The organism is Pseudomonas sp. 25 R 14 (genome assembly GCF_900004755.1).
In the GTDB taxonomy this organism is placed as follows: domain Bacteria; phylum Pseudomonadota; class Gammaproteobacteria; order Pseudomonadales; family Pseudomonadaceae; genus Aquipseudomonas; species Aquipseudomonas brenneri.
The window spans coordinates 279693-328421 of record NZ_CVTS01000052.1 but is presented as its reverse complement, the minus strand read 5'-3'; the positions used below and the strand labels follow the sequence as shown (position 1 = coordinate 328421).

General features: G+C 58.5%; 66 protein-coding genes, 1 tRNA gene and 4 pseudogenes (1 of these 71 cut by a window edge). 28 read left to right on the top strand and 43 right to left on the bottom strand.

The features are described 5' to 3' along the window. Positions 1–110: 110 nt before the first annotated feature. Positions 111–371, bottom strand: a pseudogene (locus BFQ03_RS20175) (transposase); the annotation flags it as partial. 59 nt (positions 372–430) lie between these two features. Further along, on the bottom strand, positions 431–739 hold the full coding sequence (locus BFQ03_RS20170) for a hypothetical protein (protein WP_065943855.1): 309 nt from the start codon (positions 737–739) through the stop codon (positions 431–433). 215 nt (positions 740–954) lie between these two features. Between BFQ03_RS20170 and BFQ03_RS29945 the strand changes: the two are divergent. Then, positions 955–1041: pseudogene (locus BFQ03_RS29945) on the top strand (DUF4113 domain-containing protein); the annotation flags it as partial. Between the two features lie 296 nt (positions 1042–1337). Continuing rightward, entirely contained in the window at positions 1338–1598 is a 261-nt protein-coding gene (locus BFQ03_RS29225; protein ID WP_083204876.1) for a double zinc ribbon domain-containing protein, read from the top strand. Positions 1599–1750: 152 nt separating this feature from the next. Here BFQ03_RS29225 and BFQ03_RS20165 read toward each other — a convergent pair. Then, positions 1751–2032: pseudogene (locus BFQ03_RS20165) on the bottom strand (energy transducer TonB); the annotation flags it as partial. A gap of 240 nt (positions 2033–2272) precedes the next feature. On the opposite strand from BFQ03_RS20165, the gene BFQ03_RS20160 reads away from it, so the two are divergent. The 7 genes from BFQ03_RS20160 (at position 2273) to BFQ03_RS20130 (ending at position 9534) form a co-directional block, all read left to right on the top strand. Further along, positions 2273–2794: an RNA polymerase sigma factor gene (locus tag BFQ03_RS20160; RefSeq protein ID WP_032859688.1), complete on the top strand. Its 522-nt coding sequence runs from the start codon at positions 2273–2275 to the stop codon at positions 2792–2794. After that, on the top strand, positions 2791–3633 hold the full coding sequence (locus BFQ03_RS20155; protein WP_065943854.1) for a FecR family protein: 843 nt from the start codon (positions 2791–2793) through the stop codon (positions 3631–3633). Before BFQ03_RS20160 ends, BFQ03_RS20155 begins: the two co-directional genes overlap by 4 nt. A gap of 115 nt (positions 3634–3748) precedes the next feature. After that, positions 3749–6145 (top strand): TonB-dependent receptor, encoded by a 2397-nt coding sequence (locus BFQ03_RS20150; RefSeq protein ID WP_239695258.1) that lies wholly within the window; start codon positions 3749–3751, stop codon positions 6143–6145. A 297-nt stretch (positions 6146–6442) separates the two neighbouring features. After that, the gene (locus tag BFQ03_RS20145; RefSeq protein ID WP_032859489.1) at positions 6443–7168 is read left to right on the top strand and encodes a DUF969 domain-containing protein; all 726 of its coding nucleotides are present in this window, start codon (positions 6443–6445) and stop codon (positions 7166–7168) included. Further along, the gene (locus BFQ03_RS20140; protein WP_065943853.1) at positions 7165–8115 is read left to right on the top strand and encodes a DUF979 domain-containing protein; all 951 of its coding nucleotides are present in this window, start codon (positions 7165–7167) and stop codon (positions 8113–8115) included. The genes BFQ03_RS20145 and BFQ03_RS20140 overlap by 4 nt, the downstream gene beginning before the upstream one ends. Positions 8116–8122: 7 nt before the next feature. Further along, positions 8123–8755, top strand: coding sequence for a pyroglutamyl-peptidase I (gene pcp, locus BFQ03_RS20135; RefSeq protein WP_065943862.1), 633 nt, complete (start codon positions 8123–8125; stop codon positions 8753–8755). A 98-nt stretch (positions 8756–8853) separates the two neighbouring features. Further along, complete coding sequence (locus tag BFQ03_RS20130; protein ID WP_065943852.1) at positions 8854–9534, top strand: HAD family hydrolase; 681 nt, start codon at positions 8854–8856, stop codon at positions 9532–9534. Here BFQ03_RS20130 and BFQ03_RS20125 read toward each other — a convergent pair. The 3 genes from BFQ03_RS20125 to csrA form a co-directional block, all read right to left on the bottom strand. Continuing rightward, positions 9521–9772, bottom strand: coding sequence for a hypothetical protein (locus BFQ03_RS20125; RefSeq protein WP_032859497.1), 252 nt, complete (start codon positions 9770–9772; stop codon positions 9521–9523). The genes BFQ03_RS20130 and BFQ03_RS20125 overlap by 14 nt on opposite strands. An 89-nt stretch (positions 9773–9861) precedes the next feature. Further along, positions 9862–10128, bottom strand: a complete 267-nt coding sequence (locus BFQ03_RS20120; RefSeq protein ID WP_065943851.1) for a hypothetical protein — start codon at positions 10126–10128, stop codon at positions 9862–9864. 209 nt (positions 10129–10337) lie between these two features. Beyond that, positions 10338–10532, bottom strand: coding sequence for a carbon storage regulator CsrA (csrA, locus tag BFQ03_RS20115; RefSeq protein WP_007920550.1), 195 nt, complete (start codon positions 10530–10532; stop codon positions 10338–10340). Positions 10533–10780: 248 nt separating this feature from the next. Between csrA and BFQ03_RS20110 the strand changes: the two genes are divergently transcribed. After that, entirely contained in the window at positions 10781–11155 is a 375-nt protein-coding gene (locus BFQ03_RS20110) for an SPOR domain-containing protein (protein ID WP_082445554.1), read from the top strand. Between the two features lie 37 nt (positions 11156–11192). On the opposite strand, the gene BFQ03_RS20105 is transcribed toward BFQ03_RS20110, so the two are convergent. The 3 genes from BFQ03_RS20105 to BFQ03_RS20095 form a co-directional block, all read right to left on the bottom strand. Then, positions 11193–11882 (bottom strand): endonuclease, encoded by a 690-nt coding sequence (locus BFQ03_RS20105; protein ID WP_065943850.1) that lies wholly within the window; start codon positions 11880–11882, stop codon positions 11193–11195. A gap of 4 nt (positions 11883–11886) precedes the next feature. Next, positions 11887–12138: a DUF1654 domain-containing protein gene (locus BFQ03_RS20100; RefSeq protein ID WP_032859507.1), complete on the bottom strand. Its 252-nt coding sequence runs from the start codon at positions 12136–12138 to the stop codon at positions 11887–11889. Between the two features lie 205 nt (positions 12139–12343). Further along, a complete protein-coding gene (locus tag BFQ03_RS20095) occupies positions 12344–13432 on the bottom strand; it encodes an asparaginase (protein ID WP_032859510.1) in 1089 nt (362 codons plus the stop codon). A gap of 516 nt (positions 13433–13948) precedes the next feature. On the opposite strand from BFQ03_RS20095, the gene BFQ03_RS20090 reads away from it, so the two are divergent. Genes BFQ03_RS20090 through BFQ03_RS20060 form a run of 7 tightly spaced genes read left to right on the top strand, consistent with a single transcriptional unit; the run spans position 13949 to position 20915 of the window. Continuing rightward, complete coding sequence (locus BFQ03_RS20090) at positions 13949–14908, top strand: sugar ABC transporter substrate-binding protein (protein WP_032859514.1); 960 nt, start codon at positions 13949–13951, stop codon at positions 14906–14908. 58 nt (positions 14909–14966) lie between these two features. Then, the gene (locus BFQ03_RS20085; protein ID WP_032859516.1) at positions 14967–16520 is read left to right on the top strand and encodes a sugar ABC transporter ATP-binding protein; all 1554 of its coding nucleotides are present in this window, start codon (positions 14967–14969) and stop codon (positions 16518–16520) included. Then, the gene (locus BFQ03_RS20080; RefSeq protein WP_065943849.1) at positions 16517–17494 is read left to right on the top strand and encodes an ABC transporter permease; all 978 of its coding nucleotides are present in this window, start codon (positions 16517–16519) and stop codon (positions 17492–17494) included. The genes BFQ03_RS20085 and BFQ03_RS20080 overlap by 4 nt, the downstream gene beginning before the upstream one ends. Before the next feature lie 3 nt (positions 17495–17497). Next, the gene (locus BFQ03_RS20075) at positions 17498–18520 is read left to right on the top strand and encodes a LacI family DNA-binding transcriptional regulator (RefSeq protein WP_032859521.1); all 1023 of its coding nucleotides are present in this window, start codon (positions 17498–17500) and stop codon (positions 18518–18520) included. Between the two features lie 22 nt (positions 18521–18542). Then, a complete protein-coding gene (gene rbsK / locus BFQ03_RS20070) occupies positions 18543–19460 on the top strand; it encodes a ribokinase (RefSeq protein WP_032859523.1) in 918 nt (305 codons plus the stop codon). Beyond that, entirely contained in the window at positions 19457–19858 is a 402-nt protein-coding gene (rbsD, locus tag BFQ03_RS20065; protein ID WP_032859524.1) for a D-ribose pyranase, read from the top strand. Before rbsK ends, rbsD begins: the two co-directional genes overlap by 4 nt. 28 nt (positions 19859–19886) lie before the next feature. Then, positions 19887–20915, top strand: coding sequence for a nucleoside hydrolase (locus tag BFQ03_RS20060; protein ID WP_032859526.1), 1029 nt, complete (start codon positions 19887–19889; stop codon positions 20913–20915). Between the two features lie 33 nt (positions 20916–20948). On the opposite strand, the gene BFQ03_RS20055 is transcribed toward BFQ03_RS20060, so the two are convergent. Further along, the gene (locus BFQ03_RS20055; protein ID WP_032859528.1) at positions 20949–21161 is read right to left on the bottom strand and encodes a hypothetical protein; all 213 of its coding nucleotides are present in this window, start codon (positions 21159–21161) and stop codon (positions 20949–20951) included. A gap of 135 nt (positions 21162–21296) precedes the next feature. On the opposite strand from BFQ03_RS20055, the gene BFQ03_RS20050 reads away from it, so the two are divergent. Together BFQ03_RS20050 and BFQ03_RS20045 are read left to right on the top strand one after the other, a co-directional pair. Next, on the top strand, positions 21297–21602 hold the full coding sequence (locus tag BFQ03_RS20050) for a hypothetical protein (protein ID WP_032859530.1): 306 nt from the start codon (positions 21297–21299) through the stop codon (positions 21600–21602). Positions 21603–21750: 148 nt separating this feature from the next. Next, the gene (locus BFQ03_RS20045; RefSeq protein WP_032859531.1) at positions 21751–22071 is read left to right on the top strand and encodes an I78 family peptidase inhibitor; all 321 of its coding nucleotides are present in this window, start codon (positions 21751–21753) and stop codon (positions 22069–22071) included. A gap of 72 nt (positions 22072–22143) precedes the next feature. Here BFQ03_RS20045 and BFQ03_RS20040 read toward each other — a convergent pair whose 3' ends face one another. Both BFQ03_RS20040 and BFQ03_RS20035 read right to left on the bottom strand, forming a co-directional pair. Then, positions 22144–22356 (bottom strand): cold-shock protein, encoded by a 213-nt coding sequence (locus tag BFQ03_RS20040; protein WP_007905882.1) that lies wholly within the window; start codon positions 22354–22356, stop codon positions 22144–22146. 289 nt (positions 22357–22645) lie between these two features. Continuing rightward, the gene (locus BFQ03_RS20035) at positions 22646–22957 is read right to left on the bottom strand and encodes a hypothetical protein (RefSeq protein ID WP_032859534.1); all 312 of its coding nucleotides are present in this window, start codon (positions 22955–22957) and stop codon (positions 22646–22648) included. A gap of 351 nt (positions 22958–23308) precedes the next feature. Between BFQ03_RS20035 and thrS the strand changes: the two genes are divergently transcribed. The 9 genes from thrS to BFQ03_RS19990 all read left to right on the top strand — a co-directional run bounded on the left by thrS (position 23309) and on the right by BFQ03_RS19990 (position 30764). Beyond that, positions 23309–25231, top strand: coding sequence for a threonine--tRNA ligase (gene thrS / locus BFQ03_RS20030; RefSeq protein ID WP_065943848.1), 1923 nt, complete (start codon positions 23309–23311; stop codon positions 25229–25231). Beyond that, positions 25231–25782: a translation initiation factor IF-3 gene (infC, locus tag BFQ03_RS20025; RefSeq protein ID WP_169851780.1), complete on the top strand. Its 552-nt coding sequence runs from the start codon at positions 25231–25233 to the stop codon at positions 25780–25782. Before thrS ends, infC begins: the two co-directional genes overlap by 1 nt. A gap of 60 nt (positions 25783–25842) precedes the next feature. Then, entirely contained in the window at positions 25843–26037 is a 195-nt protein-coding gene (gene rpmI, locus BFQ03_RS20020) for a 50S ribosomal protein L35 (RefSeq protein WP_002553160.1), read from the top strand. A gap of 29 nt (positions 26038–26066) precedes the next feature. Beyond that, the gene (gene rplT, locus BFQ03_RS20015; protein WP_003174975.1) at positions 26067–26423 is read left to right on the top strand and encodes a 50S ribosomal protein L20; all 357 of its coding nucleotides are present in this window, start codon (positions 26067–26069) and stop codon (positions 26421–26423) included. A gap of 109 nt (positions 26424–26532) precedes the next feature. Beyond that, the gene (gene pheS / locus BFQ03_RS20010) at positions 26533–27549 is read left to right on the top strand and encodes a phenylalanine--tRNA ligase subunit alpha (RefSeq protein WP_003203624.1); all 1017 of its coding nucleotides are present in this window, start codon (positions 26533–26535) and stop codon (positions 27547–27549) included. 26 nt (positions 27550–27575) lie between these two features. Then, the gene (pheT, locus tag BFQ03_RS20005; RefSeq protein ID WP_065943847.1) at positions 27576–29954 is read left to right on the top strand and encodes a phenylalanine--tRNA ligase subunit beta; all 2379 of its coding nucleotides are present in this window, start codon (positions 27576–27578) and stop codon (positions 29952–29954) included. A 3-nt stretch (positions 29955–29957) separates the two neighbouring features. Then, the gene (gene ihfA, locus BFQ03_RS20000) at positions 29958–30260 is read left to right on the top strand and encodes an integration host factor subunit alpha (RefSeq protein WP_002553164.1); all 303 of its coding nucleotides are present in this window, start codon (positions 29958–29960) and stop codon (positions 30258–30260) included. Further along, entirely contained in the window at positions 30241–30597 is a 357-nt protein-coding gene (locus BFQ03_RS19995) for a MerR family transcriptional regulator (protein WP_032859540.1), read from the top strand. Before ihfA ends, BFQ03_RS19995 begins: the two co-directional genes overlap by 20 nt. Positions 30598–30687: 90 nt before the next feature. Then, a tRNA-Pro gene (locus BFQ03_RS19990) sits at positions 30688–30764 on the top strand. 89 nt (positions 30765–30853) lie between these two features. On the opposite strand, the gene BFQ03_RS19985 is transcribed toward BFQ03_RS19990, so the two are convergent. The 31 genes and pseudogenes from BFQ03_RS19985 to BFQ03_RS19855 all read right to left on the bottom strand — a co-directional run. Then, complete coding sequence (locus BFQ03_RS19985) at positions 30854–31966, bottom strand: tyrosine-type recombinase/integrase (protein ID WP_065943846.1); 1113 nt, start codon at positions 31964–31966, stop codon at positions 30854–30856. After that, positions 31966–32178: a hypothetical protein gene (locus BFQ03_RS19980; RefSeq protein ID WP_065943845.1), complete on the bottom strand. Its 213-nt coding sequence runs from the start codon at positions 32176–32178 to the stop codon at positions 31966–31968. Before BFQ03_RS19980 ends, BFQ03_RS19985 begins: the two co-directional genes overlap by 1 nt. A gap of 2 nt (positions 32179–32180) precedes the next feature. Continuing rightward, positions 32181–32402: a hypothetical protein gene (locus BFQ03_RS19975; RefSeq protein ID WP_065943844.1), complete on the bottom strand. Its 222-nt coding sequence runs from the start codon at positions 32400–32402 to the stop codon at positions 32181–32183. Positions 32403–32438: 36 nt separating this feature from the next. After that, complete coding sequence (locus BFQ03_RS31095) at positions 32439–33137, bottom strand: hypothetical protein (protein ID WP_345788465.1); 699 nt, start codon at positions 33135–33137, stop codon at positions 32439–32441. 49 nt (positions 33138–33186) lie between these two features. Beyond that, on the bottom strand, positions 33187–34326 hold the full coding sequence (locus tag BFQ03_RS19965; RefSeq protein ID WP_065943843.1) for a DNA-methyltransferase: 1140 nt from the start codon (positions 34324–34326) through the stop codon (positions 33187–33189). A gap of 81 nt (positions 34327–34407) precedes the next feature. Beyond that, positions 34408–34704 carry a hypothetical protein gene (locus BFQ03_RS19960; RefSeq protein WP_065943842.1) on the bottom strand — a complete coding sequence of 99 codons (297 nt, stop codon included), beginning with the start codon at positions 34702–34704 and terminating at the stop codon, positions 34408–34410. Further along, entirely contained in the window at positions 34701–35057 is a 357-nt protein-coding gene (locus BFQ03_RS19955; RefSeq protein WP_065943841.1) for a hypothetical protein, read from the bottom strand. Before BFQ03_RS19955 ends, BFQ03_RS19960 begins: the two co-directional genes overlap by 4 nt. Beyond that, positions 35054–35365, bottom strand: coding sequence for a DUF4406 domain-containing protein (locus tag BFQ03_RS19950; RefSeq protein ID WP_065943840.1), 312 nt, complete (start codon positions 35363–35365; stop codon positions 35054–35056). The genes BFQ03_RS19955 and BFQ03_RS19950 overlap by 4 nt, the downstream gene beginning before the upstream one ends. A gap of 57 nt (positions 35366–35422) precedes the next feature. After that, entirely contained in the window at positions 35423–36445 is a 1023-nt protein-coding gene (locus BFQ03_RS19945) for a DNA cytosine methyltransferase (protein ID WP_083204874.1), read from the bottom strand. After that, positions 36438–37610 (bottom strand): RNA-directed DNA polymerase, encoded by a 1173-nt coding sequence (locus tag BFQ03_RS19940; RefSeq protein WP_239695257.1) that lies wholly within the window; start codon positions 37608–37610, stop codon positions 36438–36440. Before BFQ03_RS19940 ends, BFQ03_RS19945 begins: the two co-directional genes overlap by 8 nt. A gap of 211 nt (positions 37611–37821) precedes the next feature. Beyond that, positions 37822–38178 (bottom strand): four helix bundle protein, encoded by a 357-nt coding sequence (locus tag BFQ03_RS19935; protein ID WP_065943837.1) that lies wholly within the window; start codon positions 38176–38178, stop codon positions 37822–37824. Between the two features lie 54 nt (positions 38179–38232). After that, positions 38233–38845: pseudogene (locus tag BFQ03_RS19930) on the bottom strand (DUF1566 domain-containing protein). 79 nt (positions 38846–38924) lie between these two features. Continuing rightward, positions 38925–39536 carry an Lcl C-terminal domain-containing protein gene (locus BFQ03_RS19925; protein ID WP_065943836.1) on the bottom strand — a complete coding sequence of 204 codons (612 nt, stop codon included), beginning with the start codon at positions 39534–39536 and terminating at the stop codon, positions 38925–38927. Positions 39537–39593: 57 nt separating this feature from the next. After that, complete coding sequence (locus tag BFQ03_RS19920; RefSeq protein WP_065943835.1) at positions 39594–39917, bottom strand: hypothetical protein; 324 nt, start codon at positions 39915–39917, stop codon at positions 39594–39596. A gap of 69 nt (positions 39918–39986) precedes the next feature. Continuing rightward, positions 39987–40589 (bottom strand): hypothetical protein, encoded by a 603-nt coding sequence (locus BFQ03_RS19915; RefSeq protein ID WP_065943834.1) that lies wholly within the window; start codon positions 40587–40589, stop codon positions 39987–39989. Next, positions 40586–41203, bottom strand: a complete 618-nt coding sequence (locus BFQ03_RS19910) for a lambda exonuclease family protein (protein ID WP_065943833.1) — start codon at positions 41201–41203, stop codon at positions 40586–40588. The genes BFQ03_RS19915 and BFQ03_RS19910 overlap by 4 nt, the downstream gene beginning before the upstream one ends. 5 nt (positions 41204–41208) lie before the next feature. After that, the gene (locus BFQ03_RS19905) at positions 41209–41967 is read right to left on the bottom strand and encodes an ERF family protein (RefSeq protein ID WP_204839929.1); all 759 of its coding nucleotides are present in this window, start codon (positions 41965–41967) and stop codon (positions 41209–41211) included. Between the two features lie 10 nt (positions 41968–41977). Beyond that, on the bottom strand, positions 41978–43135 hold the full coding sequence (locus tag BFQ03_RS19900) for a coiled-coil domain-containing protein (protein WP_065943832.1): 1158 nt from the start codon (positions 43133–43135) through the stop codon (positions 41978–41980). A gap of 66 nt (positions 43136–43201) precedes the next feature. Further along, positions 43202–43450, bottom strand: coding sequence for a DUF551 domain-containing protein (locus BFQ03_RS19895; RefSeq protein ID WP_065943831.1), 249 nt, complete (start codon positions 43448–43450; stop codon positions 43202–43204). Positions 43451–43575: 125 nt separating this feature from the next. Continuing rightward, a complete protein-coding gene (locus BFQ03_RS19890; RefSeq protein ID WP_139115711.1) occupies positions 43576–43761 on the bottom strand; it encodes a hypothetical protein in 186 nt (61 codons plus the stop codon). Continuing rightward, positions 43758–43895, bottom strand: coding sequence for a hypothetical protein (locus tag BFQ03_RS30325; RefSeq protein WP_162947723.1), 138 nt, complete (start codon positions 43893–43895; stop codon positions 43758–43760). The genes BFQ03_RS19890 and BFQ03_RS30325 overlap by 4 nt, the downstream gene beginning before the upstream one ends. Next, positions 43892–44116 (bottom strand): hypothetical protein, encoded by a 225-nt coding sequence (locus BFQ03_RS19885; RefSeq protein ID WP_065943829.1) that lies wholly within the window; start codon positions 44114–44116, stop codon positions 43892–43894. Before BFQ03_RS19885 ends, BFQ03_RS30325 begins: the two co-directional genes overlap by 4 nt. Continuing rightward, on the bottom strand, positions 44113–44388 hold the full coding sequence (locus BFQ03_RS19880) for a hypothetical protein (protein ID WP_065943828.1): 276 nt from the start codon (positions 44386–44388) through the stop codon (positions 44113–44115). Before BFQ03_RS19880 ends, BFQ03_RS19885 begins: the two co-directional genes overlap by 4 nt. A gap of 18 nt (positions 44389–44406) precedes the next feature. Next, positions 44407–44589 carry a DUF551 domain-containing protein gene (locus BFQ03_RS19875; protein WP_065943827.1) on the bottom strand — a complete coding sequence of 61 codons (183 nt, stop codon included), beginning with the start codon at positions 44587–44589 and terminating at the stop codon, positions 44407–44409. Positions 44590–44610: 21 nt separating this feature from the next. Further along, on the bottom strand, positions 44611–45198 hold the full coding sequence (locus BFQ03_RS19870) for a hypothetical protein (protein ID WP_065943826.1): 588 nt from the start codon (positions 45196–45198) through the stop codon (positions 44611–44613). Positions 45199–45384: 186 nt separating this feature from the next. After that, positions 45385–45528: a hypothetical protein gene (locus BFQ03_RS30320; protein ID WP_158619143.1), complete on the bottom strand. Its 144-nt coding sequence runs from the start codon at positions 45526–45528 to the stop codon at positions 45385–45387. A gap of 484 nt (positions 45529–46012) precedes the next feature. After that, positions 46013–46213, bottom strand: a complete 201-nt coding sequence (locus BFQ03_RS29935; protein ID WP_175403909.1) for a hypothetical protein — start codon at positions 46211–46213, stop codon at positions 46013–46015. A 160-nt stretch (positions 46214–46373) separates the two neighbouring features. Next, entirely contained in the window at positions 46374–46535 is a 162-nt protein-coding gene (locus tag BFQ03_RS30315; protein WP_169877739.1) for a hypothetical protein, read from the bottom strand. An 878-nt stretch (positions 46536–47413) separates the two neighbouring features. Next, complete coding sequence (locus BFQ03_RS19865) at positions 47414–47629, bottom strand: hypothetical protein (protein WP_060765643.1); 216 nt, start codon at positions 47627–47629, stop codon at positions 47414–47416. A gap of 93 nt (positions 47630–47722) precedes the next feature. After that, positions 47723–48190, bottom strand: a complete 468-nt coding sequence (locus BFQ03_RS19860; RefSeq protein WP_139115709.1) for a hypothetical protein — start codon at positions 48188–48190, stop codon at positions 47723–47725. A 490-nt stretch (positions 48191–48680) separates the two neighbouring features. After that, on the bottom strand, positions 48681–48729 hold the end of the coding sequence (locus tag BFQ03_RS19855; RefSeq protein WP_083204872.1) for a S24 family peptidase. It continues 689 nt past the right edge of the window; only the last 49 of its 738 coding nucleotides appear in the window; its start codon lies off the right edge, out of view — the gene reads right to left on this strand; its stop codon occupies positions 48681–48683.

Sequence of the window (48729 nt, the reverse complement as noted above, 5' to 3'; positions counted from 1 at the left end):
TTTTTGACGGGGACTTAGCCTCCAAAAAGCCAGCGACCACTGTCCAGAAATGTAAGTGTAGTACGTAGTGTTTCTAGCCCAATGGGCCGCGGAGCGCCGGGGAGGCGGTTTTTTAGTATTGATTTCTCTCGCTCAAGCCGAGCAATCCGGGCTTCCAGCTCCTGAATTTTTTGCTGCTCCGACGTCAGTGCCTTGCTCTGCGGAGTGATGCCTTTATGTTCTTTCTGAATCTGGTCAACCCAGCGGCGCAATGCCGACTCACCAATGCCGAGTGAACGGCTGGCTTCGATGTAGCTGTAGTTTTGTTTGAGCACAAGGTCGGCAGCCTCACGCTTGAATTCAGGAGTAAAGGAGCGGCGTTGTTTGGTCATCTGACACCTCGATCTGGCGAGCATTCTCGCCTAAATGGGTGTCCGGTTTCATTAGACCACTACAGTCCACTGGACCAATTGGCTCGGCTTGAGTTGGGAAGAACATATTCGGACCACATATCAAACGGCGCATATTTGCATTCGATTGTCGGGGACTGTCCTGATGCGACCTGAAATGTCTGGCGATAGACCTCAGACCCCAGCGGTACATCGCGCCCAACGGTGATTGCCGATATTTGCAGCGGCATGAAGCCGTCAGCCGGCTTAATGCCATCCTTGTAGTCGCAAGTCAGTGCCATGGCCGTATCGGCCACTGTCCACAGTGCAGCAGATGCTAATACTGACTTGATCAAAGCGCTAAATTTCACAACGGTATCCTTTGTATCCTGGCTGCGCGCATTCACCCACCTAAACAGCTGCTTTGTGGCATGGCCCTGAGCAAAGTAATGTCACCGAATGCTGGGGCTCTGTGGTGCTCAAAATCAAGGCAATAGATTTTCAGGTTCAGTGTCAGAAAATTTTATCAATACAAAAAAATGCACCAAATAGGAATATGCTGATAATAGAATGCCTGCTCTGGACGGACTGTAACTGGATATTGCGCCGGGAGATGATGAGTCAGAGCTATACGACGAGGCTTGATCAGTTATGGTCTGTAGCTTGTAAATGAGGGGATTGTGCACGGTCGGCAAAACACCGGAGGAAGGCGGTTGCTGTAGCAATATACAACTTTAAGCTATTGGTTTTTATAGAGTGTGTTGAGGCGATTTAGAGATGTATCACATGTTTTTTATTATTAATAATTGGCTTGGAAGAACTTGGAAGTCACCTCGATAGGAGGGGGCATCGCGGTTACCAAACAAAATCTGCTGGGGAAGGCTACAAAATTAACTGTGAAGGGTGTCTTGACTCTAATGTTACTTCAGGGTTTTTAATCTTGAAACACACTCAATTGGAGACACACTCATGAGCTTTTTCAAGCAGATGTTAGGCGGGCACCACAATCGCGGGCATGGCGGTTCACACGGTGGACGCTCCAACGAACAAGGTGAAGGGCAACCGATCTCCGGTACACCTTGCGCCGGTTGTCGCACCATTAATGCTGGTGGTGCACGTTTTTGCCGGCAATGTGGCGGTTCATTGGTGCCAGCCAGTTGCGGGCAGTGCAATGCAGTGATGGCGGCTGGGGCAAAGTTCTGTTCTCAATGTGGTAGCGAGCGCGGGTGAGAACGGTGTGTTCCATCTGTCTGGCGGCAAATTACACGTCAAGGGCTACACAACAAGGTTTGATCAGTTGTGATCTGGAGCTTTACCGAAAATCACAAAGGGTCTTTCCTTGTATAGATTGCTGCTAGCCTCTGTCGCCTTACACATGCCAGTCAGAATGGCCGCTTGACGGAGTACACGACGGGCATGACGATTTCAACGCTTCCATTTTTCAGCATTTCGGCTGGTGGCTTTGGTAGCGGTTGTGCACGGCGAATCATTTCCAGGGTCGCCTCATCCAGGTCGGCGTTACCTGAACTCTGTATCAATTCGTAGTGCAAAACATTGCCGTTGGCATCGACCACAAAAAGCAGACGGTTGAGGCCGCTGATGCCCGCCCAAAGAGGACCTGCAGGATACTTTTTGTACTTCGCCAAGTGTTCCAGAAGGGTGCCGTCAGCTTGAGTTCTGTGAGTAATGCCGTGGCCCGCAGAGGAGCAACCGGAAAGGAAAAGAGCCAGAATAAAAACAAATCTGATCATGAGGAACTCTCAACGACGGACTGGATGCCAGGTCAGCGTCGCAAGAATACAGAGCCTATATATTTGTTTCAAATGTAAAGTATTCGCATTTATACTTCCGCTAAATCGCACCTTCTACCGAGGTCGTCCGTTTTTTTCTTCGTGCAGGTCATCGTGCAGGTCGACCCTCCAAAATCCACACTGCTGGCAGCCTTGGTTCGGCACTACGACGAGCTGGTAGATCATGTGCGCCGACGTTTTGGTGAGCGGATCTTCGCGCGTGAAGTGGTTCATGACTTGTGCCTGCAGTTGCTTGAGCAGGATGAAAAGCCAGGCGTGCGTACGCCAGTGGCCTTGTTGCGCAAGATCGCCAGCGATATGGCGATCAGTCGCTACCGTAGCGAGCGCCGCCGCCAGGCCTTGATTGTTGGTGTTTCGGCATTGCCGGACGTGATCTGTGGCGCGCCGGGCCAGGAGCGTCAGCTTGACGGGGAAAGAGCCCTGGAGCTGCTGACCGAGGCGATTGCCAGTCTGCCGCCGCGCTGCCAGAGGGTGTTTGTCATGCACAAGGTGCATGAGTTGCCCCAGGCCGAAGTAGCCGAGCGCTTGGGGATTTCCCTGAAAACCGTAGAGAAGCACTTGCGCCTGGGCATGGGTATTTGCCGTGCTCGTCTTTGGGAGGAGGTCTTGTCATGAGTCATGATCCGCCCAAGGGCAAGGACTTCAGCCAGGAAGACGAGGCCATTGCGCGGTTTCGTGAGGATCTCAAGCAACGTTTTCCGCTGCCTCTTGCGATGCCGGTCAAAAACAAACGCGCCACAGGAAAAACCCTCGGGCTGTTGCTGTTGGCGATTACTGCGGGTGTGGCCTGGATTGATCCGGCCTACCGTACTGAACATTTTGCTACTCAGTTAGGGCAGCGCCAGGCGTTGCAGTTGGTGGACGGCAGTCAGGTCCTGCTCGACAGCAACAGTGAGATGACGGTCAGTTGGCATCTGCGCAGCCGTCAGGTCGAACTGAAAGCGGGGCAGGCGTTGTTTGAGGTATCGCCGAGGGTCTACCGCCCATTCATGGTCGATGCCGGATTGGCTGTGGTACGAGTGGTGGGTACCCGTTTTAACGTCAACAGACAGGGACAGGATGTCCAGGTCACCGTGGCTGAAGGTAAGGTCGCCGTGCGGGCGTCCGCTACGGGGTCAATCGCAGCGCTTGTGCCCGGGCAGCAATTGCGTTTGAGCAAGGAGGGCGACAGCCAGGTGAGGACGGTTGAGGTGAATGATGTCACCGCCTGGCAACAAAGCCGGCTGGTCTTCGAAAGCACTCCGTTGGTGGAGGTCATCGACACGCTGCAACGCTATCACCGTCACCCGATAAGGCTCATGGATGCCAGGCTTGCCCGCCTGCCGGTTTCCGGTGTGTTTGACAGTGACCACGTTGATCGTTTGCTGGCGCTTCTGCCCGGCATCCTGCCGCTGAGTGTTTCTACTGCAACCGATGGTTCGGTTCTGATCAATTCCCCAGGCAAGAAAAAATAATTTTCAACCGAGGTAGGGTTGCGCCGCAGTGCAGACGGCTATCTCCCTGTAACCCTACTTCGTGGAGAATAACAACGTGAGTCAGTCCTTCCTGCATGCGCCTGTGCGTTTGTCTTTGCTGGCTGGCAGCCTGCTGCTGAGCCAATGGTCATTGGCCGAATCTGCACCGGTTGATTTCGATGTCCCGGCCGCATCGCTAGAGAAGTCCCTCAACGCCCTGGCTCGACAATCTTCGGCACAGATCCTGTTCGCCAGCGACCTGACTGTCGGCAAGACCGCGCCGGCACTGCGCGGCCGCTACACCTTGCAGGAGGCGCTTGAACGGTTGCTCGGCGACAGTGGGCTGAAGGCGCAGGCGCGTGACGAACAAACGTTCCTTGTGCTGCCTGGCAGCAACGCCAATGCCAGCCAGGCGTCGGGTGCCGTGGAGCTGGATAGCCTGACCATCAGCGCCTCGCGGCTCGACAGCAACGTGGTACCCCAGGCTCGCCAGGTCAATGTCATCGAGCACAAACAGCTGGAGCAATTGCGCCAGGGCTCGGACAGCCTCGCCACGTTGCTGGCCAAAAGCGTCCCGGGCATGGCTGATTCAAGCCGCACCATCACCGACTATGGGCAGACCCTGCGCGGGCGCACGATGCTGGTGCTGGTCGACGGTGTTCCGCTCAATACCAACCGCGACTCCTCGCGCAACCTGGCGAATATCGACCCGGCACTGATCGAGCGCATCGAAGTGATCCGTGGCAGCAGCGCCATCTACGGTGCGGGTGCGACCGGTGGCATCATCTCCATCACCACGCGTGCGGCGGGTGGTGAGCCGCGTGCGAGCACCAGCCTGAGCGCCGTCTCGCCCCTGAGCAAGCTAGGCAGTGATGGCCTGGGTGGCCAGTTGCAGCATCATGTTGCCGGCTCGCAGGGGAGGGTGGATTACGCGCTGGACTTCGGTGCCAGGCATATCGGCGCTTCATACGATGCCAAGGGTCATCGCCTTGCGCCGGAGCCCAGCCAGGGCGATCTATTCGACTCCAACACCTTCAATGTGGGCGGCAAACTGGGCTTGCGCATTGGTGACGTCCAGCGCATCCAGCTTTCTGCCAGCCATTACAATGCCGAGCAAAACACCGACTACACCTCCGACCCATCTGTGGCCAGGCTTCCTGCGGGCTCGGTGCCCGCGCGGCCGTTGTCCGGTCTATCACTGGCTGAGCAGAACCAGATCAAGAACACCTTGCTCAATCTGGAGTACGCCCACACCGATGTGCTCGGAGGCACGCTCAATGCCCAGCTTTACTATCGGGACTACTTCACTCGGTTCACGCCTTTTGATGCACGCGCAGTGGCGACGCGTGGACGCAATGTCGACCAGGTGATGCAGAACAGTGAAGTATTCGGCAGCCGGGTTACCCTGCGCACCCCTCTGGGTGATCAGGGCAGTACGGAGCTGTTGTGGGGGGCTGACTTCAACCAGGAACGCAGCGACATGCCCATCGATATCTTCGACCCGCGGGCCTATGACGCCAGCGGCGGTCGGGTGTTCGACAAGATCGGCAAGCTCACCTACATGCCCGACCTGACCACCCGCAGTGTCGGCGGTTTTGCGCAATTGCAACACAGGCTCAACGAACAATGGTCGGTGGAGGGTGGCATGCGTTATGAATACGCCACCGCCAAATACGATGACTTTATCCCGCTCTCGGAGTCGACAGCGACCCAACCGGCCACTGTCCGCGGGGGCGATGTTGATTATGACTCAGTGCTGTCCAACATCAGCCTGACGTACTCACCGGTAGCGGGCCAGGAAATCTACGCGGCCTTCAGCCAGGGCTTCCAGTTGCCTGATATCGGTGTGCAAGTGCGCAATGCCCGGCGCGGCTTTGATATCGGCTCGTCAAACCTGGAGCCGGTGAAGACTAACAATTACGAATTGGGCTGGCGTGGCGGGCTGGGCGAGCAGACATTGGCCTCGCTCGCTGTGTTCTACACCACCTCCAAGCTTGGGGATGTGCAGAGTTTCAACAATGGCCTGATCCTGACCCGTACCAAAGAGCGGATCTACGGCGTGGAAGGCAGTGCCGACTGGCTGACCGACGATGAGCGCTGGGGCGCCGGCGGCACCTTTACCTGGATGAAGGGCCGCGAGCAGCCCGAAGGGCGTGACTGGCAGGACATGACCGGGTACCGCATACCACCGCTCAAACTGACCGCCTACCTGGAGTTCAAACCGACGCAAGACTGGAGTAACCGCGTGCAGGTCACCTATTTCGACAGTGCCGACTATCGTTTGAATGGCGTTGCAAGCTTTGGCAGGCGCAAGGTCGACAGTTACACCACCGTCGACATGATCAGCCAATACCAACTCAGTGAAAATGATCAGGTCAGCATGGGGATCCAGAACCTGTTCAACCGCAGTTACTACCCGCTCTACAGCCAACTGATGCGTAGCAGCAACAACACCAGCCACCTGCCTGCACCTGGCACGGTGCTGACTGCCAGTTACACACATCAGTGGTGATAAAACTGATTGCACGGCACCCTGACGGGGTGCCGTAGCACGCTCAATTTTCTATCGCGCGTGTGCCACGATTTGAGTCCGCAAAATTGTGGCGCGAAGATTGGTGCTCATCCCCTCACAAACTTTATTGATTCGCAGCAACAATTTTTCTTGTTGGACACCCTCCGCTCCAAGCAGCAAAGATGCCCGCCAATGACCCTCGACCTAGCCGGTCAATAATAAAAATCCGCGTCGGGCAGCCCGCTATTGCTTATCAGCGATGCAGGCGTCGCAGCACGCATTCAAGGACTCAACGCCATGCAAACTGTTGTGAACCTTTGGCCGCTGATGGGCGTGCTCGTCATCGTGGTCGGCTTTGTGTTGCGCTTCAATCCATTGCTGGTAGTGACGGCGGCGGCGATTGCCACCGGGTTTGCTGCCCACTTTCCCCTGGAAAAAATCCTCGCCACCATGGGTGATGGCTTCCTGCAGACCCGTGCCTTGCAACTGATCCTGTTGCTGCCCCTGGCCGTTATCGGCTTGCTGGAGCGCCATGGTTTGCGCCTGCACGCGCAGAACTGGATTGCGCGCTTCGAGCGTGCCACCGTCGGGCGTCTGTTGATCATCTATCTGTTTGTTCGCGAATCCACGGCCGCGATGGGCCTGACCAGCCTTGGCGGGCACCCACAGATGGTGCGCCCGTTGCTGGCGCCCATGGCTGAAGGGGCTGCGGAAAAACGCTTCGGCAAGCTGCCGGACAAAGTGCGCCACAAGGTCCTGGCGATGTGCGCCGCCACTGACAACGTGGGGCTGTTTTTTGGTGAAGACATCTTCGTGGCCTTTGGTGCAATTGCACTGATGCACACCTTCCTGTTGGGCTCGGGCATTGATGTCGAGCCGCTGCACATTGCGGTGTGGGGCATCCCTACGGCGATTTGTGCGTTCATTATTCACGCGATACGTTTGCACCGGTTTGACCGCAGGCTGACACGCGAACTGACGGCCACTGCACCCGCCAATACTCAGGCGGAGGCCGCACAATGATCATTTCCATTCAATACCTGTACTGGCTCGCCGGTGTGTTGCTGCTGATCACTGCGGGCATGATCCTGGCTGACCGAACCCACCCCAAGCGTTGGTCAAGCGCGTTGTTCTGGCTGCTGTTCGCCATTCCGTTCCTGGTAGGCGAGCACCTGCCATCGGTAGTTGTGGGTATTGGTGTGGTACTGATGGCGCTTATCGCCGGGCTCGGCGGGGTAGGGCGTGGTACCCATGTAGAGCTGCATGACAAGGCCTCGCGCGCCAGTGCTGGGCGGCTGGGTCATAAACTGTTTATTCCGGCCCTGGCGATTCCGCTGACCACTGTGATCGGCTCTGTGCTGCTCAAAAACACCGAGATTGGCGGGGTACCGCTGCTGGATCCGAAGAACACCACGTTTGTGTCCTTGGGCCTCGGCTGCCTGATCGCCCTGGGGTTGGCCTGCTGGCTGACACGCGACACGCCGGTGCAGGCCTTGCGCGAATCGCGACGCCTGACCGAAGCCCTGGGCTGGGCCATGGTGCTGCCGCAGATGCTGGCGATGCTCGGCCTGCTGTTTAACGAAGCCGGTGTCGGTACGGCTGTCGCTCATGTCACCACCACCTACATCAACCTGGATTACAAGCTGGTGGCGGTGATGGTCTATGTGCTGGGCATGGCGCTGTTCACGGTGATCATGGGTAATGGTTTTGCCGCCTTCCCGGTGATGACCGGCGGTGTGGGCGTGCCGGTGCTGGTGGGCATTTATGGTGGTAACCCGGCGGTGATGGCAGCCATCGGCATGTTTTCCGGCTACTGCGGCACGCTGATGACACCGATGGCGGCGAACTTCAATATTGTGCCTGCGGCACTGCTGGAGTTGCCCGACAAAAACGCGGTGATCAAGGCGCAGATGCCCACGGCGTTGATGATGTTGCTGGTCAATATCGTCCTTCTTTATGTCTTGATGTGAGGTGGTGATGGGTACGGTGCTGCTGACGGCGTTCGAGCCATTCGATCACGACCTGATCAACCCATCCTGGGAAGCGGTGCGCCTGCTGGACGGGGTGCAGTTGCAAGCGGGGGTGACGATTATCGCCCGCCAACTGCCCTGTGCCTTTGCCACCGCAGTCGACTGTTTGAACCAGTTGCTGGCCGAGCACCATCCGCAACTGGTGATTGCCACCGGGCTGGGGCCCGGGCGCAGCGATATTTCCATCGAGCGGGTTGCGATCAACCTCAATGATGCGCGGATCCCGGACAACCTGGGGGCACAACCCATCGATACGCCAGTGATCGTCGGCGGGCCGGCGGCCTATTTCAGCACCTTGCCGGTCAAGGCCATGGTCAAGGCGGTGCGCGAGGCCGGAATCGCAGCCTCGGTCTCGCACACGGCGGGCACCTTCGTCTGCAATCAGGTGTTCTACAGCTTGCAGCATGCCCTGGCTGGATCTGGCGTGCGCAGTGGGTTTATCCATGTGCCTGGCCTGCCAGGGCAGGGTGCTGAGCCCTCGATGGCGTTGGCGACAACGGTTGAAGGGCTGAGGGTGGCCGTTTTGGCTGCCTGGGCCACGCCGCGTGATATTGCTGAGAGCGGTGGCCAGGTGTGCTGATTGCTTGACGCGTCATCCTCCGTTTACAAGCTCTGGGCCGATCCGTAGATTGCATCAGGGCCCAACTACGGGCGACGAGTGCAAGAGGAAACCCAGCAGTGTCCGCCAAAGATCCGGCCGTATTTGATCGTCAGTACCGTGCATTCCTGTTCGATATGGATGGCACCCTCCTCAACTCCATCGCCGCCGCAGAGCGGGTCTGGGCCGCCTGGGCGCAGCGCCATGGCTTGGATGTCGAGGCGTTTCTGACCACCATCCATGGCGCCCGCGCCATCGATACAATCAGCCGCCAGGCATTGCCAGGGGTGGACGCGCAGGTTGAGGCGCGTGGTATTACCGAGGCGGAGATCGCGGACGTGGAGGGCGTGGTGGCGATCCCGGGAGCCGTGGCATTTGTGCAGAGCTTGCCTGCACACTGCTGGGCCGTGGTCACGTCAGCGCCCAAGGCCCTGGCCCTGCGCCGCATGCACGCGGCAGGCCTGGTGCCGCCGGCTGTCATGGTGACGGCCGAGGATGTGACCAACGGCAAGCCGGACCCGGCCTGTTACCTGCTGGGTGCGCAGCGTTTGGGGGTGCCGATGGGAGAGTGCCTGGTGTTCGAGGACGCACCGGTGGGTATCCGTGCCGGTGAGGCATCAGGTGCGGACGTCGTGGTGGTGACAGCGGCGCATGACGAGCCGATGGTAACGCGGCATCCGACGATTGCGAGTTATGACGAGGTACAGGCCCAGTGTGATGCTGCCGGTATGCTGCGCTTGCGGCCTTCTACGATGGCTTGAATGCCAGCCCGCGACGGGTCAGCAGGATGTTTTCGGCACCAATCCATTGGTGGCCCAGCGGGTCGATAATGTGCCCGTGGATGAAGGTGCCCGTGATCAGTTTCAGCAGGTAAAGCTGGCGCAGGCCGGCGAGGACTTCATCGGGTTTTCCCTGCAACTGGGTGGAAGATTTCGGGCTGTCTGCTGAGAGCTGTTCGATCAGGGACTGTAGGTGCTTGGCGTTATGTTCTATGTCCATGTCGATAACGTTTTTTATGAATGTATGGGTATGGGTGTTGCCGAGGCGGATAGTTCCTTAAGTTTTAAATATAGGATCCAATCGCTGCTTCAAGAGGGATTCTGCTGGCGAGCACGCCGAAATGCCTGGCGACTGAGTTTTCGCTGGATGGCAGCCTGAATGGGTTTGAGGCAGAAGCAAAACAGATAACCACCGAGAAACAACACCAGGTCGGGCCACGAATGGGCATCCTGTGCGGTGGTGGTGCCTTCCATGTACAGCCTGATGCCGTATCCGATCGTCAAGAAGGGCAGGGCAATCAGCAGGGCGATTATCCAGGATTTATAGGTATAAGGCTGTTTGCGGGATCGCCTCATCAACGCGCTCCGAGGCACTGTAAGGTTTTGTTACGTTCTTCAGGGGTTTGTCTGCTAAATGTCCAGCAAGTTCCGTGGGTGAACCTGCCTGTAGACGACAAGTGTCGGGCCTGGCGCGAGTGCTGCGCTGATCACGGAATACCGTAGACAGGCCAAGGGGCTTTCGCCAGCCGTTACAGGGGACGAGCGGGCTGGCTACTGGGGATGCTTCAAGGTGTTTCGCGTTTATCCGGGGCAGTCAGGCCTGCCTGGATGCGCTGGTAAATCTCTTCGCGATGCACGGCAACATCTTTGGGAGCATTGATGCCGATTCGTACTTGCTGGCCGCTAACGCCCAGAATGGTGATCGTAATGTCATCACCGATATTTATGCTTTCACCGACTTTGCGGGTGAGTATCAGCATGGACTTCTCCTTGATTGCTTTGAAGGACGCATGTTTCTAACAGGGCGGATGTCGGTTACGTGTAGCTTACTGTGAAGCGCTTCCCTGTGGCTGCCTCTTTTAGGACGCATGGAGGCGGCATTAATTCCCATGGCGCCATCATACAGGTCTGGGAAACATCCTTCGCAATGTTTAAGCCAACGTTTATGACGGCCAGAATAGACAGTGAATGATAAAGTTGCCTCTTTGATCCTTAAAGGGGCAGGGCAGTGCGTAAAGTAGTGATGGCAATTGTGGTATTGGCATTGGCCGGATGCGGTGACGGGCCCAATCTCGATACCCCCCGAGACAAGGCTGAAGCCGCCAAGGCCCAGGCCCCTGCGGTTGCCTCTGTGCAGTGGGATGTCCTGGTGCGTTCGCCCGACAACAAATTGCAGGCGCTGACCGACCTGACCGCCTGGCTGCTGGAAAACGGCTTCCCGTTCTATCTGGCCAAGGAAGACGGCAAGGACCTGGTGCTGTTGGGGCCGTTCGCCAGCAAGGCCGAGGCCGAGGCGAAACAGACCCAATTGCAGGAAAGGTTGGTGAAAAAGAAGAAAACCGACGCCGAGTCGCTGGTGATCGAGCACAAGGCCAGCCAGTAAGGCGCAACTCAGCGGGATCTACGGATCCCGCTCGTCATCATCCGCAGGCCTTCAGGTTCACCGGGCCGACGAACTCATTGCCACGCCCCATCACGCAGGCCACGGTCTGATTGCGCTGGCGTTCCCAGGGTTGCACGGGGTAGGTCCGATTCCAGGCTTCATACAGTTGGCGGTCCTGTTTCGACAGGCGCAGGCCGTATTGTTTACTCATGTAGAAGTAAGTCCGGGCAATCATGCCGCGGATGGACGGCCTGGGCATGACCTTCTTGGCCTTGAAGTCCACCTGAGTCAGGCATGAACCATATTGCCCGCTCTGCGCCGGCAACCAACCAAAACTGAAGTTGTTGCGGTCGCCATTGACCTCGCCAATGCTCGGCACCAGGTTGTGTAGGTCAGCCTCGGCGCGCTTGAAAACGTTATCGGTGCGTGTGCAGTTCTTGCGCCCGCCGTCTTGCCAGCACTGGCGTTGATGGCCGATCTGCCATGCCGGCACAATATGCTCCCATTCGATGCGCGCCGCCCGGTTGGCGTTTTTACGTGGGATGTAGCCACAGGCCTTCAGGTCTACCCGGTTACCCGTGTATTTGCAGCCACAATAGAACTCCGTGGATTGCGGGGCGTAAAGTTTCCAGGCGATTTTCTTGGCTTCACTGAAGGTACGTGGGGCTTGGGCGTGGGCGGCGGTTGCAAACAAAACACAGAGTAGGGCGATAAAACGGACACTCATTGACTCAATCTTCCTTCGGTACGACCCAGAAAATCTGCACGCCACCATCATCGCGATAGGCAAGGGTGACGTTGTCGTTTTCTGCGATTTCCTCCAGTAGGCGTGCCCAGTCGTCTTCGGGTTCTTCGGGCAGGCGAAAAATCAACGCAGCCTTGTTTTTTTGGGCGTTGGTGGAATTGATGACTTTTTGCACACGGATCGCCAGGCGTTGGTAGGCGTCGGGAGGTGTCGGTGTTGTAGAGGAGGGCTTGGCCACGGAGGAGTCCTTAGTTAGCTGTACGAACATACAGTATTTAACTGTGAAGAAATTCGCAACTGCTTAAAATCCAAGAAGTCTGTGTGACAACGGTTACGCGGACTGGTGTACGGCGAGGATTTTGTAGGAGCCGGCTTGCCGGCGATGGCGTCTCTGAGATCGCCATCGTCGGCAAGCCGGCTCCTACAAGGGTTGTATCAGTGACTCAGTATTCCCAGAAGATGCGCTGCAGTTCCTTGCTGTCCTGGGTCTTGGTCAGGGCGACCATGGCCAGGATGCGGGCTTTCTGCGGGTTCAGGTCATGGGCCACGACCCAGTCGTATTTGTCGTCAGGCTGTTCGGCATTGCGCAGAACGAAACCGCCGGCATTGACGTGGGAAGAGCGAATAATCTGTACACCTTCCTTGCGCAGTTCTTGCAGCGCAGGCACTACCTTGGCCGGTACCGAGCCGTTGCCAGTGCCGGCATGGATGATGGCTTTGGCGCCAGCCTGGGCGAGGGCTTTGTAGGCAGTGTCGCTGACGTTGCCATAGCCGTAGGCAATTTCAACGTCCGGCAGGCTCTTGATGTTCTTGATGTCGAACTCCGAGCTCATGGTGTGGCGCTTGGCCGGCTGGCGGAACCAGTAGGACTTGCCTTCTACGACCATGCCCAGTGGGCCCCAGGCGCTTTTGAAGGCTTCGGTCTTGATGTTGATCATCTTGCTCACGTCGCGACCCGACTGGATCTCGTCGTTCATGGTTACCAGTACGCCCTTGCCGCGTGCGTCTTTGCTACCGGCAACGGCTACGGCGTTGTACAGGTTAAGCATGCCATCGGCCGACATGGCCGTGCCCGGGCGCATGGAGCCCACGACTACGATTGGCTTGTCGGTCTTTTCCACCAGGTTGAGGAAGTAGGCGGTTTCTTCGAGGGTGTCGGTGCCGTGGGTGATCACGATGCCATCCACGTCCTTGCTGTCGGCCAGTTCCGCGACACGACGACCCAGTTGCAGCAGGTTGTCGTTGGTGATGCTTTCGGAAGCAATCTGCATCACTTGCTCGCCACGCACATTGGCGATCTGGCTGAGCTCGGGAATGCCGGCGATCAGTTGTTCGATACCGACCTTGGCGGCCTGGTAGGTGGCGCTGTTGGCGGCGCTGGCGCCAGCGCCGGCAATGGTGCCGCCAGTGGCCAGGACGACCACGTTGGACAGTTTGGTCTTGGATTCAACTTCCTTGGCCTGGGCGGCAACCGGGAAGAGCAGCAGCAGGGCTAAAGCGCCCGGAACAAAGTTCTTGAGTGCAGATTTCATTATTTTTCTCTCTAGTTTTGATGAGTGCGTGTGCAGGTTCATCCAGAACACCCCGGGCTGCGCTGAGCGCCACAAGGTGCTGATTAAGAGCAGGATTTGTACCAGCGGGATTTTGTTTGGGGTTTGATTTTAACTTGTTGATTTAAATCAATTTTATATCGATGTTCGATTTGTCGGCTTCAGCGCGTGTCCGAGTTTCCGAACGCTGGAGGCTTTGGCGTTCGGTTGTCCGAAAATAGTGCTGGAAAAATCAGGATGTACCTCCTGAAATGTTCCTGTGCAGCTGTCGTTTTAGATAACGATCACCCGGCCCGGATGTTTAGCCACGAGGTCATCGGGCTGTAGGGCCGGAAGTAGAGCCGGCGAGGAAAAAGACTTTTTCTTTCGTTGACAAAATTCGGCAGCCTTCGCATAGTTTGTTAAGCGCAAACGTTTGCGAGATGTTTCACGAGCACTCCGTGAGTGACGTGAAGGTGCAGACATTGCTCACAATAATCATAAGATCGGAGTGAACCCATGAAGCTGCCATTTGCTGGACGTCTTCTTGCTATCGCTGTGCTGGCTGCCGCATCCGCTGCCCTGCCTCTGTCCTCTGCATTCGCTGACGACACCGCCGCCAAGCCCAAGGTCGGCCTGGTGATGAAATCCCTGGCCAATGAGTTTTTTGTCACCATGCAAGACGGTGCCAAGGACTATCAGAAAGCCCATGCCGCTGATTTCGACATGATCACCAACGGGATCAAGAACGAAACCGATACCTCTGCCCAGATTGATATCGTCAACCAGATGATTCTCGCCAAAGTTAACGCAATCGTCATCGCGCCTGCCGACTCCAAGGCCTTGGTCAACGTGCTGAAGAAAGCCTCCGACGCCGGGATCAAGGTGGTCAACATTGATAACCGTCTCGACCCCGAGGTGCTGAAAAGCAAAAACCTCGAAGTTCCCTTTGTAGGGCCTGATAACCGCAAGGGCTCACGCCTGGTCGGTGAGTACCTGGCCAAGCAACTGGCAAGCGGCGACAAGGTAGGCATTATCGAAGGTGTGCCGACCACCACCAACGCCCAGCAACGCACCGCCGGGTTCAAGGACGCGATGGATGCGGCCGGGATGAAGATTGTTTCCACCCAGTCCGGCAACTGGGAAATCGACCAGGGCAACAAGGTGGCGGCTGCCATGTTGAGCGAATACCCGGACCTCAAGGCGCTGCTGGCTGGTAACGACAATATGGCCCTGGGCGCCGTTTCTGCGGTGCGTGCGGCGGGCAAGGCCGGCAAGGTCCAGGTCGTGGGCTATGACAACATCGCCGCCATCAAGCCGATGCTGCAGGACGGTCGCATCCTGGCCACCGCCGACCAGGCGGCGGCACAGCAAGCGGTGTTTGGCATCCAGAATGCGCTGAAACTGGTCAAGGGCGAAAAAGTCGAGGCCGTGGACGGCGTGATCGAAACGCCCGTAGCGCTGGTCCTCAAGCAGTAATCCCTGATTGCGCAGCACCGCGCCCGTTCGGACTGAGCGGGCGCCTGGAGATTTTCCTATGTCATCTTCCGCACCGACCCCTGTCCTCTCGGTCAGCGGTATCGGTAAGACCTATGCCCAGCCCGTCCTGTCTGACATCACCCTGACGCTCAATCGCGGCGAGGTGTTGGCACTGACGGGTGAGAACGGCGCGGGCAAAAGCACCCTGTCGAAGATTATCGGTGGCCTGGTGACACCGACCACTGGCCACATGCAGTTCAATGGCCAGGACTATGCCCCGGCCAGCCGGACCCAGGCGGAAAAGCTGGGGATCCGCATGGTGATGCAGGAACTCAACCTCCTGCCGACCCTGACGGTGGCCGAAAACCTGTTCCTCGATAACCTGCCCAGTCGCGGTGGCTGGATCAGCCGCAAACAACTGCGCAAGGCTGCGATCGAGGCCATGGCACAAGTGGGCCTGGATGCCATCGACCCGGATACCCTGGTCGGCAGCCTGGGCATCGGCCATCAACAGATGGTCGAGATTGCCCGCAACCTGATTGGCGACTGCCACGTGCTGATCCTCGACGAGCCGACGGCGATGCTGACCGCCCGTGAAGTCGAGATGCTGTTTGAACAAATCACCCGCCTGCAGGCCCGGGGCGTGGCGATTATTTACATTTCCCATCGGCTCGAAGAGCTGGCACGGGTGGCCCAGCGTATTGCGGTGCTGCGTGACGGCCAGTTGGTATGTGTCGAGCCGATGGCCAACTACAACAGCGAGCAACTGGTCACGTTGATGGTCGGTCGTGAGCTGGGCGAGCACATCGACCTCGGCCCGCGCACCATCGGCGCGCCCGCATTGACGGTCACCGGCCTGAGCCGCTCGGACAAGGTTCGCGATGTTTCCTTTGAAGTGCGTGCCGGTGAAATCTACGGCATTTCGGGATTGATCGGTGCCGGCCGCACCGAGTTGTTGCGCCTGATCTTCGGTGCCGACCTGGCCGACAGTGGCACGGTAGCCCTTGGCTCGCCGGCGCGTGTGGTGAGCATTCGCTCGCCGGTGGATGCAGTGGGCCATGGCATTGCGCTGATTACCGAGGATCGCAAGGGCGAGGGGCTGCTACTCAGCCAATCGATCAGCGCCAACACGGCGCTGGGCAATATGGCGAAGGTGTCCAGCGCTGGCCTGGTCAACGGACGTGATGAAGCGGCGCTGGCCAGGCGGCAGATTGACGCCATGCGTATCCGCAGCTCCAGCCCGGCGCAGTTGGTGTCCGAGCTGTCGGGCGGTAACCAGCAGAAAGTGGTGATCGGCCGCTGGCTGGAGCGCGATTGCGCGGTGATGCTGTTTGATGAGCCGACCCGTGGCATCGACGTCGGCGCCAAGTTCGATATCTATGCGTTGCTCGGTGAATTGACCCGCCAGGGCAAGGCGCTGGTGGTGGTTTCCAGCGACCTGCGCGAGCTGATGCTGATCTGCGACCGCATCGGCGTACTGTCTGCCGGACGCTTGATCGAAACCTTCGAGCGTGACCGCTGGACCCAGGACGAATTGCTTGCCGCCGCGTTTGCCGGCTATCAGAAACGTGATGCGCTGCTCAACGAGGCAGCGCCCAGGACAACCCCATGAAAACAGCTACTCCAACCGCAAAAGCCGGCGGCAATTTCTACGGCCTGGGTACTTACCTGGGCCTGGCAGGCGCCTTGATGGCGATGATTGCGCTGTTCTCGGCCTTGAGCAGTCACTTTTGGTCCTATGACACCTTCAGCGCCATCGCCAACCAGATTCCCGACCTGATGGTGCTGGCGGTGGGCATGACCTTCATCCTGATCATCGGCGGCATTGACCTGTCGGTAGGCTCGGTATTGGCCCTGGCAGCATCGGCGGTCAGTGTGGCGATCCTGGGCTGGGGCTGGAGCGTAATCCCCGCAGCGTTGCTGGGCATGGGCTGCGCGGCATTGGCCGGGACCATTACCGGTTCCATCACCGTGGCCTGGCGTATTCCGTCGTTCATCGTATCCCTCGGCGTGCTGGAAATGGCCCGTGGCGCGGCCTACCAGATGACAGGCTCGCGCACCGCCTATATCGGCGACTCCTTCGCCTGGCTGTCCAACCCAGTGGCGTTTGGCATCTCGCCATCGTTCATCATCGCGCTGCTGGTGATTATCGTTGCCCAGGCGGTCCTGACGCGCACGGTGTTCGGTCGCTACCTGATTGGCATCGGCACCAACGAAGAAGCGGTGCGCCTGGCGGGGATCAATCCAAAACCCTACAAAATCCTGGTGTTCAGCCTGATGGGGCTGTTGGCCGGGGTGGCGGCACTGTTCCAGATTTCCCGCCTGGAAGCGGCCGATCCGAATGCCGGTTCCGGCCTGGAGTTGCAGGTGATTGCCGCGGTGGTGATCGGTGGCACCAGCCTGATGGGCGGGCGTGGCTCGGTGATCAGCACGTTCTTCGGGGTGCTGATCATTTCCGTACTGGCGGCCGGCCTGGCGCAGATCGGTGCGACCGAGCCGACCAAACGCATCATTACCGGCGCCGTTATCGTGATTGCAGTGGTGCTGGACACCTATCGCAGTCAGCGCGCCAGCCGGCGGGGCTAAGACATGGCAACGATCAAGGATGTGGCGGCGCTTGCGGGGATTTCCTACACCACGGTGTCTCATGTGGTGAACAGGACGCGCCCGGTCAGCGAGCCCGTGCGGCTCAAGGTCGAAGCCGCGATCAAGCAACTGGACTATGTGCCCAGTGCGGTCGCCCGCTCGCTGAAGGCCAAGACCACCGCCACCATCGGCTTGCTGGTGCCCAACAGCCTCAACCCGTATTTCGCCGAGCTGGCCAGGGGCATCGAAGACTACTGCGAGCGCAATGGCTACTGCGTGATCCTGTGTAATTCCGACGATAACGCCGAGAAACAGCGCAACTATTTGCGGGTGCTGCTGGAGAAGCGTATCGACGGCCTGATCGTGACGTCAGTGGGGGGCGATGACAGTGGCCTGACCACGGGCCTCAAGGCGGTGCGCACGCCCATGGTCATTGTCGACCGGGGCCTGGAGGGCATTGATGTGGATCTGGTGCGCATCGATCACGAGCAAGGCGCGTACCTGGCGACCCGGCATTTGTTGGGGCTGGGGCACCGGGATATCGCCTGTATCGGTGGCCCCGCACATACGCGTGTTGCGCAGATGCGCCTGGCTGGTTACCAGCGGGCGTTGCAGGAGGCCGGGATCACCGTGCCCGCCAGTCGTGTGCTGGAAAGCGATTTCACCAGTACCGGTGGCTATGCGGCGGCGGTGCAGTTGCTGGCAGACAATCCGCCCAGCGCGATATTCGCCGGCAACGACATGATCGGTTTCGGCGTGTTGCGTGCGGCCGCCGAGCGCAACCTGCGGGTGCCTGCCGAGCTGTCGGTGATTGGTTTTGATGACATTCAAATGAGTCGGTATGTCTACCCCGCGTTGACTACCGTGGGCCAGTCGATCCTGCAACTGGGGGAGATGGCGGCGGAGCTGTTATTGCGACGGATTGCGACACCCCAATTGCCGGTTGACCAGCGCATTGTCACGCCGAGCATCGTCTTGCGTGAGTCAACGGCACCGTTGGCTGCCGTGTTTGCCTCAACCCGCTGAACGAATTGATGAGTATTGATGTATGCCAGCAACAGTAGTGGTAGTAGGCAGCCTGAACATGGACCTGGTGACCCGCGCCAGCCGGCTGCCCCATGCCGGTGAAACCCTGGTCGGCCAGTCGTTTTCCACCGTTCCGGGCGGCAAGGGCGCCAATCAGGCGGTGGCTGCGGCGCGTCTGGGTGCAGACGTCGCGATGATTGGCTGTGTGGGCAACGATGCCTACGGCGCGCAACTGCGCGAGGCGTTGGTGGTGGAAGGGATCGACTGCCAGGCGGTCAGTGAAGTGGCGGGCTCCAGTGGTGTTGCGCTGATCGTGGTGGATGACAGCAGTCAGAATGCCATCGTGATTGTCGCTGGCAGTAACGGCCACCTGACACCGGCGTCGCTGCTGGCGTTCGATGCTGTGTTGCAGGCGGCTGAGGTGATTGTCTGCCAGCTCGAAGTGCCCATGGACACTGTGGGATATGCCCTCAAGCGCGGCCGTGAACTGGGCAAGACAGTGATCCTCAATCCCGCGCCGGCCAGCGGCCCGTTGCCAGCGGACTGGTATGCGGCCATTGATTACCTGATCCCCAACGAAAGCGAGGCGTCGGCCTTGAGCGGTGTGCCGGTGGATTCCCTGGGCGCGGCCAAGGTTGCGGCCACGCAGTTGATCAAGGCCGGGGCAGGCAAGGTGATAGTGACGCTTGGCGCGCACGGTGCGCTGTTTGCCGATGGCCAGGGCTTCGAGCACTTGCTGGCGCCCAAGGTCCAGGCGGTGGATACCACGGCAGCGGGCGACACCTTTGTCGGCGGCTTTGCCGCGGCACTGGCGAGCGGTAAGAGCGAGGCCGAGGCTATCCGTTTTGGCCAGGTGGCGGCGGCCCTGTCGGTCACCCGTGCCGGGGCGCAACCGTCGATTCCTACATTGCATGACGTTCAAGGCTTTGTTCACCCATGAAAAAGACCCCATTGCTCAATATTGCCCTGTCGCGCGTGATCGCCTCCCTTGGTCATGGTGACATCCTGGTGATCGGTGATGCCGGCCTGCCGGTACCGCCGGGTGTGGAATTGATTGATCTGGCACTGACCCAGGGCATTCCCGATTTCATCAGTACCCTGCGCATCGTGCTTACAGAGATGCAGGTTGAAAGCCACGTATTGGCCGAGGAAATCCTGCACAAACAACCGCCGGCGCTGGCGGACCTCAACGCGCTGGCCCCGGGTGACCTGGGTGAGCGCCGCCTGCTCAGTCATGAGGAGTTCAAGCGGCTTACTCACAAGGCCCGCGCGGTGGTGCGTACTGGCGAGTGCCAGCCTTACTGTAATATCGCGCTGGTGTCTGGCGTGACTTTCTAGCATTTCCCACAATGACAAGGAGTGCGTCATGCAACGTAGAACCCCAACCCTGCGACACCTGTTTCGGAGTGTGCTGCTTTTGTCCGTGCTAACTGCTGCAAGCGCCCAGGCGGCGGAAAAAATCGACCTGATCATTGATACCGATCCGGGCGCCGACGACGTGGTCGCGTTGCTGTTTGCGATGGCCTCGCCGCAGGAGCTGAACATCCGTGCGTTGACTACCGTGGCCGGCAACGTGCGGCTGGACAAGACCTCGCGCAATGCGCGATTGGCGCGCGAGTGGGCAGGGCGTGAAGAGATTCCGGTGTATGCCGGTGCGCCGCAGCCGCTGCTGCGCACGCCGATCTATGCCGAGAATATCCATGGTAAGGAAGGCATTTCCGGTGTCACTGTGCATGAGCCGAAAAAAGGCCTGGCCGAAGGCAATGCAGTCGACTACCTGATCAAGACCCTGAGTACCGCCAAGCCCCATAGCATCACCATCGCCATGCTCGGCCCGCAGACCAACCTGGCGCTGGCGCTGACCCAGGCGCCGGAAATCACCCAGGGCATCAAGGAAGTGGTGGTCATGGGCGGCGCGCACTTCAATGGCGGCAACATTACGCCGGTGGCCGAGTTCAACCTGTTTGCCGACCCGGTGGCGGCTGAAATCGTGCTTAAAAGTGGCGTCAAACTGACCTACCTGCCGCTGGATGTAACGCACAAGATACTCACCAGCGAAGCGCGCCTGAAGAAGATCGCCGACCTGAACAACAACGCCAGCAAGGTGGTGGGCAATATTCTCAACGAATACGTCAAAGGCGATATGGAGCACTACGGCATGACGGGTGGACCGGTGCACGACGCCACCGTGATCGGCTATCTGCTCAAGCCCGAGCTGTTCACCGGGCGCCAGGCGAATATGGTGGTCGATAGCCGCGAAGGCCCGACGTTTGGCCAGACCATCGTCGATTGGTACGATGGCCTCAAGCACGACAAGAACGTGTTCTGGGTGGAAAATGGCAATGCCCAGGGCTTCTTTGACCTGCTCACCGAGCGCCTTGCACGCCTGAAGTAAGCTGCCTGCCGGTCGGCGCTCGCCGGCCGGTGACTATTCGCGCAGAGGGTCTTCGACTCCCATATGGTCGGCCGGGTATTTCTCGAATACCTGGCCGATAAAGGCTTGCGCGGCCTGGGTGCCCAACTCCTTGACCAGCAGGTCTATGCCGATGATTGCCAATTCTTCCGGGCTGCCTGGGCTGTAGGAACTTTGCCCTTGAGGCCACTTGGCTTTGATATCGGCATTGATGGTAACGATGGTCATCGGGTTCTCGCGGCTCGCTCAGGCAGGAATGGCCTGTTGAGTTAACCATTTTACGCGGTGTTTGGCACTGCTACTTAGGCATGAGGGTAGGGCTGTGCGACACTGGTGCCCTGTTTAATTGCCAGGACAAACCGTGTGCACATCGATTTGACCAACCCCAAGAGCCTCACAATGGCAGCCGTCCGCCAAATGATTGCCAGTGCCAGTGACGATCAGCACACGCAATTGCGGGTGACCAAGGCCGGTATTGCCTATATCTCTTCTTGCGTGGTGGGAGGGATGGAGGTCAACGGTCTGTTGTTCCGCCTGGAAACCTGGGCAGCAGGGTCTGGCTATGTCGGCAACGTGGCGGCCAGTGATGAGGTGTGGGTGACGCAGATTTATAACGCGCTGAAGCAGAACTGGCCGAATCCGCCGTTTGACTACATCGATATCTACTGACGCTCATTCATATCTGGTGACGATTGATTCATCAGGCCGTGCTGCTGAGTCAGGCAGACTCGCCTACGGCCAATTGTGACAATTCTGAAACCAATCGGCCAAATCACGGTCGCACGATCTCTGTCCATTTTTTTTCAAAGGAGGCTTCATGCCTTGGAAGCTCGCATCATTCGGTACCTTGTTGGCGGCAGTCGTCCTGGCGGGTTGCAGCACTTCGGGTACCTCTGAGCCGGCCAAAGATACGGCCGTGGCTGAGCCTGCTCATACTCGTTGTGAGGCGAAGGCTGCGCAGTTCACCATCGGCCAGAAAGCCTCGCCGCAACTGCTGGAGCAGGCCCGTACCCGTGCGGGTGCGCAGAATGCACGCATTCTCAAGCCTAACGATATGATCACCCTTGAGTACCGTTCCGATCGGCTGAACCTCAATACCGATGACAACCTGGTGATTACTCGCGTCAACTGCGGCTGATAGCACCGCACTTTTGCATCGCCCATAAAAAACCCCGTCACATGGACGGGGTTTTTTTGATTGGCGTAGAGATTACTCTGCGCGAACCTGTGCAGCTTGCATACCCTTTTGGCCTTTCTCAGCCACGAAGGAAACGGTTTGGCCTTCTTTCAGGCTTTTGAAACCGTCGCTTTCGATAGCTTTGAAGTGTACGAACAGGTCGTCACCGCCACCTTGAGGAGTGATGAAGCCGAAGCCTTTTTCATCGTTGAACCATTTAACGGTGCCGGTTTGGCGATTAGACATGGTGTATCTCCAAGAAACATATATTTTCAGTAGTGCTGTGCTGCTCAGGCCAACTGGGCACACCGGGCTATCATAGTCGAAATGTTCGGCTTGGGAGCCCCCCCAAGGCACTGTTTGCTAATCAATCGCGTTTTCTTCAGTGCCTTGATTGGCTGAAAGCCCCGGTTCACGGGGCTTTGCTGCGAAATATCAGCTGGTAAAAAAAGCCATAAAAGCTATGTAAATTGTGAGAAATAGCAGTTTTCAGCGAGTTTTCAGGCCGTTTTGGCGGTCTGATTTCTTGCAGGGCTTACTTTTTCTTCACGACCTTGCAGGACGAAATAGCCGCGACTGCCTTGTTTTTCAGCTCCGCACTGGCGTTCTGATTGGTCATCAATTCCTTGATTTCCGCCGTGCTCAATTCAGCGTTGATTTTGTCCGCGCCACATTCGCAATGGGCTTTGGCGGTTTTGGCATCAACGTTCTGGCTGGCAGCTGCGCTGCAGTCTGTTACGAAGCTGTCCCGCGCACCCGCGGGCCAGTTGGAGGGCGCGGCGGCGTGTGCGCCAATGGAGAACAGGGCCAGGGAAGCGGCAAGGGCGAAGATCGAGGTGCTGCGCATGGTGAGATGCTCCTTGGGTCGATAGGACGGACAGCGATTTTCAGTGTGTTTGAGGCCTGGCGTACAGCCCAAGTTCACTTTTGGCTGTAAAAGCCTGGAGTTTTTCGTTAGCCGGCTGTAGGGCCACGCCATGACCGTTCATCTGTGCTAGCATCCACGACCTGGCTTTTTTCTTGCCAGGTTCCTTTATGTTTAACTCCAGTCACTCTGGTTCGATTATCGGTTGGCCGCAAGGCTCCTGCCGCTGTAAGGCAGGCGTTCATTACTGAACGGCCTGGTGTTGGATCTTGTACTGGCTCATCCCAACCCACGTGACCTTTGGTAGGGGTCACCACTAGGAGAGGAGGCGCCATGCCAACTATTACTCTTCCCGACGGCAGTCAACGTTCATTCGATCATCCGGTTTCCGTAGCCGAGGTCGCCGCATCCATTGGTGCAGGCCTGGCCAAGGCCACTGTGGCCGGCAAGGTCGACGGCAAGCTGGTTGACGCCAGCGACCTGATCACCTCCGATGCCAGCCTGCAAATCATCACGCCCAAGGATCAAGAGGGGCTGGAGATCATTCGCCACTCTTGCGCGCACCTGATTGGCCATGCGGTCAAGCAGCTGTACCCAACCGCGAAGATGGTGATCGGCCCGGTCATCGACGAAGGCTTCTATTACGATATCGCCTACGAGCGTCCTTTTACGCCGGACGACCTGGCGGCCATCGAACAGCGCATGCACGCACTGATCGAGAAAGATTACGACGTCATCAAGAAAGTCACCCCGCGTGCCGAAGTGATCGACGTGTTCACCGCCCGTGGCGAGGACTACAAGCTGCGTCTGGTGGAAGATATGCCGGACGAACAGGCCATGGGCCTGTATTACCACGAAGAATATGTCGATATGTGCCGTGGCCCGCACGTGCCGAACACGCGCTTCCTCAAGTCGTTCAAGCTGACCAAGCTGTCCGGTGCCTACTGGCGCGGCGACGCGAAGAACGAGCAACTGCAGCGGATCTACGGCACTGCCTGGGCTGACAAGAAGCAGCTGGCGGCCTACATCCAGCGCATTGAAGAAGCCGAAAAGCGTGATCACCGCAAGATCGGCAAGCGCCTGAACCTGTTCCACCTCCAGGAAGAAGCGCCGGGCATGGTGTTCTGGCACCCGAACGGCTGGACCCTGTACCAGGTGCTTGAGCAGTACATGCGCAAGGTTCAGCGCGACAACGGTTACCTGGAGATCAAGACTCCCCAGGTTGTTGACCGCAGCCTGTGGGAGAAATCCGGGCACTGGGCCAACTACGCCGACAACATGTTCACCACCCAGTCGGAAAACCGCGACTACGCCATCAAGCCAATGAACTGCCCGTGCCACGTACAGGTGTTCAACCAGGGCCTGAAGAGCTACCGCGAGCTGCCGATGCGCCTGGCCGAGTTCGGTGCCTGCCACCGTAACGAGCCATCGGGTGCGCTGCACGGCATCATGCGCGTGCGCGGCTTCACTCAGGACGACGCCCACATCTTCTGCACCGAAGAGCAGATGCAGGCCGAATCCGCCGCGTTCATCAAGCTGACCATGGACGTTTATCGCGATTTCGGCTTTACCGACGTCGAAATGAAACTGTCCACTCGTCCGGAAAAACGCGTTGGCTCCGATGAACTGTGGGATCGCGCCGAATCTGCACTGGCCGCAGCGCTGGACAGTGCGGGCCTTGCGTACGATCTGCAGCCAGGCGAGGGGGCTTTCTACGGTCCGAAGATCGAGTTCTCGCTGAAAGATTGCCTTGGCCGCGTCTGGCAGTGTGGTACCCTGCAGCTCGATTTTAACCTGCCGATCCGTCTGGGAGCCGAATACGTCTCCGAAGACAACAGCCGTAAACACCCGGTTATGCTGCACCGGGCGATCCTCGGCTCGTTCGAGCGGTTCGTCGGGATCCTGATCGAGCACTACGAGGGCGCGTTCCCTGCGTGGTTGGCTCCGACCCAGGCAGTGATCATGAATATCACTGATAAACAGGCAGATTTCGCCGCTGAAGTTGAAAAAACACTCAACGAAAGCGGATTTCGTGCCAAGTCCGACTTGAGAAATGAAAAGATCGGCTTTAAAATCCGCGAGCATACTTTGCTCAAGGTTCCCTATCTTTTGGTTATCGGAGATCGGGAAGTCGAGATGCAGACTGTCGCTGTGCGTACTCGTGAAGGTGCTGACCTGGGCTCGATGCCCGTCGCCCAGTTCGCTGAGTTCCTCGCGCAAGCGGTTTCCCGGCGTGGTCGCCCAGATTCGGAGTAATTATTATTAAGCGTGAAATGAGACAAGATAAACGAGCTGCACCGAAAGCCCCGATCAACGAGAATATCTCGGCACGCGAGGTTCGGTTAATTGGGGCTGAGGGTGAGCAGCTTGGGATTGTGTCAATTGAAGACGCGCTTCTTAAGGCTGAAGAAGCCAAGCTCGATTTGGTGGAGATTTCCGCCGATGCTGTACCTCCTGTCTGCAAGCTGATGGACTACGGCAAATCGATCTTCGAAAAGAAGAAGCAGATTGCTGCAGCCAAGAAAAACCAGAAGCAGATCCAGGTTAAAGAAATCAAGTTTCGTCCAGGGACGGAGGAAGGGGATTACCAGGTAAAACTGCGCAACCTGGTACGTTTCCTGAGTGATGGGGACAGGGCCAAGGTATCCTTGCGATTCCGCGGCCGTGAGATGGCCCACCAGGAGCTGGGTATGGAACTTCTCAAGCGGGTTGAAGCTGACCTGCTGGAGTACGGTTCCGTCGAACAGCATCCTAAGATGGAAGGACGCCAGCTGATCATGGTCATCGCCCCGAAAAAGAAGAAGTAATCAATAGGGCACGGCAGGCCTTCTGATTATGTTTATCAACTGAATGCGGAGTATCCGAACATGCCAAAGATGAAGACTAAAAGTGGTGCTGCTAAGCGGTTTCTGAAAACTGCTAACGGTATCAAGCACAAGCACGCTTTCAAGAGCCACATCCTGACCAAAATGTCGACCAAGCGTAAGCGTCAATTGCGCGGTAGCAGCTTGCTGCATCCGTCTGACGTGGCAAAAGTCGAGCGCATGCTGCGCCTTCGTTAATTTTGGATCAAGAATAGAGGAAGTAACTCATGGCTCGTGTAAAGCGTGGCGTCATTGCCCGTAAGCGTCACAAAAAAATTCTGAAACTCGCTAAAGGCTACTACGGCGCGCGTTCACGCGTATTCCGTGTTGCCAAGCAAGCGGTAATCAAGGCAGGCCAATACGCCTACCGTGACCGTCGTCAGAAAAAACGTCAGTTCCGCGCTCTGTGGATCGCTCGTATCAACGCTGGTGCACGTGTTAACGGTCTGTCCTACAGCCGTTTCATCGCTGGCCTGAAAAAAGCGTCCATCGAAATCGACCGTAAGGTTCTGGCTGAACTGGCCGTGAACGAAAAAGCGGTGTTTGCTGCGATTGTCGAGAAAGCTAAAGCCACCTTGGCTTAAGTACCCCCGACAGTCACCCTGGGTTACTCCTGTAGCCCAAGGTGGTAAACGTCATAAATAGGGGAAGAGCCTTCAAGCTCTTCCCCTATTTTGTATCTGGAGTCTGTACATGGAAAACCTGGACGCGCTGGTCGCTCAAGCTCTTGAGGCTGTGCAAAGCGCTGAAGATATCAATGCCCTGGAGCAAATCCGGGTTCACTACCTTGGCAAGAAAGGTGAATTGACTCAGGTGATGAAGACCCTGGGCAATCTGCCGGCAGAAGAGCGCCCGCAAGTCGGCGCGCTGATCAACGTTGCCAAGGAGCGTGTCACAGAGGTTCTCAATGCGCGCAAGGCGTTGTTCGAGGAGGCCGATCTTGCGGCCAAGCTCGCCGCCGAGTCCATTGACGTGACCCTGCCTGGCCGCGGCCAGACCTCAGGCGGTCTGCATCCGGTTACCCGGACTCTGGAACGTATCGAGCAGTTCTTCACTCACATCGGCTACGGCATTGCCGAAGGCCCTGAGGTCGAAGACGACTATCACAACTTCGAGGCGCTCAACATCCCAGGCCATCACCCGGCCCGGTCGATGCACGACACCTTCTATTTCAATGCGAACATGCTGTTGCGCACCCATACCTCGCCGGTACAGGTCCGCACCATGGAATCGCAGCAGCCGCCGATCCGCATCGTCTGCCCAGGCCGTGTGTACCGTAGCGACTCCGATATCACCCACTCGCCGATGTTCCACCAGGTCGAAGGCCTGCTGGTTGATCGCGACATCAATTTCGCCGACCTCAAAGGCACTATCGAAGAGTTCCTGCGGGTGTTCTTCGAAAAAGAGCTGGCGGTACGTTTCCGCCCATCGTACTTCCCGTTCACCGAGCCTTCCGCTGAAGTCGACATGGAATGCGTGATGTGCAGCGGTAAAGGCTGCCGTGTCTGCAAGCAGACCGGCTGGCTGGAAGTCATGGGCTGCGGCATGGTTCACCCCAACGTGCTGCGCATGTCCGGGATCGACCCGGAAGAATTCTCGGGCTTTGCCTTCGGCATGGGCGTCGAGCGTCTGGCCATGCTGCGTTACGGCGTGAACGACTTGCGCCTGTTCTTCGACAACGACTTGCGGTTCCTCGCGCAATTTCGCTAGTCGTAACGAACCTTTAGGAGAGCAGGATGAAATTCAGTGAACAATGGCTGCGTGGCTGGGTAAGCCCGCAGGTAAATCGCGATGAGCTGGTTGCTCGTCTGTCGATGGCCGGTCTTGAGGTCGATAGCGTTACGCCGGCCGCCGGTGTTTTCAGTGGTGTGGTCGTAGGCGAGGTGCTGAGCACCGAGCAGCACCCGGACGCCGACAAGCTGCGTGTGTGCCAGGTCAGCAATGGCGCGCAAACCTTCCAGGTCGTATGCGGAGCGCCAAATGTGCGCCCGGGCCTGAAGATTCCGTTCGCGATGATCGGTGCCGAACTGCCCGGTGATTTCAAGATCAAGAAAGCCAAGCTGCGCGGTGTCGAGTCCAACGGCATGCTGTGCTCCCAGGCGGAGTTGCAGGTTGGTGAAGGCAATGATGGCTTGATGGAACTGCCGGCCGACGCTCCAGTGGGCCAGGACATTCGTGTCTACTTGGATCTGGAAGACGCCAGCATCGAAGTCGACCTGACCCCGAACCGTGGCGACTGCCTGTCCCTGGCAGGCCTGGCCCGTGAAGTGGGTGCGTTGTACAACGCCCCGGTCACGCGTCCAGTGGTTGCCGCTGTGCCTGCGGTGCACGATGAAGTGCGCTCCATCGAAGTGCTGGCGCCAAGCGCGTGCCCGCGCTACCTGGGGCGTGTGATCCGTAATGTCGACCTGTCCAAGCCGACCCCTCTGTGGATGGTCGAGCGCCTGCGTCGCGCCGACGTACGCAGCATCGATGCCGCTGTCGACATCACCAACTATGTGATGCTGGAGTTGGGTCAGCCGCTGCACGCCTTCGACCTTGCCGAGATCAACGGTGGGATTCGCGTGCGTATGGCCGAGGAAGGCGAAAAACTGGTCTTGCTTGATGGCCAGGAAGTCACCCTGCGCAGCGATACCCTGGTGATCGCTGACCACTCCCGCGCCCTGGCCATTGCCGGTGTGATGGGCGGTGAGCACAGTGGCGTATCCGCGACGACCCGTGACGTATTCCTGGAAAGCGCTTTCTTCGACCAGATCGCCGTGGCAGGCAAGGCTCGTTCTTACGGCCTACACACCGATGCCTCGCACCGCTACGAGCGTGGCGTGGACTGGCAACTGGCCCGTGAAGCCATGGAGCGCGCCACTGGCCTGCTGCTGGAAATTACTGGCGGTGAAGCCGGCCCGATCACCGAGACCGTCAGCGAGCAGCACTTGCCGTCGATTGCACCGGTGACGCTGCGCGCCCAGCGCGTTGAGCAAATGCTAGGCCTGGTGATTGAAGAAGCGGAAATTGTTCGCCTGTTGACCGGGCTTGGCCTGGGCATCAGCGCTGATGGGGCAGGGCAGTGGCGTGTAGAAGTGCCAAGCCATCGCTTCGATATCAGCCTTGAAGTCGACCTGATCGAAGAGCTGGCGCGCCTGTATGGCTACAACCGCCTGCCGGTTCGTTATCCGCAAGCGCGTCTGGCCCCTCAGCCAAAGACCGAGGCCCGTGCGCATCTGCCGGAGCTGCGTCGCCTGCTGGTCGCTCGTGGTTATCAGGAAGCGGTGACCTACAGCTTCATCGATCCCAAACAGTTCGAATTGTTCAACCCGGGCGTCGAGCCGTTGCTGTTGGCCAACCCGATCTCCAATGACATGGCGGCCATGCGTTCGTCCCTGTGGCCAGGTCTGGTGAAAGCGCTTTCCCACAACCTCAATCGCCAGCAGGACCGCGTACGCATGTTCGAAAGCGGCCTGCGCTTTGTTGGCCAACTGGACGGTCTGAAGCAAGAGCCGATGCTGGCCGGTGTGGTCTGCGGCAGCCGTCTGCCGGAAGGCTGGGCACAGGGCCGCGATCCAGTGGACTTCTTTGACGTCAAGGCCGACGTGGAAGCGGTGCTGGGCTTTGCCGGCGCGCTGGATGCCTTCGCGTTTGTTCCGGGTAGCCATCCGGCGCTGCATCCAGGCCAGACTGCGCGCATCGAGCGTGAAGGTCGCCTGGTCGGTTTTGTGGGTGCTATCCACCCTGAACTGTCGAAAACCCTCGGCCTTGATCGTCCGGTCTTCGTCTTTGAACTGGTATTGGCTGAAGTCGCTGCGGGCAAGATGCCTAAATTCAGCGAACTGTCGCGCTTTCCGGAAGTGCGTCGTGACCTGGCCTTGGTGGCGGATCGTGATGTAGCGGCCAGCGCTGTGCTGGAAGTAATCCGTGAAAATGCGGGCGAATGGCTGACAGACCTCAGGCTATTTGACGTTTATCAGGGTAAAGGCATTGATCCGCATAGAAAAAGCCTTGCAGTTGGCTTGACCTGGCAGCATCCATCGCGCACTCTTAATGACGATGAGGTGAATACCACGACGCAAAATATCCTCACCTCGCTCGAACAAAGGTTGAACGCCACGTTAAGGAAGTGACGTATGGGGGCTTTGACGAAAGCTGAGATGGCGGAACGTCTGTACGAAGAGTTGGGTCTGAACAAGCGCGAGGCCAAGGAATTGGTCGAGTTGTTTTTTGAAGAAATCAGGCACGCTCTGGAAGACAACGAACAGGTCAAATTGTCCGGTTTCGGCAATTTTGACCTGCGGGACAAACGCCAGCGGCCTGGCCGCAATCCGAAAACGGGAGAAGAAATCCCGATCACGGCTCGCCGTGTGGTCACCTTTCGTCCAGGGCAGAAGTTGAAGGCCCGAGTTGAGGCTTATGCTGGAACCAAGTCATAACGACGAGCTACCCGTCATCCCAGGCAAACGCTACTTCACCATTGGTGAAGTCAGCGAGCTGTGTGCGGTAAAACCGCACGTACTGCGCTATTGGGAGCAGGAGTTTCCTCAACTCAACCCCGTCAAACGCACCGGGAACCGTCGGTATTATCAGCGCCAGGATGTGCTGATGATCCGACAGATCCGCGCGCTGCTGTACGACCAAGGGTTCACCATCAGCGGCGCACGCCAGCGTATGTCCGGTGATGAAGCCAAAGACGACACCACCCAATACAAGCAACTGATCCGCCAGATGATCTGTGAACTGGAAGATGTACTGGTGGTTTTGAAGAAGTGAAACAAGCCTTTAAAATACTTCCACATTTCAAATGCTTGCGGTATATTCCTGATCGCTTCGTTACGAAGCGAACCCAGTTTCACGCCTAGTCGGGGCGTAGCGCAGTCCGGTAGCGCACTAGCATGGGGTGCTAGGGGTCGAGTGTTCGAATCACTCCGTCCCGACCATATTTCCTGAGTAAAATCAGACACTTAAGCCGATCAGCTAGATCGGCTTTTTTGTGCCTGCGCAAAACCCGCGCAAAACTTGCGCAAAACTACCCGGTGATTTCGCTGATATTTAGGTCTGGAATTGCTTCAGACCAGACGATTTCCGCATGATCCTTTTGGTAGTTCTTGGTCATCTTCTCGCTGGCATGGCCTGCGATCTTCTGCCCGTCCTTTCCGGCTTTCTGGTACAGGTGAAGCGATAGCGCTCGCACCTCATGGAAGCCCGGCATCTCTTCCTCCTTCCATCCCTTGTAACAGCCTGCTGCCTCCCGGGCCTCCTTAAAAGCCCGCGTCAAATATCTCTCTTCGACCTGGGTCCAGTGGTCCTTCGTCTGCGCCTGCTTTTGTTTCAGGCGATCTGGGCGACGGTGCACCAGGTAAGGCGAGGCGATATCGTCCCGGCATCGGCTGATCACCGCCTGCAGCTCTTCAGTTACCGTGAACCTGATCCATGCGGCATCGCTGGCCTTGGCTGTCTTTTGCTGCACCACATACAGGTACCCCTCCCGAACACCGTCAAATCGCATGTTGAGGATGTCGGTACGGCGCTGGGCCGTGATCAAGGCCAAGTCGATTGCGTTTTGCAGCCACACCGGCGACTTCTCTCGGATGGTTTTCAAACCCTCGATCGTGTGCCGCTTGCGCTGTTTCTTCTCGATCCGGTTGATGGTGCTGGCCGCCGGGTTGTCTGGGCACAACCCCTTAGCGGCGGCATGGTTGAAGATGTCGACCAGCAAGGCCCGGCACTGGTTTGCCGTCCGTGGGGTCAGTGCGTCGAGCATCTCGGCGATCATGCGGATCGTGATCTGATCGACAGCTTTCCCTTCGAACTGCTTGCGGAAGCGTCGAAAATGCACTGCATAGAGCCCCAGGGTTCCCTTGGCCAGCTCGCGTGGCGGCAAGACATCGCGCTCGTATGCATCGAGGAAGCCCGGGAAAGACTCGGATGAGTTCCCCATCACTGCGCCAATCAGGTCAGCACCCCGCATGAACTCTAGGTTCAGTTGCTTAGCAGCGTCTATGGCTTTCAGGCGATCAGCACCGAACGGGAAAAACTTCCCGTCGGTAGGGCGCCGGTAGCGATATGTCCCGCGCCGCGCGTCGTAGTACAGGTTCTGCGGAAGGCTCTTATTCGCAGTGTTGCGCGGCCGTGGGGACATCATGCAGCTCCTTTCATTACCATTGCGACAAGGTCGTTGCCGCTGGACGCGTTGAACGCCGCCCAGTCAACGTACCAGAGTTTCCCGATTTGCTCGCCCGGCACCCGGCCGTTGCGGATGTGGTTGCGAATAGCTTGTGGGCACTGCGGCGTGCCGTTTTCTCCCCAGCGCCGACGCTGAAATTCGCTGATCTTGATGAGTTCCTTTCTCATATCTACCTCCCGCCGCCCGCTGTAGGCCGCGCTGTCTTGATGATGTGGATGATGAAACCGAAGGTGAGCAGCATCCAGGCGACGGTGCCGGCGAATGCTGCGACCAGGGTCTGGTCGGTACCGGTCGAGAGCAGATCCGGTACCTGCCAGAAAAACCAGAAGGTGGACCCCGCCACGTACAACACGATGGCCGTGATGAGCAGGGTGAGTTTCGTTGCGTACATGGGGTGTCCTTGCCGCGCTGGGCGGCAGAGGGTGGGTTAGGTGGTGGCTTTCTTGATCGCGGCCCGTGCGTCGAACATGGCGTAGTACAGGCGGTGGAAGATCGCGCAGCTCGGATCTTCGTGGTCGTCTCCGCCGTGTTCGAAGATTCCGTCGATGGTGCCGCTGTAGTTGCTGGCGATCTGCTCGCATTCGCCCGCCACCTGGGTAAGCGCTGTCAGTGCTTTCAGCAGTTGCTCGCTGCTGGCGCGTTCCTCTCGGCCGATATCCCAGAAGCGCTGACCCCAGTGCCCGGCCGGTGGCGGGTTGGAGTTTTGCGCGCCCGTGGCCAGGGCACCGACAACGCAGTCCAGCAGGTCACGCTTGTAGGCGTTGTCGCCGTCGATGCTGGCGCCCATGCGGCGAAGGTTGTTCAGCGTCGCGTCGAAGTCTTCGCGGGTGAACTCGATGACGTTCTTGCTCAGTGCCGTGATCTCGGACTTCGCTGCATTTAGTCGATCCAAGTCAGCCTGCCAGCCGCTGCGTAGGTAATTAGCGTCTGCCGCATTTTGCTCGGCCAGAGTTTTCCAGTGATCGACAGGCGACCACGGGCTGACGATCACAATGCAATTCGCCATCGGCACCAGTTCGTTCTGCTTGGCAGCAAGCGTGTCGGCTTCCTCTTTGCTGGCGGCCGCGTAAAGATCGTCGGGGCCTTGGGCGTGTACGACATACAGCACTTCAGTTTCATCGGGCATGGGAATACCTCGCCCGCCGCTCACTGGCAGGCATGTAGGGGGATTGGGGTTAGGCTGCTGGGTGCTGCGCTGTGTCGCGGAAGACATCCATCTGCGCTGCGCCGTCGAGCCAGGCGGACGCTATCCGGCGTTCAGCCATTGCGGCATATTCCGGGTTCAGTTCGCACAGGATCGATTTACGACCTTCCTGCATGGCGACCACCGCCGTAGTGCCGGCACCGCCGAAAGGGTCAAGCACAACGCCACCGAGTGGTGCGCCGGCCAGAATGCATGGCCTGATCAGGTCCGGAGGGAAGGTCGCGAAGTGGGCTTCCTTGAAGGCGTGCGTTGCAACGGTCCAGACGCTGCGCTTATTGCGGGTGGCTACATCCCACGAGCTTTCCTCCCGGTCAGGTCGATGCGTGCCGACTGCTTGGCCTGGTATGGCTTGCTCTCGCTTAGATCCTTCACGCTTGAAGCTGTCCCGCCGTGCTCGCTCTGCGCCGTCTTTGTGGAAGGCGCCGTGCCCGCCGTCGCCGGTTGATGTGTCCCAGCCGGTTGGTATCGTTGCCCTCGGCTTGGTTACCGCATCGAAGCCATGGCCGAAGCCGACACCGCTGGGTGTTGCACCGTATATCGCAGGCTCGCGGATCGCGGTCATATCGCAGTGGTACCGACGCGACTTGCTGAGCAAGAAGATGTATTCGTGCGCCTTTGTGCAGCGGTCGCGCGTCGATTCCGGCATGGGGTTTGGCTTGTGCCAAATGATGTCCTGCCGCAGGTACCAGCCGTCGTCCTGCAAAGCGAAGGCGAGGCGCCAGGGCATGCCCATCAGGTCTTTCGGCTTGTACTCCGCGTGGGTCGTCGCTTTGGCTTTACGCTGGCTTGCCATCACCTGCCGCTGGCTGAGTGTCGATACCCCGACGCCCATATCATCACGGCCGTGCGCACCCCAACTGCCGGCATAACTGTCACCCATGTTCACCCAGGCGGTGCCGTCGTCGCGGAGTACTCGACGCACTTCCTGGAACACCTCTACCAGCCTAGCGATAAACTCCGCCGGCGTTTCCTCCAGGCCGATCTGGCCGTCGACACCGTAATCCCGGAGTCCGTAGTAGGGCGGGCTGGTGACGCACATCTGAACCGATTTTTCTGGCAGCGTCCGCATCGACTCAATGCAGTCGCCGATCAAAACGCGATGCTGTTTCATGGGCGAGTTCGTCCTTGCCGCTATAGCGGCTGACTTTGAAGGGGGAGGGGTTACAGAGAGGGGCTGAGGCGTTTCAGCTTGTCAGTCGGCATCTTTGTTGCGATAGAACGAATCGCCTTGCGGGTATTCGCCCTGGCACACCGCTACCGGCGCGGGCTGGGCGCCTGGCTTGCCCCAGCCAATACCGCATGGGCAAAGGTGATGCTCAAGCTTTCCGGTCCCTTTGCACTGCTTGCAGTTTGGCGCATCCAGTAGGGCGCGCAGCTCTTTCCATGCCGCCCAAAACCCGTGCCCGGCTATGGATACATGCTCGGCGTGCAAGCGCTCCAACAAGTCACGCAGGCCTGGCACGCCGTCAATCGTTTGGTTGGTGGTCATGGCAATTCGTCTCCGGCGATCATCTTGCAGGGCCCCAGACTTAAAGCCTTGAGTTCAGCCCGCAAATCATCTATCTGCTGATCGGCAGCGGTCAGGAGCTGTTGTAGCTCATCTGCACGGCGCCAGTCGTTGAAGTTCGGAACGGGCTTGCCCGCCATGCGGTGCTGAATCATGGCCCAGACAAGGTGGTACTCCGGCCAGTCGTGCTCGACCACCACGCACTCGCGGCGGGGCAGGTGGGATAGCAGCGAGAACATCGGATCAACCAAGGCGCTGCGATACGCCACAGGAACCTTTTTCAGGTCGCTGCGCTTGATGATGATGTAGCGGTCTTCGCGTTTGAACTCGCTCATACAGCCTCCCTCGTTACCAGATCATGGGCATTCACAACCGTCATGCCGAGGTGCTTGGCAATCAGGACTTCGAGCTGGGCGCCTTTCGATTCTTGCCAGCCGGGCAGGGTGGCCACGGTGTCGCAGTCCATCAGTGCTGCAATGTCGCGGCGCATGCAGTCGTTCCAGGTGCCGCCGTCGGGGTTGATCTCGGCGGGGTTGGTGACGGTGTGGCCGCCGGCGCGCAGGTTGGTGGTCATGGCGTGGAAGGCGGCGAAGTTGAGGCCGGGCAGGCCGGTCATGGGGCCGCTGAGGTAAATCCGTTTCACGGGGAGTCCTTGCCGGGCCATGCCCGGGCGGTGGAGTGGGGGGGGAGTTATGCGGCGTCAGTCGTTGTCGATCGAGAGCAGGGGGAATGCTGTTGCTGCCACTCGCGGAACCTGTCCATTGCCAAGGGCTTTAATTCTGTCCACCCGATGGGCCACCCCATCAGCCACTCGACCCATTCCGGGTTCAGCTGGCCACCGTCGGAAGCCATCACTGCATGGTCGATCCTGTCGTTTACGCGGCTCTTTCCGGACTTTCGTATCAGACTCGCCGGTGACGATCCTTTGCTCGCGCTCGCGCTCGCGCACGGCGTCGGCCAGGACCGGGCGGATACCGCTTCGATCAGTGTTCCGCCTTCCCGGCTCTTGCGCGGCGTCACCCTGCCGCCCTTCGTGGCCAGTGTTGCCGTTGGCGTTGGCCATTGTTTCACTGCACTGCTCAGGCCCCAGCCGGCATTCTTGCTGCTGCCCGGCTGGTTGTAGTTGCCGTGCACCGTCGGCGTCGGCCAGAGCATTACCTCGGGTGACAACTTCGGTTCGCCCCGACTGTTCCACTTTCCGCCCGGCCGGCTCACTGCATCGTCCGCGACTATCGTTTGCCACAATCCAGATGCGGTCACGCTGATGGGGCGCTCCGCAGTCGGATGCTGAAACAATGCACCACTGCGCGTCATACCCCATTTCGGCAAGGTCACCGAGGACCAGTGCAAGTCCTCTTCCCACAAGTAGAGGTGAGTTTTCCACGTAGACGTAGGCAGGTCGTACCTCGCCGACGATTCGCGCCATTTCACGCCAGAGCCCGGAGCGTGCACCATCGATGCCGTCGCCATTCCCGGCAGCTGATATGTCCTGACACGGGAATCCGCCAGAAACCACGTCAACAAGGCCGCGCCATGGTCTTCCGTCAAAACTGCACACGTCAGACCAAATCGGGAAAGTTGCGAGTGCTCCATCGTTTTGTCGTTGCGCCAGAACTTGTGCGGAGTAGGCATCACGCTCAACGGCGCAGACGGTGCGCCACCCGAGCAGGTGGCCGCCGAGAATTCCGCCACCAGAGCCTGCGAAAAGAGCCAGCTCATTCATTTGAACTCCTGCGTTGGTAGGTTTTGGTCAGCGCCGCATTGACGCTATTGCCGCGCCTCATGACCAAGTTGGCCAGGGAAGCGCGGTCCTTTTGGCTGTGGCTGGCCTGACTGAGCAGGCCGAAGTAGCTATTGGCTGTCTCGCGCAGATCCTCGGCGGGCGCCGCGGCGGTGCGCTTCAGTGCCTGGGCAAGTGATCGCTTGCGGGTGGTGCGCCGCCAGGGTTTGATGACGTGGCCAACGAAGTCGACGCCGCGATCCACTGGTTGCAGGATCGTCTTCGTGGGATTCAGCTTGGCGCCAAGCCTGGGCAGGAACGCTTCGACCTCTGCCAGCCACTGGTTGAGCTGCTGCGGTGACTCATGCAGGAACACGAAGTCATCGACGTACCGGATGTAGTGCTTGGCGCGCAGCTGGTGCTTGGCGAACTGGTCCAGGGCGTCGAGGTAGACGTTCGCGAAGAACTGCGACGACAGGTTGCCGATCGGCAGGCCGAGGTGAGCGGGCTGCGCAACCAGGCGCTTGTGCTGCGGCACCCGATTGAACAGGTGGGCCGGGCTGCGGGTCTCGTAGTCTTCACGCGGGTCGTGCATGAGGATCTGTGTGGCCAGGGCCAGCCACCAGGGTTCGGTGATTCTGGCCTCCAGTTGCTTGCGCAGAACTGCCTTGTCGATGGCGACGAAGAAGTTGGCCAGGTCGCACTTGAGGTAGAAGATCGGCTTCGACCAGTTCTCGCTGGCGCTGCGGATCTTCGATTCAAGCCGGGTGGCGGCGTACAACGTGCCGCGCCCTGGGATGCATGCACAACTGTCCGCTATGAAGCTGGCGTAGAAGCGCGGTGCCACATAGTTGTACAGCAGGTGGTGGACGACGCGGTCCCGAAAGGCAGCTGCCCATACTTCCCGGGCTTTCGGTCGGGTGACCACGAAACAGATAGATCGGCCTGGCCGGTAATTGCCGGTGACCAGGTCGTCGTGCAGCTGGATCAGATTCCGCTCCAGGTCGATCTCGAAAGCCAGCGCGCTGTCGCTGTTGCGCTTGGTGCGCCGGCAGTCGTAATAGGCCTGGACCAGATCCTGAAACGGGTAGGGGCCCAAAGTCGAATCTGCGGACGGGGCGGACACGGAGCTCGTTGTTCTTGTCGTTGTTGTTCTGATTGCCATCATCGAAGTTCATGTTGAATGCGTTGTTGGCTGAGCGCTGCGACCTATCGTGCTATCTACGTCGCCGAGCCGAAGGCATAGCCGATCTGCAAGGAAACTGCGCAAGACCTGCCCGGACGCTTTAGACCGGAGGTATCTCTTGTGCGCATGGCGGTGACCCAGAGGTCAGCGGCACGACCAGATTCAATTCGCACAGACCAGAAAGCCGTAACCTTCAGGTAGCGGGCGCGGTTGGGGTTGAGCGTTTCCAGGCGTTTGCTTGCTTGCCTATTGAGGCCGTTACCTCAATTGCCTGGGCGTGTTGCGGGATGCTGATGAAGCGGTTGTCTTTGAAGAGACGCATCAGGAACTCGACCACCTGCACCTTCTCGACCAACTGGGTCAGGTGTGGCCGCTTGTCCTGAGTTGCGTTGGCACGGGCAATCAGCATCAGCACTTCGATGCATTCGTCGATCACTCGCTTGCCGAGTGACTGCTTCAGGTCGCGTGGGATGTTCCGGGTCATCGTTGTGGCCATATGCAGAAGGCCCATTGAAGCCTTATAGATCGCAAGTTCCGTATGCATTGCCATGTGGCTCGCTCTCCAAGAGCAACCGGCCGCAAGCGGCCGGATTAAATAAACGAATTAATCAATAAGCTCGCTGCGGACGGGGCGGACACGGAGCTCGTAGTACTTGACGTGGTTGCCCTGACCGCCACCAGCGAAGCCCATGCCGAATGCGCCGTAGGCTGAGCGCTGCGAACTCGACCAGTACCAGGTGTCTCGGAACGCTTCAGCGCCGCCTTCCTGGAACGCGGTGTGGATGGTCTGCACCGGGTCTTCTTCACTGTACAGCAGGCCTACAGGCTCGCTGCTTGGGTTGTCGCCATTGCGCGAGCTCGCCCAGTTCTCTTCGGTGGTCGGTTTGAAGTGGCGGTATTGCAACTCCTGCACGNGGGATCGCCCAGTCGTTGTAACCGCCAATGCTCAGGGCCAGCACCTTCGATGCCAGCTCGCTGCCCGCCGCCGCCATGGCCTGGGTGTTGGCCAGGCTGTCGGTGAAGCTGTCGGCACCTTCGATCTTGACGCCGTACTCGCCCCACTTGCCGACCAGTTCATGCTCGGCGCCGGCGGTGATGTTCAGGAAACGCTTTCCGGTTGCCGGGTCGCGGGTAATGCCGGTGACGAAGCCGCCGCCGTAGGCCTGACCGATTGCGGGGGTGGTTACTGCTTGCGCTGCTTTCTCAACTGCGGACATGGTGCTTCCTCTTTTCGAAGGCAACAAAAAAGGCGCTGTGCGCCCTGGTGTGCCGGATCAAGAACGAATGGATGAAGGATTAAATAAAGAATCTGCGGACGGGGCGGACACGGAGCTCGCCGTACTTGGCGTCGTAGCCCTGATTGCCAACACCGAAGAGCATGCTGAATGCGCTGTTGGCTGAGCGCTGCGAGCTTGACCAGTAGTAGCAGTCCTGGGCGAATACCTCGGGGCAGTTCAGCCACCCCTGGTACAGCTCGGCAGCGGCCGGCAGGTAGAAGTCATGATGACCATCGGCCTGGTACTCGGCGCACGCATCGGCGGCGGGATACTTGCGCTCGTCGTCGTTACCAATCAGCACCTGGGTGTTGGTGTAGCCGTCGGTCTTGCTGAGCCCCGTTACCTCAACTCCACGGCCACCCCATTCAAGGCTGCCAACATCTTTTGCGGCGAAGATCAGGTAATGCGCTGGGACGTCACCGCGAGCTTGAACGAATCCGCCATTGATACCGCCCTGGCCTGGCCAAGGCTGGCCGATCTCAGGAACGGCTGACGCCACTACCGGCTGAACATTCGCGGCCGGTGGCAGAGCATGCACGAACAAGCTAGCCGCGAGCAGCTGAATCATACGTTCGGCAGAGCCTTTGATTTTGAGGCCGTCAGCCTCGATAGAAATTGTCTTGGCTTTCATCGGTGTTCCTCGGGTAGGCACCGCCCTCCGGTTACCGGATGCAGCGAGTAGGGTGGGTTACGCGGGCTCGATGATCTCGTCGCCCGGGTCTTTCTGGATGGCGAGCAGGCTTTTGTTGCGGAATTCCCGCGCCACGTTTTCGGATATCTGGAATTCGTGGCGCGGCGGATCAAGCAGGAATATGGCTTTCGATCCCATCGCGTGCAGGTGATGAATCATCAGCGTCATCGCCTCGCCCTGCTCAGTAATGCCTGACCACTCCATCAGGTCGGCCAGCGCCTGGCGGGTGCCGGGGCGAACCCTGAGCCTCAATTCCTCTTCGGCATTCGCCACGCGCTTCCTGGCGGTTTTGGCCGAGCGTTCCTGCACAGTCTTGGCCATGGCCTACCTCTTCTATTCCGCTGGCCGGCAGTGCGAGCCAGGTTTGACGTTTGCGTTGCTGGGTGCGGGCTATGCGGCGCATCGTTCGCCGCCTGGCTTCGACAGTGGGTAGTCAATTGCGTGATTTTTTAGAACTCGGGCCAGGGTCTTAGTGTTGATCCCAAGCTTCCCGCAGACCTTGCGGCGGCTGATACCGATCTCCATGAACGCCTTGATTCGCTCTGCCAGTTTGGCGTCTCGATCCGCAAGGGCTTTCATGTGTTCGGGATTGCCATGCCTGCCGCGAGGTGACGTTTTGAACTTGAACTTGAATTCGAGCGACATATTCAGCAGCGCTCGGCGACCTATCCCGGTCATCTTTGAGACTTCGCTCTGGGTATGGCTAGGGGCCAACTCCATCACCCCTGCCACGCGCTTTTTGCGCGCCTCGATCCTTTCTTCAAGCTTGTTGTTGGTGGGTTCCGTCAGCGATACAGGCTCAACCCGGCGCCGAACAAACGGCTTCGGCGCAGGCGGCATCTGGTTGCTGTAGGTGATCGGCTTGGGGATGTAGCCGCTGGCCGGGCCTTCCTCAATCCGCCCGCCGGCCGCCACAAACTCAGCGACCTGGGCGGCAAGTTCTTCCTGGGCAGGGCGCAGGCGCTCTACTTCGTTACGGAGGATGCTGATCATGCTGCTATCCCCAAGACCCGATTCATCCGGTCGTCCAAGAGTTCGTAGAATGTGCTGACACGCTCCGACAGCTTGCGGATCATGGCTTCGTCCCGGTAGGCGCGCTTGATGAACAGCGGCATGCCTGGCCAGTAGCAAACGAAGTCGATCCATTCGCGCTCTGACAGCCACAGGCCGCCCTGGCATTGGGCAACGTGTTCCTTGGGGATATCGCCGGACAGGATCACTTCGACCTGGAATTTAGGGAGCTTGGTTTTGATCTCGGTCAGACCATTGAGGCCCACCAGAGAGTCAGGCGAGTAGCCGGCGCCGTGGTTGAGGATGATCGCGACCTGCTTGGTTTCGACTTCCTCACGCTGCTCGTACAGCTTGCGGGCCACTCCTTCCAGCTCATGCCCGCGCTCGGTGTGGCGGTTGCCCTGGAAGGGGTCGGCAGCCTCACCGGTAATGCGCTCGCCGATCAGGGTGTTCATGTACGTGAATGCCCCGGCGCCGAAACCTGACTCGCCTTTGCCGTTGACCAGCAGACAGTCAAGCTCGGAACAGGTGACGATGCCCAGGCGAAGGGCCAGCCACTCAGGTGAGCCCTGTTCAACCTCAGTGATGATTTGCATGGTCTTTACCCCGCCTGTTGCGCCGCCTTGGCAGCTTTCGATATCGAGTTGTTCAGCCCGGCCACTACACCGTCAAACGCTGACTTCGCGATCTGTCCAGGATGTCCGTACATTTTTTCGAAGTTGGCGTGAACGGTCTCGCTGCACTTGTCCAGGAGGGCCTGAACCTGCCGCGCCTGGGCTGGAGTCACCAGTTGATCAGATGGTTCGACATAGCCGTCGTTGTCGTTGTCGTCGCCGCTGGTGATGTTCAGCAGGGCGCACATGACATAGCGCTTGCCGTAGGTAGTGGTCGAGCCTACGGACTGCACGGCGCTTCGCCCTGCGCCGACATCAAGTGGTAGGATCATGGTCGTTTCTTCGCGGTGTCCGGCCTTGTGCATCAGGATGCCGGTGATGCTCACGCCATTGGCCTGATTCACGATCTTGAACGACACGCCAAAGCCAAACTTGGCCATTACCGGGCGGACCATTTGGTTGATATCGTCAAGGTCTGCGTACATCTTTTTGGTGTGCGTGTTTTCGGTGCGCTTCTCTACAGAGGGCATTTCGCATTGCATTTCAGCAAACGAGGCGTTGAACGCCTCCAGCGCGCTCTTTGCTTCCATGCGTTCCTGGAGGGCCATCAGGCGCTCCAGCTTTTCCATGTCGCAGCGAGGATCGAGGGCGAGCCGGCTGATCGTCGACAGCATGCTGATTTCCTGCGCTGGCTGGGCGGATACTTGGCGCTCGCGCTCCAGCGGCATGATGATTTCTTGCGACATGGCTATAGCCTCAAAATTGGATAGTGATGTGTGGGACTTCGCCGCGGGCGATCTTCAGGACAATGGCCTTTGCCAGTTCTTCGCTGATGTTCATGCCGATCAGGGCCTGCTTGGCTTCGCCCAAGATTTTCGACTTGTGTGCTACGTCAGCCTGGCGCTCCTGCTGCTGGCGCAGGATTTCGTCTGCCGCTGCGTTCGCCCGGGCAACCTCATCTAGTCGAGCCTGCTCCACGGCTTCCTCTTGGCGGCGAATGGCCGCAAGCCGGTCTTGCTCGGCGCGCTGTTCGGCAGCAACACGGCTTGCTTCTGCCTGGGCGGCTGCTGTGCGCGCTTGCTCGGCCTGCAGTTCCAGTTGAAGGCGCTGGCGTTCGGCGGCTGCCTCTGCGTCCAGTGCGGCCTGTGCGGCGGCGCGCTGAGTGGCTGCGGCTTGGTCCAGCAACTCCTGCTCGCGGCGCGCTGCTGCGTCACGTTCGGCCTGCGCCTGCTGCTCGGCCTGGAGTCTGGCTTGTTCGGCGGCTACTCGGGCAATCTCTGCATCGCGGTCGCGCAGGGCCTGGGCCTCTGCCTCGGCACGCAGGCGGACCAGTTCGGCCTGCTCGGCTTCGTACTTTGTGCGCTCGGCCAGCAGGGCGCGCAGCCTTGCAAGTGTCTCGTCCTTCACCTGGGCGGCCTCTGGCAAGAACTCTTCCCAGGCATCGTTGATCTCGACTGCTTCAAGGTCAGCAATAAGTTGTGCTACATGGGCGGCGGCCGGGGTTGCCTCGAAAACGGTCATGTCCTTGATGGACTGGATTTCGTCAACGTGCTTGTCTTTGCGGGCCTGCTCGGCTGCTTCCCAGTCGGTCAGCGGCTTGCGTGTCTCGTCACGCAGTGCGTTCATCGCGTCGACGAACTCTTTCAGCTCGACCTCAACGACCTTTGGCATTTCTTTCAGCCGGCGCAGATAATCCCGGCCCGGCTTCTCGACAGCCACCTTGGAATCGCTGACCTTCTTTGCCAAGGATGCAATGCGAGCGCGACCTTTAGCGGTGGTCAGGTCAGGCACTTGCGAGCTGACTTCTTCCTTCACGGCTTGCAGGAAAGGCTTCAGGCCGTCTTTCACGTAGATCGCCGGGGCATTGGCTTCGCTGATGTCGTCGATGGTTACAGCAAGTTGATTTGCGGACATGACTATCTCTCCGCGCCACCGGAGAGGGGCGCTGTGAAGGGGGTTATTGGGCGGCTTTGGAGGTTTTTAGAATGGGCAAACGTCATCAGGAAGATTTGGCAATGGCTGCCAATGGCTTGGAGCTGATGCGATCCGGCCGCTCATGTCCTCCCAGCGCGGCTCACGGCCCTTTTCTGTCTTGTTGTACATCTGTCTGGCGTAATACATTGTCCTTACTTGATTGCGAACCACCGCAATCACGCACTGCTGGCAGTTGTAATCTGGTAACCCTTCAAGATTTGGTAGGCCATCTTCGACCTTGATCCAATCAGTCATGACAATTTCCTATTGAGTAATGAGCCCGCCGATAGCGGGGCCCAGGAACAGGACGGCGTAGAAGATCAGGCCGGTGATGAAGAAGGCCCAGCGGATGGCGCGGCGCCTGTGCTGCTGGCGGGTGGTCATGGTGCTACCGCCTCGGCCAGGGTGACCTTCTTCCAATCCGGTGGCAGCTTCACGGCTTCGATCTTTCCGCCCTCGTTGGCTTGCAGGATGCTCAGGATCATCTGCTCCGTGCCCTTCGGCACCTTGGCGTGACAGAGCTGTCCGTCCACTTCGATGACGATGCTCACGATTGAGATATTCACATCGCCACCTTGCAAGTCCAGCGGCCCGCACACTTGCAAGGCTGCTCGATCCATTTCACTTCGGCCAAAAGCAAGAAGCCTCGATTTCTCAAGGCTTCCACGATTCCTGTAAATGATCCGGCGATGATGGTCATGATGCCTCTCCTTGCCGGCGCTCGTAGATACGGTGCAGGCGCTCGGTGTAGTGGACATCCTCAGCCGCGTCGATCACGCCAAGGGTGCGGAAGATCAGGATTGCGGTATTGGCTGAGGCCTTGACGGCCACGGGGCTGCACCCTGGGTCGATCACCCTGGCGATGTAGCTTTCAAGCATGCCGACGGCCAGATCGTGCTGGGATGGTTGTGAATAGCTCATGCTGCTTTCCTCCCCGTGCGGCGCTTGCGGGCGTCAATTTCAAACCACAGCGCCTTCTCGATCATCGGGACGTATTCCTTGCTCTCGGCAATCACCGCCAGCTCCATCTGGCACACGTCCATCGGAATGCGGTCGACGTCGTACATGGTCCCGGACAACACGTTGAACGTCAGTTCCCGGCTGCCATTCCGGTACTCGGCTGGCAGAGCTTCCTCGCAAGACGTCACCTCCACCTGGAGGACGTACCCTTCAACTATTACTTCGTAAGTCATGGTCGCCTCCAGGCTTGGTTATTTGGTTGGCGGGGCGGGGAGCGGTTGCCAGTGGGTTACTGGGTATTGGCCGCCGAAGCGCTCTTGGTGGTAGTCGTAATTGATCGTGGCGACTTCGTTACCCTTTGGAGCTGATGGCCTGTAGGTCAGGACGTAGCCGCAAACAGGCAGCCTGTCGCTGCACTTGATCCAATCGCTCATGGCGACCTCCAGTGTTTGGGGTTAGGCGTCTGCGGCAATGTCCGCGAGGATTTGAGCTTTCCGTTTTTCGAAGCGAGCACTCCAGGTTGGTCTGCCATCTACACGCCAGATGGTCGCGCCACGCTTGCGGAGCTTCCGGGCCCGAGCCGGTGAAATCCGATTCCCCCATCCCTCGGTGCGGTAAATGGCTTCCCAGTACTCGACGGTCTCGCGCTTGTCATACTTGTAGTACCGGCTGCTCGGTTTGTTCTCGGAAAGCCAAGCCTCTACCAGCGACCTCGCGACGGTGGTGCCACTGAACACGTAGCAACTTTCCAGCGACTCACGGGTGCCAATGCCGGCATGAAGCGTGGGGACACCAGGATCGCCGCCGCAATCCCAGACCTGGCCTTTGCACTCCAGGGTCGAGCCGTCAGCGAGATTGATGGTGAAGGTGCGGCCCGCAAACGCATCACGGGTGCCCGGCTCAATCTTCATGAAGTCGAAGAAGCCATCGTGGCTCGAAACAAGCAGGTTGCCGGTGCGCTGGTATACACGGCGCGGCATTTCATCTAGCAGCAGGAACAGCTGACCTTGCTTGGTTTTGATCACATCGAGGATCTTTGGCATTCCGGTAACTCCATTCGTTGGTTCACCTGTATTCGTCAACACTCATGCCTCCCGCTGGTTGCCGATGGGCGCGGGGGAGGAGTGCTGACGGGTAGAGGCGCGTAAAAAAGCCCGAACATTGCCCGGGCTTTCGTTGCTCCACATAGACCTCCCTACGTGGCGCGGGGTATGTTTTGGGCGGGACCATCAACGCCAGAACGCCGATAGCCCCGATCTAGAACGCCAGCGCTCACGATGGAAGCGCAATGGACCGGTTGGCAGGCCGTCATCAGGTGGCGGTTCTGGCCGCGCATGGCTGAGCGCTGCGCCGATCAGGAACAGTAGGAGCATGGTGATCTCCGGTTGGTTGATGCGGATGCATCGGGTATCCGCATGTGCGGGCTGCTGCTACCTTTCGGCTCCCTCCCGGCGGGATGTGCAGTGGGCCCCGGGTTGATGCAGAGGCCGGAGCTGATCCCGGCACGACTATTAGCGGCCTTAGTGACACCGGAGTTTCACCGGGGCGAAGGTTTCAGCCGCTTATTCTTGGACTCGCCGTGGCCATCTGGGCGCTTACTCACTTCGCCGGCCACGATTCCCGCGATCCATCAGGTCTTACACTTGCCCATCAGCCTGGGCATTCATCTGCATCGGCCTGCAATCTCAGAGGTCGAAACCTCAGCGCGCCGTATTTGCTGCCTCGTGACAGGCTGGCGGGTAACCGGTATTCACGTTCCGGCGAGATTGCAGGCCGATGCAGCCTCTCCCTATACGAGTCTCCCCAAGGAAAGGATCGGGCCAATTTTCGTCTGGCTGACGTGCAAGGAGAGGGTGGTCAATGATGAAGCGGGCCCCGACCGAAAGGCTTGAAGCAGCAGGCGCATACCGGCACGCCTGTTTCCTGCTCGATTTCAATGCTTCGAGCAGTCTTGCGGTACATGTTTGCAGCTGAGGAAAGTCCGGCGCGATCTGCCTCTTGGGCGGCGCGCATCCATTGCTCAATTGCTTGGTTTGGCGCTGCCAACGTGATTTCCATTTGCATCGCTATCACTCAACTGGTTATGGGCTTCCAAATACCTCCAGGGGGACTAGAGGCATTTGTGAAACAAGATGTCTACCTGAATCAGCAGGGAGCCATCTGCACCCGGTCACGCTACTGGCGTCAGGCCGGGGTGGTTCGTCATAGTTGCTGCGGGTTATTCGATTTCGAGGCGAGCAATAGCAGCCCGGTACGCTACTGCGTTATTGCGCTCAAGCTCGGCCTGTTCGTGATTGCCCTCGACCTCGTTGATTGGCGCGTTCTTCTCGCAAATCTCAGCGCTGATGGTCAGTTGGGCGATTGCTGATGCATGCTTCATGGTGTCTCCTTGCTTGGTTGGACTTAGGAGCCCCGCACAGGCAAGCCGTTCATGCGGGAGTGGGGCGCCGCCAGCGCTCGATAACAACCAATTCTGACGGTGATGCAGGGGGCGGCCTTGCGCCGTGTGGACTCATCCGCATCGGATATAGCTCGAATCCTTCCGAGTGTTGCCCGTCTACGCCGCGACAAAATCCGCTCAGGCTCGGGACAAGGTGGCCACCCTGCTATCACACAGAAGGCCGAGCTATATCCGATACGCTCTCATAGAGAGGATCGGGCAGTTAACGACAGGCTGTCGTGGCGCTGGTTGTCCGTTCAGACGATCTGCGCAATGCCCCATAGGCAGCCCAACAAAGCGCCTACAAGGACTGTCACAGCGAGCCAGGCGGCCCAGGTAAGGTTTGGCATGGCGGGGTTCCTTGGGGTGTGTGGTTGATTTCCCGTCAGGCCCTCTTGCGAAGGCCTGCCAGTGAAATCTGTTGTCTCCACCACGCAACACTTCCGAGTCGTCTCTCACCGGCGTCGCACATTTCGTGTTCGATGCTGTTCCGGTTTGGAAGCGTGGTTTCGCGTACTCACATGTGGGAGTACGGCAGCTACCAGAGGCTGCATGGACGACGGTTTAGCTTTCTCACCACCGGGGTTGCCGGTACGTCGTTGGGTCACGTCAAGTTCATAAAGAGCGTTCGGCGTCTGCCTGGCATCGCTGCCTGTGTTGCGGCGGGTCTTGGTAGGCCCTGGCGAGTCCCTGTTGGGTGACTCGATGGAGTGAATATGTACCAATGGTTCATATTGGTCAAGTACCAAAAGTACATATTTTTATCGAAGGCACAAAAAAGCCCGCTCAGTGGCGGGCTGTTTGGAGGGCGCGATGCGTCAGTCTGGGCCCTGAGCCTTCAGCCTGGCCAGGCCCTGCTTGATGTGACCGGCATTCTCGCCGATGGTGAAGAGTGTGCCGCGCACGTTATCGCCGGCCTCGGCATTGCCTTGGCGCTCCACAAAGAGTGCGAGCTCCATTATGGCGGCCTCCAGGGCGAGCTGGTTCTCGTAGATGCGTTCGAGCATATCGGGGAGGGAGTAGGGCGCGGGCATGGAAAGGCTCCGAGAGAGGAAGCCTATAGCGTAGCAAGGAGGGCAGAAACAAGAAGCCCGGCGATTGGCCGGGCTCACGGAGAGATAAAAACCTCAGCTTGCAAGGGTGAAGACATACTTCAGCGCAACGCCCAGTAGAGCAGAGGCTATAGCTCCGATTACGATAGCTCCACCAAGGTATTTACCCATGGTGACCTTGATGCCGTTAACGTCCTCACCCACTTTTTTGGTATCGGCTTTGATGCTACTAATATCTTTCTCGATGCGCTCAAATCGAGATTCAGAAATCTTTTCCCATGCTTTGTCGCGCTCCGCCTGGGCCGCGAGAAAGCCTGCAAATTTTTCAGACAGTGCTGAATCTCGGGCAACTTGCTCTGCTCTGAACGATTCCTGGCGAATGTCCAGCTCGCGTTGTAATTGAGTATCACGAAGCGCTAGCTCCTTGCGAAAATCTTCAGATCTTCGTTCTTCGGATCGCTCCATTCTGTCGATGCGCTTATCCATCCGCTCTTCAATGGCAGATAAGGTTGAACCGAGTTCTTCGCGAGTGATGTCATTCATGCGCTGAGTATCGCTCAAGTTTTTTTGCTTGTCTGTAGGCGGCTCTTCATCTGCTAGGGCTGGCCTGTTGAATAACACGACTTGATCAAGATGCCCTTTTATATCCTCTGGCGACTGAAATCTACTCGCTGTCATCTTCGGGCGCCCCTTCGAACTCTAACTCTGCTTGCTGCGGATTATCGTCCACCCACTCGCGAACCTTTCTAGCCCAATGCGTACGTATGTACCCGCACTCATTACAATAAATCGCTAACGTGGATAAGTGTGTCGCTGTTGGGCCGTCGCGCAAATTGGTTACAAGACGGTAAGACATCCCATTTGAAGCAGACCCAACAACCGTCCATACCTTGGTCTGGCAGCCAGGGCATGGAGAATCCGTAGTCTTCGCCTCAAGGAACCTGACGAAGTCAGCAATCGATACGGAATATCTGTGAGGTGGTGCGCTTTCGTCCGACATGAGCGTCCTTGATTGATCTGCTAAAAACTGGTGCTACAGCATCCCGCCGCGCCAAACTACGCGCCCGATGATGCGAACTTCG

Bases quoted from the DNA above. Each gene is read 5' to 3' on its own strand.
- BFQ03_RS29225 (WP_083204876.1), top strand. From the start codon at position 1,338: ATGAGCTTTTTCAAGCAGATGTTAGGCGGGCACCACAATCGCGGGCAT.
- BFQ03_RS20155 (WP_065943854.1), top strand. From the start codon at position 2,791: ATGAGTCATGATCCGCCCAAGGGCAAGGACTTCAGCCAGGAAGACGAG.
- BFQ03_RS20145 (WP_032859489.1), top strand. From the start codon at position 6,443: ATGCAAACTGTTGTGAACCTTTGGCCGCTGATGGGCGTGCTCGTCATC.
- BFQ03_RS20140 (WP_065943853.1), top strand. From the start codon at position 7,165: ATGATCATTTCCATTCAATACCTGTACTGGCTCGCCGGTGTGTTGCTG.
- pcp (WP_065943862.1), top strand. From the start codon at position 8,123: ATGGGTACGGTGCTGCTGACGGCGTTCGAGCCATTCGATCACGACCTG.
- BFQ03_RS20125 (WP_032859497.1), bottom strand. From the start codon at position 9,772: ATGGACATAGAACATAACGCCAAGCACCTACAGTCCCTGATCGAACAG.
- BFQ03_RS20120 (WP_065943851.1), bottom strand. From the start codon at position 10,128: ATGAGGCGATCCCGCAAACAGCCTTATACCTATAAATCCTGGATAATC.
- csrA (WP_007920550.1), bottom strand. From the start codon at position 10,532: ATGCTGATACTCACCCGCAAAGTCGGTGAAAGCATAAATATCGGTGAT.
- BFQ03_RS20105 (WP_065943850.1), bottom strand. From the start codon at position 11,882: ATGAGTGTCCGTTTTATCGCCCTACTCTGTGTTTTGTTTGCAACCGCC.
- BFQ03_RS20095 (WP_032859510.1), bottom strand. From the start codon at position 13,432: ATGAAATCTGCACTCAAGAACTTTGTTCCGGGCGCTTTAGCCCTGCTG.
- BFQ03_RS20090 (WP_032859514.1), top strand. From the start codon at position 13,949: ATGAAGCTGCCATTTGCTGGACGTCTTCTTGCTATCGCTGTGCTGGCT.
- BFQ03_RS20085 (WP_032859516.1), top strand. From the start codon at position 14,967: ATGTCATCTTCCGCACCGACCCCTGTCCTCTCGGTCAGCGGTATCGGT.
- BFQ03_RS20080 (WP_065943849.1), top strand. From the start codon at position 16,517: ATGAAAACAGCTACTCCAACCGCAAAAGCCGGCGGCAATTTCTACGGC.
- BFQ03_RS20075 (WP_032859521.1), top strand. From the start codon at position 17,498: ATGGCAACGATCAAGGATGTGGCGGCGCTTGCGGGGATTTCCTACACC.
- rbsK (WP_032859523.1), top strand. From the start codon at position 18,543: ATGCCAGCAACAGTAGTGGTAGTAGGCAGCCTGAACATGGACCTGGTG.
- rbsD (WP_032859524.1), top strand. From the start codon at position 19,457: ATGAAAAAGACCCCATTGCTCAATATTGCCCTGTCGCGCGTGATCGCC.
- BFQ03_RS20060 (WP_032859526.1), top strand. From the start codon at position 19,887: ATGCAACGTAGAACCCCAACCCTGCGACACCTGTTTCGGAGTGTGCTG.
- BFQ03_RS20055 (WP_032859528.1), bottom strand. From the start codon at position 21,161: ATGACCATCGTTACCATCAATGCCGATATCAAAGCCAAGTGGCCTCAA.
- BFQ03_RS20045 (WP_032859531.1), top strand. From the start codon at position 21,751: ATGCCTTGGAAGCTCGCATCATTCGGTACCTTGTTGGCGGCAGTCGTC.
- BFQ03_RS20040 (WP_007905882.1), bottom strand. From the start codon at position 22,356: ATGTCTAATCGCCAAACCGGCACCGTTAAATGGTTCAACGATGAAAAA.
- BFQ03_RS20035 (WP_032859534.1), bottom strand. From the start codon at position 22,957: ATGCGCAGCACCTCGATCTTCGCCCTTGCCGCTTCCCTGGCCCTGTTC.
- thrS (WP_065943848.1), top strand. From the start codon at position 23,309: ATGCCAACTATTACTCTTCCCGACGGCAGTCAACGTTCATTCGATCAT.
- rpmI (WP_002553160.1), top strand. From the start codon at position 25,843: ATGCCAAAGATGAAGACTAAAAGTGGTGCTGCTAAGCGGTTTCTGAAA.
- rplT (WP_003174975.1), top strand. From the start codon at position 26,067: ATGGCTCGTGTAAAGCGTGGCGTCATTGCCCGTAAGCGTCACAAAAAA.
- pheS (WP_003203624.1), top strand. From the start codon at position 26,533: ATGGAAAACCTGGACGCGCTGGTCGCTCAAGCTCTTGAGGCTGTGCAA.
- pheT (WP_065943847.1), top strand. From the start codon at position 27,576: ATGAAATTCAGTGAACAATGGCTGCGTGGCTGGGTAAGCCCGCAGGTA.
- ihfA (WP_002553164.1), top strand. From the start codon at position 29,958: ATGGGGGCTTTGACGAAAGCTGAGATGGCGGAACGTCTGTACGAAGAG.
- BFQ03_RS19995 (WP_032859540.1), top strand. From the start codon at position 30,241: ATGCTGGAACCAAGTCATAACGACGAGCTACCCGTCATCCCAGGCAAA.
- BFQ03_RS19985 (WP_065943846.1), bottom strand. From the start codon at position 31,966: ATGTCCCCACGGCCGCGCAACACTGCGAATAAGAGCCTTCCGCAGAAC.
- BFQ03_RS19980 (WP_065943845.1), bottom strand. From the start codon at position 32,178: ATGAGAAAGGAACTCATCAAGATCAGCGAATTTCAGCGTCGGCGCTGG.
- BFQ03_RS19975 (WP_065943844.1), bottom strand. From the start codon at position 32,402: ATGTACGCAACGAAACTCACCCTGCTCATCACGGCCATCGTGTTGTAC.
- BFQ03_RS31095 (WP_345788465.1), bottom strand. From the start codon at position 33,137: ATGCCCGATGAAACTGAAGTGCTGTATGTCGTACACGCCCAAGGCCCC.
- BFQ03_RS19965 (WP_065943843.1), bottom strand. From the start codon at position 34,326: ATGAAACAGCATCGCGTTTTGATCGGCGACTGCATTGAGTCGATGCGG.
- BFQ03_RS19960 (WP_065943842.1), bottom strand. From the start codon at position 34,704: ATGACCACCAACCAAACGATTGACGGCGTGCCAGGCCTGCGTGACTTG.
- BFQ03_RS19955 (WP_065943841.1), bottom strand. From the start codon at position 35,057: ATGAGCGAGTTCAAACGCGAAGACCGCTACATCATCATCAAGCGCAGC.
- BFQ03_RS19945 (WP_083204874.1), bottom strand. From the start codon at position 36,445: ATGAATGAGCTGGCTCTTTTCGCAGGCTCTGGTGGCGGAATTCTCGGC.
- BFQ03_RS19940 (WP_239695257.1), bottom strand. From the start codon at position 37,610: ATGATGGCAATCAGAACAACAACGACAAGAACAACGAGCTCCGTGTCC.
- BFQ03_RS19935 (WP_065943837.1), bottom strand. From the start codon at position 38,178: ATGGCAATGCATACGGAACTTGCGATCTATAAGGCTTCAATGGGCCTT.
- BFQ03_RS19925 (WP_065943836.1), bottom strand. From the start codon at position 39,536: ATGAAAGCCAAGACAATTTCTATCGAGGCTGACGGCCTCAAAATCAAA.
- BFQ03_RS19920 (WP_065943835.1), bottom strand. From the start codon at position 39,917: ATGGCCAAGACTGTGCAGGAACGCTCGGCCAAAACCGCCAGGAAGCGC.
- BFQ03_RS19915 (WP_065943834.1), bottom strand. From the start codon at position 40,589: ATGATCAGCATCCTCCGTAACGAAGTAGAGCGCCTGCGCCCTGCCCAG.
- BFQ03_RS19910 (WP_065943833.1), bottom strand. From the start codon at position 41,203: ATGCAAATCATCACTGAGGTTGAACAGGGCTCACCTGAGTGGCTGGCC.
- BFQ03_RS19905 (WP_204839929.1), bottom strand. From the start codon at position 41,967: ATGTCGCAAGAAATCATCATGCCGCTGGAGCGCGAGCGCCAAGTATCC.
- BFQ03_RS19900 (WP_065943832.1), bottom strand. From the start codon at position 43,135: ATGTCCGCAAATCAACTTGCTGTAACCATCGACGACATCAGCGAAGCC.
- BFQ03_RS19895 (WP_065943831.1), bottom strand. From the start codon at position 43,450: ATGACTGATTGGATCAAGGTCGAAGATGGCCTACCAAATCTTGAAGGG.
- BFQ03_RS30325 (WP_162947723.1), bottom strand. From the start codon at position 43,895: ATGACCATCATCGCCGGATCATTTACAGGAATCGTGGAAGCCTTGAGA.
- BFQ03_RS19885 (WP_065943829.1), bottom strand. From the start codon at position 44,116: ATGAGCTATTCACAACCATCCCAGCACGATCTGGCCGTCGGCATGCTT.
- BFQ03_RS19880 (WP_065943828.1), bottom strand. From the start codon at position 44,388: ATGACTTACGAAGTAATAGTTGAAGGGTACGTCCTCCAGGTGGAGGTG.
- BFQ03_RS19875 (WP_065943827.1), bottom strand. From the start codon at position 44,589: ATGAGCGATTGGATCAAGTGCAGCGACAGGCTGCCTGTTTGCGGCTAC.
- BFQ03_RS19870 (WP_065943826.1), bottom strand. From the start codon at position 45,198: ATGCCAAAGATCCTCGATGTGATCAAAACCAAGCAAGGTCAGCTGTTC.
- BFQ03_RS30320 (WP_158619143.1), bottom strand. From the start codon at position 45,528: ATGCTCCTACTGTTCCTGATCGGCGCAGCGCTCAGCCATGCGCGGCCA.
- BFQ03_RS29935 (WP_175403909.1), bottom strand. From the start codon at position 46,213: ATGGAAATCACGTTGGCAGCGCCAAACCAAGCAATTGAGCAATGGATG.
- BFQ03_RS30315 (WP_169877739.1), bottom strand. From the start codon at position 46,535: ATGAAGCATGCATCAGCAATCGCCCAACTGACCATCAGCGCTGAGATT.
- BFQ03_RS19865 (WP_060765643.1), bottom strand. From the start codon at position 47,629: ATGCCCGCGCCCTACTCCCTCCCCGATATGCTCGAACGCATCTACGAG.
- BFQ03_RS19860 (WP_139115709.1), bottom strand. From the start codon at position 48,190: ATGAATGACATCACTCGCGAAGAACTCGGTTCAACCTTATCTGCCATT.